Consider the following 51,361-nt stretch of genomic DNA (forward strand, 5'->3'; position numbering starts at 1 on the left):
TCCTTGAGCACTTCGATGGCGGTATTGCGCAGCATGGCGTTTTCCGAATACAGACAGTCAATCAGGCCGCGGATGGCTTCGTCGTTGGCCAGGCAGCCCAGGGCGGTGACGATCACCTGCAGCACGGTGGCGTCGGTCTCGCGCCGCAGTCGGCTCACCAAAGCGCCGGTCGCTGCCGGATGTTCCGCCAGGTCGCGGGCGGCCCAGCGGCGCTTTGACGGATCTTCGTCCAGCAGGGTTTGCAGCAGGGTTTCCAGATTTCTGGCGTCCTGGCGCTCGCCGGGGCTGTGACTTGGTGGTGTGGGCTGACCCTTTTTCAACGCCATGATGCAATCCTTGGATGCAGGCGGGATCAGCAGTTGCTGACCCATCTGATGATTTGTTGAGCAATTTTTTCCATCGGTAGCACCACGGTGGCGCCGCCGCGCTTGATGAGTTCTGCCGGCATGCCAAAGACCACTGCAGACTGTTCTGACTCGGCAATGGTGCGCCCGCCCCGCTGCTTGATTTCAGTGAAGCTTTCAGCGCCGTCATATCCCATGCCTGTGAGCATGACCCCAATTACCTGTCGGGGATCGCAATGTTGCAGCACCGAGCGCCCCATCAATTCCACTGAAGGATGCCAGAGCATTTCGGCAGATTCCGGGCGGGCCGTGACCATGAGCTTGCCGGCGCGGCGCATGACCACGATGTCGGCCCCCCCCCGTCCGATGTGAATCTGTCCGGGCCGCAGTTCCATTGGCCGTCGCAGTTCGCAGACCTCCAGGGCGCACAGGCTGTCCATGCGTTCGGCAAAGGGCCGGGTGAAACTGGGGGGCATGTGCTGGGCCACCAGCACCGGCCAGGGGAAATCCGCCGGTAGCAGGGGCAAAATATCTTCCAGGGTACGGGGGCCGCCGGTGGAGACACCGATGATCACCAGACCATCGCCGGTGGCGGCATCCTCCATGGGCAGGGGGGCCGGCTGGGGGGTCGGCCTGGCGGCCTGATTCACCGACAGGTTGCCCCGGATGCGGGCGGCCAGACCCCGGGATTTTTTAAGCCGTGCACCGGCGGCGGACCGCACCTTGGCGATGATCTCCGCCTCCACCTCGCTGATGGACAAGGAAATGGTGCCCCCTGGCTTGGGGATGTAGTCCACCGCCCCCAGGTTGAGGGCCTCCAGGGTGGCGATAGCCCCTTTATCTGTCAGGGACGAGACCATCACCACCGGCACCGGGCGTTCCGCCATCAGCAGGGACAGGGCGGTCAGGCCGTCCATCTGGGGCATGTTGATGTCCAGGGTGATGACATCCGGCGCGAAGGTGCGGTTAAGTGCCACCGCCTCTTCTCCATTGCGGGCCATTTCCACCTGGAAATCCCCTTCCGCCATAAAGATGGCCTTGAGCTGGCGGCGCATCAACGCGGAGTCATCAACAATCAGCAGTTTGATCACGGTCTGTCTCTGGGTCCTGGGTTATGGGGCATATCAATCATCACGATCTGCATCACTGCCTGGCCGCAGGCCGGTCTGGCGTTCCGTCAGACTGACCAGGGCTTCCCGCTGCTCACGGGCAATCAGGCGCGAGGGATCAATCAGCTGGATCAGACGCTTTTGCCGTTCCATATTGGCCACCCGGGCAATCAGGCGGGCCTGTTCCTCGGACAACTGTGGAGACGGCTCAATGGCCGAGCGGGGAATCTTGAGCACCTCGGCCACGGAATCCACGATGAATCCCGTGCGCATGCCATCCAGCAAAAAGACCATGATCCGTTGCCGGTCATTGCGCTCGGTGGCGGGCAGCCCCAGACGGCGGCGCTGGTCGATCACCGGCAGCACCGAGCCGCGCAGGTTGATCACCCCCTCGACGAAATCCGGGGCCTTGGGCACCCGGGTGAGTACATCGGGCACCCGCACGATCTCCTGGATGCTGTCGATGGGGACACCGAACTCCTCCCGATCCAGGCGGAACACCACCACCTGCTCCTCGTCGTCCTCCTGTTCCTCCAGCTGGCCGTCCAGGGCGGCGGGGTCGTCTTCCTGCATGTCTTTCACGGTACTGATGGCCTCCTGAATGGATGAATGCCGGAACAGATGCTCGATGGAAATGATGGATACTAATCGCCGACCATCTTGCCCCAGCCGGCAGATGCGGGAGATTTCTCCCAGGTTGCCGCTGGTGGAGAGCATGGCGGGCATGGCCTCCACCACCGTCAGGGGCACCCGAAGCACTTCGTTGACACTGTCCATGACCAGGCCCACGGTAATGGTGCCCAGCCGCACCACCACGATGCGGCTGTGTTCGTCGGGGGTCCGGTCGGGCAACTCGAACAGACAGCGCAGGGACACCAGGGGCAGCAGTCGGTTACGCAGGCTCATCACCCCCAGCACATGGACCTCGGCTCTGGGCACCTTGACGATCTGTTCGGGGAACTGGACGATCTCCTGGGTATGCTCGATGGGGATGGCGTATTCCTGCTCTGCCACCTCGAAGCTGACCAGTTGCAGCTCATCCTGCAAGGCTTCGCTGTCATCCTCGGCTTCGTCGCCATACTGTTCCTGGGCGAGGGCGCCGGCGCTGTGACCCCGGGCCATGCGGGCGATGTCGGCAAATTCCTGGCTGATCAGATGCTCAAAATCCATCACCATGACCATGGGAAAGCCCCCCACGTCCTTGAGCAGCCCCGAGAGCATCTCGGTGTTTACCGTGGTGCTCAGACCGGACACATCCTCGATCTTCTCCGGCTCCACCGCCACCACGCTGCAGACCCGGTCCACCACAAAGCCCAGGGGCTGGCCCAGGTCGATCACCAAGGCCCGGGAGGCATCATCGTTGTCCCGCGAGTCAAAATCAAACAGCCGTCGCAGACTGATGATGGGCAGCACCTTGCCCCGCAGGTTGGAGAGTCCTACCAGAGCCGGCGGCCCCATGGGGACCCGCACCACCTCGGGTACACGGATGATCTCCTGCACCGGGGCCATGTCCACCCCGAACACCTCGCTGCCGCAGATGAAGATCACAAATTGACGAACGTCGGCTTCCTGCTCCGGGTTCGCTGACTGGATGTCTCCCGCTTCCGGGGGAGACGATACGACCGTTTCTTGGGTCATGACGATCTCCGGCAATACGGTGGCTGGGGTCAGACGCTTTGCAGCTCATCGGCCAGGGAGGCAATTTCCTCGATGGCCGCAGCCAGTTCCTCGGCGCCCTGGGCCTGTTGGTGGGCTGCCGAAGCGGCTTCGGCGGAGGCTTTTTCTGCCTCCTCGGCAGCGGCAGCGATCTGCTCCACGCCGGTCTTCACCTGACCGATGGCGGTGGCGATCTCGGTGGCGGCGTTGAGGACTTCCTGGGCGCTCTTTTTCACCGTGGACACGTCGCTTTCCGCCGTCTGCAGACCCGCGGTGATGGCCCGGGCCTTTTGTGCCTCCGTATTGGCAGCATTGATATTTTCCTCCAGATCCCGCCAGACGGTGTCGATCTGGTCCTGCACCGCCTTCACCAGATCCTTGATCCGGTCGGCATTTTCCGCCGAGTCATGGGCCAGGTTGCGGATGTCCGTGGCCACCACCACGAAGCCCTTGCCGAACTCACCGGCCCGGGCCGCCTCGATGGAACCATTGACCGCCAGCATGTTGGTCTGGATGGAGACGGTGGTGATGGCATCGACGATCTTGTCGATGCGCCGGGACACCAGCTCCAGGTTCTTGATCTGGCGCAGGCTCTCGCGGGAGGCATCGGCGGATTCCGCCACCCCCTGGATCAACGACTCCAGATTCTTCTGGTTGCTCTTGAGCAGATCGGTGATGATGCGGATCTTCTCTTCCGTGGCCGTGGCCCGTTGCTGGGAGACTTCCACCCCCTTTTCGATCTGAGCCACGGCGGCGGCGGATTCCTCAGTGGCGGAGGACTGCAGTTGGGCGCTTTTGCGGATCTGTTCCAGGGCCGCCATGATCTGCGCCCCCGAACGGTTGATTTCCTGGACTGCCGAGGACAGTTCCTCGGCGGCGGAAGCCACTTCCTCGGCACTTTTGCTGATGTCGGTGGAGCTGCGTAATTCTTCCGCCAGTTCCGACAGGCTCTGGGCCGCCTGTTCACATTCTCCCAGGGCCTGGGTCTGCTCGGCTACGGTTTTGGCGGTTTCCTCGGCGGCGGCAGATTGCTCCTCGGCGGCGGCAGCGATTTCCTCGTTACCCTTGAGGGCCTGCTTGGCGGCAGTTTCCGACTGCTGGGCGCCGCTGGCAATTTCCTGGATGCCGTTGGTAATCACGGCGGTATCGTCACGGATCTGATCCAGTTGCTGGGTGATCTGCTTGCCGTTTTCCACCTCCTGCCGCACCTTCTCGGCGGAGGTGTTGATGCCTTCGGAGATCAATTTGACATCCTTTTGAATCTGGGCAACCAGATCCTGAATCTGCTTGGCGCTTTTTTCGGAGGTTTCCGCCAGGGTGCGGACCTCGTCGGCGACCACCGCAAAACCCTTGCCATGTTTGCCGGCCCGGGCGGCTTCGATGGCGGCATTGAGGGCCAGCAGATTGGTCTGGTCGGCGATGCGGGCCACGGCCTTGACGATGTCGCCGATATTGGCGGCCTGTTGCTCCAGTTCGCTCACCATCTTCACCGACTCGCCCTGGCGCTGGGCGCTGACGCCTACATTGGTGATAAAACCGTCGATTTCAGCGCCGACCCCTAAAATCAGCTCCTTGAGGGATTCCACCCGGGTCTGGGCGCTGGTGGCGTTTTCCAGCTGCCGCCCCAGGGCTGAAGAAACCTGCTTGAAGGCCGTGAGGGATTCCTGGGCGGCGCCGGAAGCCTCCTCGGCGCCGGAGGCAATTTGATCGGAGGATCGTTTAAGTTCCTCGGCGGCGGAGGCGGCCTCATTGATGCCGGAGGCCAGCTGGGCGGTGGCCGAGGCGATGCGTTCGGCGGCCTGCTGTTGCTTGGCCAGGGTACGGGCGCGTTTACGCTGGGCTTCGGCCTCGCGGGCCGCGGCGGCGTGAGCGCGGGAATCCTCACCACCGGTGGATGAGGGCGAAGTGCTGGGCGTTTTTTTTACGAGAGCCATGGCGCGTTCCTAAAATGGGTGACCAACCAAAAGGGAATGCTACTTTATCCGATTATATAGTCAGCTTGTCGGCTGACAGGATGGATTCTGAAGTAGGAAGCACTGTGCATTGTATGGGGAATGGCCTATGGTACTGCTTGGGTTCGTTGTGTCGGGATTGTCGGGGAGTCTTCTTGTATGCACTGGTTGAGAGTATCGCCGTTTTTGTTATTCGCCGGCCTTTCCGGCACCACCTGGGCTGCTCAGGTGGTGGAGGTGACCGTGTTTCCCAGTCAGGCTGGTGTGGTGATGACCCACAAGGCCACCCTGGATGCCGGGCAGGGCGTGATCACCGTGGGCCGGTTGCCCGCCGATCTGGATCAGGCCAGTTTACGGGTCAGCGCCCAGGGACCAGATGGCCTGATGCTGGGTACCCTGGAGACCCGTGTGGTCCATGGCCGTGACCTGGCCCACCCTGCCGAGCAGGCTCTGACGGAAAGGCTGCAGGCACTCAAGGACAGTCAGCGGCATATTGCCGATCAGGTTCGCGCCGGTGAGATCCAGTTGCGCCTGGTGGAGCGAATGGGACAGGGGGCTTCTGGTATGGAACCGGGCCTGAATCCGGACCAATGGCCCCGGGCCTGGCAGGTGGTGGGGGAGGGCGCTTTGGAGATTCTACGGACCATTCAGCACCACGAACAATCCCTGCGGGATGTGGAGGCAGACATCCAGCGTATCCGTGATGAACTGGAAACCCTGCAACGGGGTCGCCGGGATACTGTGGAGGCCCGGGTGCATTACCAAACCCCGGCGGCAGGGGATGCGGTCCTGACCCTGGAATACCGGGTGCGTCACGCCGGCTGGCGTCCTGTTTACGAGGCTCGTTTGCAGACGGCCACCGGTGAACTGCAGCTGGTGCAGCGGGCTGAGCTGCGTCAAAATACCGGCCAGGACTGGAATGACGTGATCCTGCGCCTGTCCACCGCCCGTCCCGAACTGGGTGGCCGATTGCCGGAACTGCAGCCCTGGTATGTGGATGTGGCCCGGCCCGCGCCAGAGTCCAGGGCAATGGGTTCCCGGGTGCAGGCGCTGACAGCCATGGCCCCGGAAATGGCAGCAGAGCAGATGGCTGATCTGGAGTCGGCCCGGTTCAGTGCCCTGTACCGGGTTCAGGGGCAGGTCACCATTCCCTCGGACAATCAGCCTCATCGTCATGCCCTGGCAGCCTATCGTCTGGAGGCCACCTTATCCGCCCGGGCCGTACCCCGGCGGGTGCCTCATGCCTACCTGTTTGCAGAAACCACCTTCGAGGGTGAGGCGCCGCTGCCTGCCGGGCCGGTGAACCTGTTCCAGGATGGCACTTTGGTGGGGCGTGTGCCGCTGGCGGCCCTGCAGCCCGGCAGTCCCTTGCGTTTGGCTTTTGGCGTGGATGAGCGCATTGGCATCCGCTATGAACTGGACCGGGACAGTCGTGGTCAGGAGGGATTGATCCGCCGTCAGCAGCGACTGGAGCGGGCCTACCTGATCTCGGTGCATAATGCCCACCCCCAGCCGGTGAACATCACCGTGCTCGATCAGCTTCCGGTGGCCCGGGACGAACGTATCAAGGTGGAACTGGGCAGTGGCGCCACTGCCCCCAGTGAGCGGGATGTGGATGGCACACGGGGGGTGCTGGCCTGGCATCAGTCTCTGGAACCGGATGCCCGGACCAGGATTCGCTTTGCCTATACCCTGACCTGGCCGGAAGACGTGGAGGACATCATTGGCTTGCATTGACTGCTGGCCCTTATCGTGGTTTAGAGATGGTAGTTCATGCGGTTAAGAACCCATTACGACAATCTGCAGGTGACCGAGAATGCAAGTCCCGAAGTGATTCGGGGGGCCTACAAGTTCCTGTCCCAGAAATGGCACCCGGACAAGAATCAGCATCAGCGGGAGAAGGCGGAACGGATCACCAAGATTCTCAATGACGCATATACCGTACTTTCCGACCCGGAGCGGCGTCGGGAGCATGATGTCTGGATTGCCAGTCAGCGCCACGGGCGCCAGTTTCAGTTACCTGAGCCGGTATCCTGTGTCATCCGGACCCATCAGTATGATTACCAATATGCCTACGCCCTTTCCCCGGTACTGACAGGCCGGGGAGAACGGTTCATCAACTTGGGGGATGGCACGGTGATGGATCTTAAAACGGGCCTGCAGTGGTTTATCTATTCGGTGGGTGAATGTTGGCGTGACGGGGAGGTTTCCGGCAGTCCCGGGATTTTTTCCGCTGCAGATGCCTTGCGGTGTCAAAGTACATTCAATGATCCCGGTCACGGAGGATTGCGGGACTGGCGAATGCCTACCCGCAAGGAACTTAAATCCATTCACGTTCGCAGTCTGATTTCCCTGCGTCGGGGGCTGGATGAATCTGTGTTCTCCCCGGACTACAAGGCACCGTACTGGACCCTCCATGACAATCCCTGGCTCTATGACAACCGTCCCGTGGCGGTATCCCTGACCACGGACAATCCGGGCGCTGCCGGCGATGACCCCAAAGGCCGTTTGCGCTGGGTGCGGGGACCGGACCTGGCCATGTTGATCGAACTGAACCATCAGATGGCCAAGGTATTCCTGCATCGGCGTGAATTTACCAGGGCCATGGAATCCTTGCGGTCAGCACTGCAACTGGCGGAGGTGCCGGGGCGGGTGGAACTGGAAAACCTGCTGGTGATCCGGCGTGATCTGGCGGTGGCCTGTTTTCAGTCCGGGGATTCCAGGGCGGCAGAGGAGGGGTTGCAGAGCATTCTGGCGGACAAACAGGCCCATTATGGCCGTGCCCATGTGGAGGTATTGGGTGCCCTGCTGGATCTGGCGGCCCTGCAAAAATCCACTCAGCGCTTGCTCCAGGCCAAGGATACCCTGCAGGAAGCCTACCACTTGCTGTCCGATGTGGAGGTGCAGGATCAGAGGGTTCGGCTGGGTATACTTTATGATGTGCTGGTGCTGTTGGTCTGGAGTCGGGACTTTGCCCGGGCCGAGGCCCTGTTGACCGAGTTTCTGGAGCCTCTGGGGGAAGATGAGTTCAATCTGTCCCCTGAGCGCACTACCCTCATGATGCTGGTGCTGGGTCTGTTGCGGGAGACCTTGGGCCAAGGGGAGCGAGGGGCTGGCTTGTATCGCCTGTTCCTGCGTCTGGCGCCGCCGCCCTTGGCATCAGCAGGGGACTTTGGGCGGATGGAGGATTAGATTGCCGGGCATTTAAGGCGCAGATGTTTCAAAAGCGCCAGGGCTGCGGGGTAGTTGAAATTCTCCACATGCTGCTGCAGCGTCTGGAATTCCGGCCCCAGGGTGGCCAGCAACCAGTCCTGGTGGGTCTGACAAAGATCGACAATATCGGTATCGTCGCTGTCAAGTAACCCGGCCATACGGTCAAGGAGTTGCTGTCCTTCCTCGGTGGCCAGGGCCGGCGCCGGGGGAGCCGGATTCTGAGCTGAACGGTCGTCTGTGTCCTGTGTGGCCGAAGCATCGGCCTGTAACTGGGCCAGCGCCTGGGCCAGTTGTGTACATAGCCCGGTCAACACGCCTCGATCCTGCTGGTGCTGGGCCAGGTGTTCCAATTGCTGGCCCAGCTGGGCCACAGCGTCGATCCCCAGATTGGCTGCCGCTCCCTTGAGGGCGTGGGCCTGCTGCTGCAGGGTGCGCCAGTCTTTCTGGTCGGCCAGAACCTGGAACCTGTCCGGGTCTGTACCGTGGTGGGCAAGAAAGCGGGGGATGAGCCGGTGATATTGGCCCTGATGGCCCGATTGGGGGGGTAGCCCCCGGATCAGCGCCGGAGTGGCGGGAGGCTGGGGGGGGGAGGCGGGTGAACTGGGTTTCGATGTGAGCCAGCGGTGAAGTACCCGATGGAGCAGTTCTGGTTCCACCGGCTTGGGAATAAAATCATTCATGCCGGCTTCCAGGGCCAGTTGCCGGTCTTCTTCGAACACGTTGGCAGTCATCGCCAGGATCGGGATATGTTCATAGCCGGGCAGGGCGCGCAGGTGCCGGGTGGCGGTGAGGCCATCCATGCCCGGCATGTGAACATCCATCAAGACCAGATCATAGGTCTGGGCGGCGGCTCGGCTCAGGGCTTCCTCCCCGTCTCCGGCGCCATCCACCAGCAACCCGATCTGGTCGAGCAGTTCCATGGCCACTTCCTGATTGATCGGGTTGTCTTCCACCAGCAATATCCGCTTGCCGGCCAACTGTTCCCTTGAGGGGCGGGTGGTATCGGCGGCGGTGGCCGATGTGTGGTCAACGGCGGGAGCTTGCCCCCGGTCGAGCCGGACATCGAACCAGAACAGGCTGCCTTGCCCCGGCTCACTGCGGGCGCCCGCGCCGCCCCCCATGAGTTCTGCCAGTCGTCGGGTGACCACCAGCCCCAGGCCGGTACCACCGTAGCGACGGGTGATGGAGCTGTCGGCCTGGGCAAAGGGTTGAAACAGCAGTTCCAGACGTCCTGCTTCGATGCCGATACCGGTATCTTCTACCTCAAACCGGACCCGTAGGGTGTTGCCCCGGCTGGACAACTGACGGACCCTCAGGGTAATGCTGCCCTGCTCGGTGAATTTCACTGCATTGCCCGCCAGATTGAGTAAAGCCTGACGCAGTCGGGCCGGATCACCCCGCAGCCAGCTGGGGACGGCATCGGTATCGGTGTTGAGGGTCAGGCCCTTGCTCCGTGCGGTTTCCGAGATCACCGACCGGACATGATCCACCACGGTGGATAGATGAAAATTCTGCTGATCCAGGATGAATTTACCGGCTTCAATTTTGGAAATGTCCAGAATATCGCTGATGATCGACAGCAGATGATGGGCTGCGTTGTCTACCTTGTTGAGCTTTTCCCGCTGCCGGGGTGTGGCATCCCCGTTACGTAGCAGATGCACCAGGCCGACGATGGCATTGAGGGGGGTGCGGATCTCGTGGGTCATGTTGGCGAGAAAGGCGCTTTTGGCCCGATTGGCCGCTTCTGCCCGTTGGCGGGCATCCTCAAGTTGGCTGGTGCGTTGGGCCACCAGGGTTTCCAGTTGGTGACGGTGGCGCTCCAGTTCCGTTGCGATGCGTTTTTTTTCGGTGATGTCCTCCTTGACAGCCACATAGTGGGTGATGGTGCCGTCCCGTTGCCGCAGGGGCGCCACATGGCCAAATTCCACATACTCGGTACCATCTTTGCGCCGGTTGTGAAATTCCCCTTTCCAGGGTTCCCCCTGGGTCAGGTGTTGCCACATGTCCGTGTACTGTTTTTCTGGTGTCATGCCCGACTGGAGCAGACGAGGATTTTTGCCCATGACCTCGCTGCGGGTATAGCCGGTGATGTTGAGAAAGGCTTCATTGACGTACAGGATGCGGGCTTGCAGGTCGGTGATGACGATGCTGTCGGGACTTTGTTCGATGGCCAGGGACAGCTGACGCAGATGATTTTCCGAGCGGCGGCGCTGGACTCGGTGCCAGACCTGATCGGCGAGCAGACGGAGGGTTTCCATGTCGGTATCGGTATAGGGGGTGCTCCGGTTCCCTACCCCGGCCACCATCACCACCCGGTCTTGTTCGATGACCGGCACCGACAGCATCCGGTGCAGGGGGCAATGACCGGGAGGTAGCCCTTTGGCGTGGGTGCAACGGGCGTAGTCATTGATGGTCACCGGTACTTTTTGGCGTATTGCATCGGCCCAGATCCCCGCCTGACTCAAAGGGTAGTGACCGGGATGATCCACATGGCAGGGGGTGGCCAGGGTCTGATCCGACCAGGCAATCATTTCAATCCGGTCATCGTCCTCATGGACGAAGTGGACGAAGCTGATCTGGCTGTTGGTCAGATCTTCGGCCATGGCCAGCGCCCGGCGCAGGAAGCTGTTTTCATCCAGGGTTTCGGCAGCTTTGGATAACTCCAGCATGGCCTCGGCCCGCCGTGCCAGCAGGCGTAGGGTTTCGGCCTGATGGTGGCGGTCGGTGATGTCCTCCGACAGGATCATGATGCCGCCAATACGGCCATCGCTGTGGTACCAGGGGCGCACCTCCCAGCGCAGCCATTGCACCCTGCCGTCGGCATGTTCGAAACGGTCTTCCTCGGCCCGGATCACTTCGCCGGCCAGGCCCCGTCGATGCACATCCCGCCAGGCCTGGGTGATTTCCGGGAAAACGTCGTAGTGACAGGCGCCAGGTATTTCCTGTTCACCCCGGCCATAGGTTTCCTGCCAGCGCCGGCTGGTGACCAGATAGCGCATGTTCTGGTCAAACATGGCCAGGGCTGCTGGAGCATGCTGGACAAACTGCTGCATCAGTTGTTCCCGCTCCTCCAGTTGTGCCTGGGAGGCGCTCAGAGCCTGTTGGTGCTGTGTTGTGGTTTTCATGAGCAAGGCCCCTCAGCTGGGGTCAAACGCTTTCTGCATCGGGATGGCGTTGGGCTATCTGGGTGAACTCATCGTAGACCGCCATGAAGGCATCGGTGACATCGGGATCGAAGTGTTGCCCACGGGCATCGCCGATGAACTCCCGCGCTTTGGACATGGGCAGGGCGGGTTTGTAGATGCGGGCAGAGGTCATGGCGTCAAAGACATCGGCTACCGTCATGATCCGTGCCGAGATGGGGATATCATCTCCCGCCAGGCCATCCGGGTAGCCACTGCCGTCCCATTTTTCGTGATGCCAGCGGGCGATTTCCTTGGCCAGGATGAGAAATGGGACGGGATGGTCTACATCGGCCTCGGCCCGCTCGATGGCATCAAAGCCTTGGCGGGCATGGGTTTTCATGATACGCCATTCATCATCGTTCAAAGGCCCTGGTTTGAGCAGGATGCTGTCGGGGATGCCTACCTTGCCGATATCGTGCAGTGGCGCCGATTTGGTCAGCAGATCAATGGTGGAGGGGATGAGCATGGCCTGGAAACGGGGATGAGCGGCGAGTTTTTCTGCCAGCAGGCGGACGTAGACCTGGGTGCGCAGGATGTGGTTTCCGGTTTCCGGGTCACGGGTTTCTGCCAGATGGGCCAGGGCGCGGATGCAGACCTGTTGGGTAATTTCGTTGTCTACCATGCGCCGGGCAATTTCGGCCTCAAGAATGGCGTTTTTGTTCTCAAGAAAATCCCGGGCCTGCTTGACCTCCAGTTGAGTGCGGACTCTGGCCCGCAGCACAGCAGGCTTGATGGGTTTGGTGATGTAATCGCGGGCACCATATTCCAGTCCCCGTTCCTCGTCCGTGGGATCATTGAGGGCAGTGAGGAAAATCACCGGAATATCCTGGGTTTCCGGCTGGCCACGCAGGGTGTCCAGCACGGCATAGCCGTCCAGTTCCGGCATCATGACATCCAGCAAGATAAGATCTGGCCGGGGGCAGGTGATGGCTGCCCTGAGTGCATGTTGCCCCGAGTTGGCGGCTCTGACCCGGTAATCGGAACGCAACAATTCTGTCAGCAGGGACAGATTGATGGGTTCGTCGTCCACGATCAGGATAGTGGGTTTGTCCATGCAACTGGCACCTAGGGGCGTGTTTTATCGAGTATATCCTTTCCCTTTGTCGAGTTGACCATTCTCAATGATCATTCCGGTCGCCACATGGGGTATGTGCCATTGGGTCAGGGGGTCTCTGCAAACAGGGGATCGACAGTGGATTTGAGCCAGGAAAATGAGCGGTTGCCGCCCCGACCCCGTACCCGACCCCCTATTCGGCGTCCCGCCTCGGTTAATTCCAGTTCACCCTTGTCATTGAGGCGCAGCATGCCCTTGGCGGTCATCGCTTCGAGAAACTCCGGGGTTTTGAGTTTCAGCCCAGCCGCAATGCGGGAGGAGGGTTGGCGGTCATTGTCCCCCTTGCCGGATGTTTTGGTGGTTTTGGCGGTTTTGGAAGGAGGAGACTGATGTTGCGGTGATTTGGGGGGGGTGGGTTCGGCCTTGTTGTCCCCTTCATCTGGCTGAGCATCCAGCTCGATGTGGTCTTCTTCCTCGATGCGGTTTTCTTCGTCTTCGTCTTCCACAGGGCAGACCGGTTCCAGTTGATCCAGACCCAGACGGTGATAATAGTCCAGGGGAGCGGGCTGGTGCTCATCCTGCAGGGCAAAGGCGATACGTTCCAGGGTATCCAGGTCTACCCGGTTGGTGAGCCGTTCCAGCAGGGCTTTTGGACTTTGCCTCAGCAGGGGAGTGCTCATGCGGTTCTTGCTGTACCAGGGCAGAAAATCTCCCAGTTTGATCACGCGGGATTCATAGGCCGCCGGATCATCCAGCACCACCCGGTCATGGTCATCCACCACCAGGCAGGTTTCAATGGGGCGGGCCAGCCGGATACCCAATCGTCGGGGCCACCAGCCTTCGCTCAGGATCAGATCCAGTTGCCGGGCCTTGTCTTCCAGCTCGGAAAAACCACGGCCCACCGCCACCCATTTGCCGCTGTCATTGGACCAGACGAAGCTCTCTCCGTCGGCATTGATGCGCAGGGATTCTGCACCGATGAAGGCCGAACTCACCAAAGTGAGCCGCAGGTTGCGATTGATCAGCAGGTGGTCGATCTCCAGGTATCCCGAGGGATGTTTGAGGCGCAGATCGTGGAGGATCACCACATGTTCATCCAGGGGGTCCATTTGCATTTCCAGCAGTTCGGCAAACATCTGGATGGATTCCCGCAGGTATAAACGCAGCAGTTCCCGGTCGATGGCGGCTGCCTGCTGGGGATAAGACGCCTTGAATTCATGGAGTTGTTCGGCATGGTGGGAACGATCATCGGGATGCTTGATGAGCATGTCAAAACGCCTTGGCCGCTGTGGATGAGTCCCGGCTGGACGGAGGGATCAACGGGGCGGTGATCCCAGGGGCAATGTGTTGCGCCCCAGGGGGTGATCATCCCTGTGTTCAGTCCGGGTTAATGAAGGACATTAAATTATTGTCCTGTCCGGATCAAATGACGCCTGTCAGGGCCGGTGTGGACTGGCCAGGTAAGCCTTTGACTGCATTTCCAGCAGACGACTGATGCAGCGCTGGTATTCAAACCGCAATTGCCGGCCCTGGTAGATCTGTTCTGGTCGAGCCTGGGCCGAGATGATCAGCTTGACCCTGCGGTCATAGAATTCATCCACCAGGGCCAGAAAACGTCGCGCTGCATTGTCCATGGTGCTGTCCATGACCGGCAGCCCGGAGATCAGTACGGTATGAAATTCCCTGGCGATGGCCACATAGTCCAGCGGGCTGCGGGGACTGTCGCAGATATCCTGAAAGTGGAACCAGACCACACCGTCGGCCAGCCGTTGTACTGGAATGGTGCGGTCTTCCACCGTCAGGGTGCCGTCCTGGATGCCAGGTTCTGGCGCCAGTGAGACAAAGGCGGCGTCGAGTTGGGTTTCAGCGGTGGTGTCCAGGGGGGCGTGGTAGATCTCTGCCTGTTCCAGTGCCCGCAGCCGGTAGTCTACGGCGCCGTCCAGGTGGACCACTTCCAGATGCTGTTGCAGGATATCAATGGCAGGCAGGAACAGTTCCCGTTGCAGGCCGTCCTGGTACAACGCCTGGGGTGGAATATTGGAGGTGGTCACCAGTGTGACGCCGTTTTCCATCAGTCCTGCCAGCAGACGATGTAACAGCATCGCGTCGGTGATATCAGAAACGAAGAATTCATCCAGGCACAGCACCCGTGCCGTGGCCAGTCGGCGGCTGACAATGCGCAGGGGGTCGGGTTGGTCCCGGAGGGTTTTGAGTTCGTCGTGGACCCGTTGCATAAAGCGATGAAAATGCAGCCGCAGCTTGTTTTCCAGGGGCAGTTGGGCAAAGAAACGATCCACCAGGAAGGTCTTGCCCCGGCCCACGTCGCCCCACAGGTAGAGGCCGGGCACCGGTTCGGGTGGGGTGGTTCGTCGTAGCCAGCGGGTGAGGGCATGGCCCCGCCGGGGAGGCGGCGCGGTGGTCAATGCATCCAGGATACGTTGTAAATGTTGCCAGACCTGTTCCTGGGCCGGGTCCAGGGTTTTGGCCTTGAAATCATCTTCGCACAGGGGGTGATGGTGTGGCATGGTGCAGGCTCTGCTATTGATGGGCGGTTAAGGGCTGCCGCTGTTGGCACTGTTCAGGCTGGTGCGAGGCGGTTAGCATTATGGCTTCGGCCTCATTCCACCGTCGATTGTGAACGTAGAGTAGCTATCCATGAACAAGACCCCGCCTGTTGATCTGCAAACCCTGCTCAAACAGCCCACCCCGGATGCCAACGGCTGTTTTGGCCCCTATGGCGGTCAGGCGGTGCCTCCCCATCTCAAGGCCATTATGGATGACATTGCCCAGGCTTATCTGGCCATCCGTCAGACCACCGCCTATCAGGATGAGCTGATGGCCCTGTACAGCCATTATGTCGGTCGCCCCAGCCCCATCTATCACGCTAAACGCCTGAGTGCCCATTGTGGGGGGCAGGCGGAGATTTATCTCAAGCGGGAAGATTTAAACCACACCGGCGCCCACAAGATCAACCATGCCCTGGGGGAAGCCCTGCTGGCCAAGCATATGGGCAAGACCAAGGTGATCGCCGAGACCGGTGCCGGACAGCATGGTGTGGCCATGGCCACCGCCTGCGCTTTAGTGGGTTTACCCTGCGAGATTCACATGGGGGCGGTGGATATCCAGAAGGAACACCCCAATGTGACCAAGATGAAAATCCTGGGGGCGACGCTGATCAGTGTGGAAACCGGTACCCGGACCCTCAAGGATGCGGTGGACAGTGCATTTGAAGAATACCTCAAGGATCCCCAGAACTTTTTTTATGCCATCGGTTCCGTGGTGGGGCCTCACCCCTTTCCGATGATGGTGCGGGATTTTCAATCCATCATTGGCCGGGAGGCCCGGGAGCAGTTCTTGGCCCTCAAGGGGGCATTGCCCGATTGTGTGGTGGCCTGTGTGGGGGGGGGATCCAATGCCATGGGCATGTTTTCCGGTTTTCTCACGGATCTGGCGGTGCGTCTGGTGGGGGTGGAGCCCAGTGGTCGCGGTCTGGGGCTGGGGGAACATGCAGCTACCCTGACCTATGGCAAGCCGGGCACCATGCACGGTTTTCATTCCTACATGCTCCAGGATGAGGCCGGCGAACCCCAGCCGGTGTACTCCATCGCCTCTGGCCTGGATTATCCTTCCGTTGGTCCCGAGCACAGTTATCTCAAGGACCTGGGCCGGGCCGAATACCATGCTCAGGATGATGCCGCCTGTCTGGACGCCTTTATGAGCCTGTCCCGTCTGGAGGGGATCATTCCCGCTCTGGAATCTGCCCATGCGATAGCCTGGGTGATGCAGGCCGCCAGAGATGCCACGCCGGGCACCCGTTTCCTTGTCAATCTGTCCGGTCGCGGCGACAAGGATGCCGATTTTGTGGCCGAGCGTCTGGGCCTTTAAAAGCCGGAGGTATTGATCCATGTCTCCCTCTCCCGGTGATCCGTCGCCGGCGATTTTGCCAGAATCCCTGGCAGGACGTGCCTATCGCCGCTGTTCTGAAGGTGACAGGCGCTGGTGCCTGTTGCGACGGCTGATCAATCTGCTGCATTTTTGGAAAATAGACTATTGTGCTGGCCGTCATTATCAGGACTTGCAGCATATGGCCATTGAAAAAACCCGTCGGAAAGATTGATCGTTTGCCCGTCGTATGTCGGTACCGGTTGTCGGTTTTGCGACAATCGGTACCCGGTTCTGTTGGGTAGCGTATTGTTTTCCCCCTTGATGTACCCTTTAAATAACCTTTAAATTTAAGGGGTTGCAGGCGCTTTGTGGTTTGGCACCAGATTTGCTTTTGAAGGTGGCAGGACTGTGCCGCGAGGGTGATCCACTGGAGGATGGTGGGTGGCTTCCGGGGCGGCCTTTTCTTCCATTTTTGTATCAAGAGGGCATTTCCATGGCGCGCATCGGACTTTTTTTCGGCACCACCACCGGCAATACCCGCAAGGTGGCCAAGATGATCAAGAAACGGTACGACGATGAGATCATGGCCAAGCCGCAGAATGTGAACAAGGTCAGCGCCGATGACATTGCCGGGTATGACTATCTGATTTTCGGCACCCCCACCATGGGTTCCGGCCAATTGCCCGGTCTGTCTGCCGATTGTGAAGAAGAAAGTTGGGAGGAGTTTTTGCCCAACCTGGAAGCGGTGGATTTTACCGGCAAGACCGTGGCCCTGTACGGGCTGGGAGATCAGGTGGGCTACCCCAATGAATTTGTCGATGCCATGATCGAACTCTACGACCTGGTCACCAGCCGGGGAGGCCAGGTGGTGGGGGCCTGGCCCACCGATGGCTATGAATTTGATGCTTCCCAGGCGGTGGTGGACGGCAAGTTTGTGGGGCTGGTGCTGGATCAGGATAACCAGAGCCAGCTCACCGAGGAGCGGCTCAATGCCTGGCTGGCCCAGATTGCTCCGGCGTTCGGGTTGCCTGCTTAACCGGCTTTTTTCTTTTTTTCCCCTTTTTGCGCCGGGCCTGTGCTTTGGCGCTTTTTTTGGTTAAGTATTGATAATGATTTGCAGTACCAATAACATGATCACTCATTGATTCCAATCGACACAAAGACATGCGTTCAAAGAGGCTGATTCATGCGTTCACCAGAGGCCACTGAAGCCGGCATTGCCGAATCCGGTTCCGCCGGGCAGGCGCCCGTGGAATCCGGTCTTATGGAGACCGGCCTGGGAGAAACGGGGGTGACCCAGGCCGATGTCGCGGACACGACGGGGATCGTGCATGCCCTGCAGGGCATGATTGATCTGGGGGGGCCGGTGGTGGCCATCCTGCTGGTCATGTCCGTGGTGGCCCTCACCATCATCCTGGTCAAGATCGGCCAGTTCCTGTGGTGGCGGCTGGGGGATGAGCGCAGTCTGAAGACGGCCCTGGAACACTGGCGTGACGGTCGGGTGGAGCCAGCCCTGGAAACCCTCTCCCGCAGCCGCAGCCCCGCTGCCCGGGTGATGGAGGTGGCGATCCAGGGGCGGCGTGACCCTGCCTGTTCCGAACCGCTGGTGCGGGAAGAGGCCACCCGGGTGGCGGTGAACTGGCTGGAGCGTTTGCGGGGGCAGTTCCGCATGCTGGAAGTGATCGGCACCCTGGCGCCGCTGTTGGGTCTGCTGGGTACGGTACTGGGCATGATCGCCGCCTTCCAGCAGCTGGAGGCGGCGGGCAACCGGGTGGACCCATCCATTCTGTCCGGTGGCATCTGGGTGGCGCTTTTGACCACGGCGGTGGGCCTGGCGGTGGCCATCCCGGTGGTGGCGGTGCTCAACGGCCTGGAGCGCTGGGTGGAGCGTTTTCGTCACCGGATGCAGGATGCCCTGACCCAGGTGTTTACCCTGCCGCCATCGCCAGCGGAGCAGCGGCAGGAACCCACCCCTATCCAGGCGGCACAGAAACCTCACATCAAGGTCTGGAAGGACCGGGCGGCGGGCGATGCACATTGAGGCACCGGCCCCCCGTCGACGGGCGCTCATCAGTCTCACCCCCCTAATCGACGTGGTGTTCATCCTGCTGATCTTTTTCATGCTGGCCAGCAGCTTTCTGGATTGGAGCGCGGTGACCCTGAGTACCCCTTCCTCCCAGTCCAGCGCCGCCGAGGACCAGCTGCCCCTGGCGGTGCGGATCCTTCCGGGGGGGGAGCTGCGGCTAGGGGGGGAACCGGTGTCGGCGGAGCGGCTGGTGATTGCCCTGCGTGAGCAACTGGCCGTGGAGCCTACCCGCACGGTGGTGGTCCAGCCGGCGGGGGAGGTTCCCCTGCAGACCGTGGTCAATGTCCTGGACCGGGTGCGGGAGGCGGAACCCGTGTCCCTGCGTCTGTCACGGGAGTAAAGCCCCATGCAGTTACCCGAGTATTCCGGCAAGCCCCCGGAAGAGAATCTGATCCCGCTGATCAACATCGTCTTTCTGCTGCTGATCTTTTTCATGGTGGCCGGTGCCCTGAGCGCCCAGCATGTGTTTGAAGTGGAAGCGCCTGATTCCCGCCACGAGGCCGGCGTCGATGATGAAGGCTGGCTGGTGCTGCTGGGCCGGGATGGGCGGCTGGCGCTGGATGATGAGGAGATGGATGCCGATACCCTGAAAGGACGCCTGCGGGCGCAGATGGAAGCGCGTCAAGAGGTGCTGGCAAAAGGGGAGCCGCTGGTGCGCATCAAGGCGGATCAGGCGGCCTCCACCGATGCACTCATGGACCTGATGGAACTGCTGCGCGCCGCGGGGGTGGAAGAGGTACGCCTGCTGACAGTCCTGGCGGGGGATCGCTGATGCCGCTGAGAAGCCTGAGCTGGGTGCTGGCCCTGACGCTGGCCGTGGGACTGCATCTATCGGTGTTCTGGTGGCTGGCCCGCGGCGACGACGTGGTCACGGAGGGGGCTCAGGCACCCGGAGAAGCCGGGGTAGTGATCGGTCTGGGGCCAGCCGGGCAGCCGGCGGGAGAGCCTGAACCGGTGGTAGAGCCGGTGTCGGAACCCGAGCCTGAACCTACCCCGCAGCCAGAACCTGAACCCAAGCCCGAGCCAAAGCCGGAACCCAAACCCGAGCCCAAACCCCGACCGCCCGAGCCCAGGCCCCAACCCAAACCGGAGCCGGTGGCCGACCCCACGCCCGTGGCCCAGCCTTCTGCTGAACCCCAGGGGCAGTCCAGGGAGGATGCCCCCGAGAGCACGTCCCACCCGCCCGGTCGGCAGGCGGATCAGGTTGCCGGCGCTGATCCGGCGGCAACCCAGGATTATCTGCAACTGGTCCGGGCCTGGCTGGAACGGCACAAGGAATATCCTCGTCAGGCGCAGCTGCGTCGTCAGGAGGGCGTGGTTTATGTGCGTTTTGTGATGAACCGAAATGGCGAAGTGCTGTCACACAGCATTGAACGCAGTTCAGGGCATGCGCTGCTGGATCGGGAAGTGACCAGTATGCTGCAGCGGGCACAGCCTTTGCCCGCCATGCCACCGGAACTGCCTCAGCACAGACTGGAAGTGGTCCTGCCGGTGGCCTTCCATCTGCGTTGAGTCTCCGTTCACACGCTCAGCATGGCCGTGATTGAGGGGGGATACCCCCCTCTGGTATCCTCTCCTCCCGTCCGGCGCCTTTGGCGCACTCATTCTCCAATCCCGACGACAATCTCATGACGCGATACGTGTTCATTACAGGGGGCGTGGTGTCTTCCCTGGGTAAAGGCATTGCTGCCGCTTCCCTGGGGACGATCCTTGAGGCCCGTGGTCTCAAGGTCACCATGCTCAAGCTGGACCCCTACATCAACGTGGACCCCGGCACCATGAGTCCGTTCCAGCACGGCGAGGTGTTCGTCACCGAGGACGGCGCGGAAACCGACCTGGACCTGGGCCACTATGAGCGGTTCGTGCGTATCAGGACCAGCCGGCGCAACAACTTCACCACCGGCCAGATCTACGAGAACGTCATCCGCAAGGAGCGTCGGGGTGACTACCTGGGCGGCACCGTGCAGGTCATTCCCCACATCACCGACGAGATCAAGCGCTCGGTGCGGGCCGGGGCCGAAGGGGCCGACATCGCCCTGGTGGAAATCGGCGGCACCGTGGGCGACATCGAATCCCTGCCGTTTCTGGAAGCCATCCGCCAGATGGGGGTGGAACTGGGCAGCGAGAATGTCCTGTACATCCACCTGACCCTGGTGCCCTACATCGCCGCCGCCGGCGAGATCAAGACCAAGCCGACCCAGCATTCGGTGAAGGAACTGCGTTCCATCGGCATCCAGCCCCATATCCTGCTGTGCCGTTCCACCCATCCGCTGCCGGAGGGGGAGCGTCGCAAGATCGCCCTGTTCACCAACGTGGAGGAAAAGGCGGTCATCTCCTCGGTGGACGTGGACAACATCTACAAGATTCCCCTGTGGCTGCATTCCCAGAAGCTGGACGAGATCGTCCTGCGCAAGCTGCACGTGGAGGCCCCGCCGGCGGATCTGTCCGACTGGAAGCACGTGGTCAACGCCATGGAGTTTCCCGAGGCCGAGGTCACCATCGGCATGGTGGGCAAGTATGTGGAACTCACCGAGTCCTACAAGTCCCTCAACGAGGCCCTGACCCACGCCGGCATCCACACCGCCACCAAGGTGAACATCCGCTATATCGACTCCGAACGCCTGGAGACCGCAGGCACCGACTGCCTGGCCGAGGTGGATGCCATCCTGGTGCCCGGCGGCTTCGGCGAGCGGGGTGTGGAGGGCAAGATCGCTGCGGTGCGCCATGCCCGCGAGCACAAGATGCCTTACCTGGGCATCTGCCTGGGGATGCAGGTGGCGGTGATCGAATATGCCCGCAACGTGGCCGGTCTGGAACAGGCCCACAGCACCGAATTCCGTCCCCAGACGCCCCATCCGGTGATCGCCCTGATCACCGAGTGGCAGGATCGGGAAGGCCGGGTGGAACAGCGCAGCGGCGATGACGACCTGGGGGGCACCATGCGCCTGGGCGGCCAGCAGGCCCGTCTGGCGCCGGATTCCCTGGCCCGGCGCGTTTATGGGGCCGAGGTGATCAGCGAACGCCATCGCCACCGTTATGAATTCAACAATCAATATCTGGACATCCTGCAGGATGCTGGACTGGTGATCTCCGGTAAATCCATGGACGGAGCGTTGGTGGAAATGGTGGAGCTGAGGGACCATCCCTGGTTCCTGGCCTGTCAGTTCCACCCGGAATTCACCTCCACCCCCCGGGATGGTCATGCGTTGTTTGCGGGTTTCGTCAAGGCGGCCCGGCTGCATCATGAAAAAGTTTTCAATCAGAGCAAAGCATCCCGATGAAACTCTGTCATTTTCAGGTGGGTCTGGACCAGCCGGTATTTTTGATCTCTGGCCCCTGTGTCATCGAAAGTGAGCAGCTGGCCCTGGACACGGCGGGTCTGCTCAAGGCAATGACCGATCGCCTGGGTATTCCCTTCATCTACAAGTCCTCTTTTGACAAGGCCAACCGGTCTTCTGGTGGCAGTTTTCGCGGCCCTGGCCTGGAAAAGGGGCTGCAGATCCTGGAGACGGTGAAGGCGCAGGTGGGTGTGCCGGTGTTGACCGACGTGCATGAAGACACCCCATTGGCGGAGGTGGCCGCCGTGGTGGACGTATTGCAGACCCCGGCCTTTCTCTGCCGCCAGACCAACTTTATTCGCAACGTGGCGGCCCAGGGGCTGCCGGTGAACCTCAAAAAGGGTCAGTTCCTGGCCCCCTGGGACATGAAACACGTGGTGGACAAGGCCCGCGAGACCGGCAATACCCAGATCATGGTCTGCGAACGGGGGGTGTCCTTTGGTTATAACACCTTAATTTCCGACATGCGTGGTCTGGCCGTGATGCGGGAGACCGGGTGTCCGGTGGTATTTGATGCCACCCATTCGGTGCAACAACCCGGTGGCCGGGGCGCCAGCTCCGGTGGCCAGCGGGAATTCGTGCCGGTCCTGGCACGGGCCGCCGTGGCCTCCGGGGTGGCGGGTCTTTTCATGGAAACCCACCCGGACCCGGACAAGGCCCTGTCCGACGGACCCAATGCCTGGCCCTTGCCCCATCTGGAGGCATTACTGACCACCCTCAAAACCCTTGACACTGTGGTCAAGGCCCAGGGGTTTATCGAACAACAGTGCTTGAATTGACCAACTAGGGGATCATGATCCATGAGTGAAATCGTTGATATTTTGGCCCGCGAGGTGGTGGACTCCCGTGGCAATCCCACCGTCGAAGCCGATGTGAAACTGGGCTCCGGCGCGGTGGGCCGTGCTGCGGTACCTTCCGGCGCCTCTACCGGCTCCCGGGAGGCTCTGGAATTGCGGGATGGTGACGCCCGCTATCTGGGTAAGGGGGTTCGCAAGGCGGTGGCCAATGTGAACAGCGAGATCCGCGAAGCCTTGCTGGGCCTCAAGGCCGCCGATCAGGAGGCCATCGACCGGCGCATGATCGAGCTGGATGGCACCCCTAACAAGGGTCGTCTGGGTGCCAACGCCCTGCTGGCGGTGTCCATGGCTTTGGCCCATGCCAATGCCCGGGACGCAGGACTGCCCCTGTATCGTCACCTGGGGGGTGAGCATGCCACCCTGCTGCCGGTGCCCATGATGAACATCATCAATGGCGGCGCCCATGCCGACAACAGCGTGGACATGCAGGAGTTCATGATTTTGCCCGTGGGGGCCGACAATGTGACCGATGCCATCCGCTATGGTGCTGAAGTCTTTCATGCGCTCAAGTCGGTGCTACATGGCCGGGGGCTGTCCACTGCCGTGGGTGACGAGGGTGGTTTTGCCCCGGATTTGCCCTCCAACGAGGCGGCCATCGAGGCCATTTTGGAGGCCATTGGTCAGGCCGGTTTCACCGCTGGCAAGGATATTTACCTGGGTCTGGATTGTGCCGCGTCCGAGTTCTACAAGGACGGCGCCTATGTGCTGGCCTCCGAAGGCAAGCGCCTGGATGCCGCCGGCATGGTGGAGTTTTTGGCCAACTGGGTGAACCAATACCCCATCATCACCATTGAGGACGGCATGGATGAGGGCGACTGGGACGGTTGGAAGCTGCTCACCCAACGCCTGGGTGACCAGGTGCAGCTGGTGGGGGATGACCTGTTCGTCACCAACACCGAGATCCTGGGCGAGGGCATCGACAAGGGGATCGGCAACTCCATCCTCATCAAGCTCAACCAGATCGGTACCCTCACCGAGACTCTGGAAGCCATCCGCATGGCCCACGATGCCGGCTATACCGCAGTGATTTCCCACCGCTCCGGCGAAACCGAGGATGTCACCATTGCCGATCTGGCTGTGGCCACGGGGGCCGGTCAGATCAAGACCGGCTCTTTGTCCCGTTCTGACCGGGTGGCAAAATACAATCAACTGATTCGTATCGAGGAAATGCTGGGAACCAGCGCCCGCTATGCTGGAAAGACTGCATTCCGGCGTTTAGGCTGATTTCTCCTGACCGCCACCTGGGTCTGCATGATGTCGCTCCGCTGGAGCGGCCCTGGGTGGCGGTTGTTTCCCCTGATGTCACCGGCTGGACTGCCCTGGATGAAATGGCTCATCACCCTGCTGCTGGTGCTCTTTGCGGGCCTCCAGTACAAATTGTGGTTTGGCGAAGGCAGCCTGGTGGAAGTCTGGCAACTGCGTCAGGAACTGGAGATACAGCGGGCGCAGAACGATGAACTGCGCACCCGTAACGAGTCGCTGGAAGCAGAGGTGATCGACCTCAAGACCGGTCTGGACGCCATTGAAGAGCGGGCCAGACGGGAACTGGGGATGATTGCCGAAGATGAGATCTTTTTCCAGGTGGTGGATCGTCACCGCCTTGGCGGACAACGATGACGAAGACGAAAACTCCCGGATTCTGGGCGGTGATTCCCGCCGCTGGTGTGGGTCGCCGCATGGGCGCTGACCGTCCCAAGCAGTACCTGCCCCTGGCCGGGCGCACGGTGCTGGAACATACCCTGGATATTTTTTTCCGGCACCCGCGCATCAGCGGCGTGGTGCTGGTGATCAGTGCCGATGATGGCTGGTTCAAGGATCTGGATATCAAGGCCAACAAGCCCCTGTGGGTGGTGGACGGTGGCACCGAGCGGTGTCATTCCGTGCTCAATGGTCTTGGGGTGCTCATGAACCATGTCGATTCCCAGGACTGGGTGCTGGTGCATGACGCAGCCCGGCCTTGTTTGAGTGATGAGGATCTGGACCACCTGCTCGATACCCTGCATAACGATCCGGTGGGCGGTATCCTGGCCACGCCGGTGCGGGATACCAAGAAGCGGGCCGGACCCGATGGCCGTATCGCCGCCACTGTAGACCGTGGAGCCATGTGGCGGGCCTTCACGCCGCAGATGTTTCGTCTGGGGGCCCTTGAACAGGCCCTGGCCCAGGCGCTGGCCGAGGATTTTTTGGTGACCGACGAGGCCTCGGCCATGGAGCATGCCGGCCAGGCGCCTTTGCTGGTGGAGGGCAGTGCCCGCAATATCAAGATCACCCAGCCGGAAGATCTATCTCTGGCGGCGTTCTATTTGTCCCGGCAGCAAACAACTGGCCATTGAGATTGGGGTTTTTCTTGCGGAGGTTTTATGAAGTTTCGTATCGGTCACGGGTATGACGTCCATGAGTTCATGGCGGGCGATCACCTTGTCATCGGCGGCGTTCAGGTGCCCCATCACAAGGCCTTCAAGGCCCATTCTGATGGGGATGTGCTGATGCACGCGGTGTCCGACGCCATTCTCGGTGCTGCGGCCCTGGGGGATATTGGCCGCCATTTTCCAGACACAGACCCGGCCTACAAGGGGGCCGATAGCCGGGTTTTGCTGCGGGAGGTGCTGGGCAAGATACAGGCCCAGGGCTGGAAGATCGGCAATCTGGATGCCACTTTGGTTGCTCAGGCTCCCAAGATGTCACCCCATGTGGAACAGATGCGGATCAATCTGGCGGCGGATTTGCAGATCGACCTTACCCAGGTGAACGTCAAGGCAACCACCACTGAGCGTCTGGGGTTTGTGGGACGGGAAGAAGGCATTGCAGCCCATGCGGTGGTGATGCTGGTGATGGCATGATCTGGCGGTGATTGCCGTTATTCCTGCAGTAGTGCTGCCAGTTCCTTGAGTCGATACAGGGCCACCAGGGCCTCCCTGGGGGTCATGCCATCCGGGTCCAGTTCATCCACTGCCGTGCGCAGGGCCAGGCTGACAGGGTCAGGGGTCTCCGGGTCTTCTTCATCGTCCATTCCATGATCCACCGGCGGACAGAACAGACTCATCTGCGGCCCTGCTGAACTGTTCAGGCTATGTTGCTCCAGGGCATTGAGGTGTTGACGTGCCCGCCGTATCACCCCTTTGGGGACACCCGCCAGAGCGGCCACATGCAGACCATAACTCTGGTTTGCCGGCCCTGCCTTGACCGCATGGAGAAAGACGATCCGGTCCCCATGTTCCATGGCGTCAATATGCACATTGGCGATGGTGGGATACTGCTCCGGCAGGGCAGTGAGTTCAAAATAGTGGGTGGCAAACAGGCAGAAGGCCCGGTTACGGGTGGCCAGATGTTCGGCGCAGGCCAGGGCCAGGGATAAGCCGTCAAAGGTGCTTGTCCCCCGGCCAATTTCGTCCATCAGCACCAGGCTGTGTTCAGTGGCATGGTTGAGGATGTTGGCCGCTTCGGTCATCTCTACCATGAATGTGGAGCGTCCCGAGGCCAGATCGTCGCTGGCGCCCACCCGGGTAAAAATCCGGTCCACCGGGCCGATGCGGGCCTGTTTTGCCGGAACAAAGCTCCCCACATGGGCCATCAGCACGATCAGGGCCGCCTGGCGCATGTAGGTGGATTTGCCCCCCATGTTGGGGCCAGTGACCACCAGCATACGACGCTTGGAGTCCAGGGTCAGATCGTTGGGTACAAAAGGCTCATCGAGTACCTGCTCCACCACCGGATGGCGTCCACCCTCAATATGCAGACCGGGTTGGTCGGTCAGCTCCGGCGCGGTGAAATCCAGATGATCCGCCCGTTCTGCCAGACTGGCCAGTACATCCAGTTCCGCCAGCGCCTCGGCGCTGCGTCGCAGGGCGGGCAGTGGGTCGTGCAATCGGGTCAGCAATGCTTCATAGAGTTGTTTTTCCCTGGCCAGGGCCCGCTCCCGGGCAGAGAGCACCTTGTCCTCGAACTGCTTGAGTTCCGGGGTAATGAAACGCTCGGCACCTTTTAGGGTCTGGCGTCGGGTATAGTCCTCCGGCGCCCGATCCGATTGTCCCCGACTGATTTCGATGTAGTAGCCATGGACCCGGTTATAAGCCACCTTGAGGTTGTGGATGCCGGTGCGTTTTCGTTCCCGTTGTTCCAGATCCAGCAGAAATTGGTCTGCGTTTTCCGACAGGGTACGCAATTCATCCAATTCGGCATCGTAGCCCTGGGCAATCACTCCGCCGTCCCGGATCAATACCGGGGGTTGATCAATCACCGCTTGCTGCAGCAGTGCCACCACCTGGGGATGGTCGTCAATGGCCTCGGCCAGTTCCCGCAGTCGCACTGCACGCAGGGGATGCAGGATGTCTTGCAGGGTGGGCAGTTCAGCCAGGGAATCCCGCAGGGTAGCCAGATCCCTGGGGCGGGCAGAACCCAGGGCAACCCGGGTCAGAATACGTTCCAGATCACCGATGCGGTGTAACTGGGGTTGTAATTGTTCAAAGGCGCGGGTGTCCACCAGCATCCGGATGGCACCATGTCGTCCTTTAAGGATTTGCCGGTCCCGCAGGGGCTGGTGCAGCCAGCGACATAGCAGCCGGCTGCCCATGGCCGTGACCGTCTGGTCCAGTACCTGAGCCAGGGTATGATCCCGTCCACCGGACAGGTTGGTGGTCAGTTCAAGATTGCGGCGGGTGGCCGCGTCCAGGATGATGCCTTCGTCCCGGCGCAGCACCCCGAGGCCATCAATGTGGGGGAGGGCGGTTTTCTGGGTTTGCTGGGCATAATGCAGCAACGCGCCGGCAGCACCGATGGCCAGGGGCATCTGGTCACAGCCAAAACCGGCCAGATCCCGCGTACCCAACTGACGGGTCAGCAAAGTGCGGGCGGTTTCGGTTTCAAAGTGCCAGGGGGCCAGGCGCCTGATACCGCTCCGTTCTGGTCCTGGCAGGCGCATATCTTCGGGAATCAGCAGTTCAGCCGGTTGTAGCCGTTCCAGTTCTCCCAGCAGAGGTTCTTCGCCTTTGAGTTCCTGGACCTGAAAACGACCGGAGGCCAGATCCAGAATGGCCAATCCGGTATGTTCACCGCGAACCTTGAGGCAAACCAGCAGGTTTTCCCGGCGTTCCTCCAGCAAAGCCTCATCGGTGACCGTGCCAGGGGTGACGATTCGCACCACTTTGCGGGCCACCGGGCCCTTGGTGGTGGCTGGATCTCCCACCTGTTCACACAGGGCGACCGATTCCCCTTGTCGCACCAGTCGTGCCAGGTAGGATTCCGCTGCATGTACCGGAACCCCCGCCATGGGAATCGGCTCACCTCCGGATTGGCCGCGTCGGGTGAGGGTGATATCCAGCAGCCCGGCGGCCCGGACCGCATCTTCAAAGAAGAGTTCGTAAAAGTCTCCCATGCGGTAAAACAGCAAGATATCCGGATGTTCAGCCTTGATTTTCAGGTACTGCTGCATCATCGGAGTATGGGAAGACAGGTCGCTGGTAGTCATCTCAGGTCTATGGCATCGGCGTGAGCGGCGAAGATTACCATGACCGGATCGGGGGAACCTCCTGCCCTGAAATCGTCTAAGCTCATTGAGTGTTAGCGCATTGTTCCTCCCGTGACGCCGGTCACGGGTTTTCTTGCGGAGGGTCTATGACAACATGGGTTATCGTTGCAGATGCGAGTCGGGCCAGGGTGTTCAGTGCCGAAAAGTCCTTCAGTCCCCTGGTGGAAGTGGAAGATCTGGTCCATCCCGAGGCCCGATTGCATGAGCAGGCGTTGCAGTCGGATCGCATGGGCCGGGTCTTTGACAGTGCCGGTGATGGTCGACATGCCATGGGGCGGGAAACGCCGCCTAAAAAGCATGAAGCCATACGTTTTGCCCGCACCCTGTGTGATCGTTTGAACAATGCCCGTGTGACCGGGCAGTTCAGCAAGCTCTACATCATTGCTGCGCCGGCCTTTTTGGGCGCATTGAGAAACTGTATGGATGCAGTGACCCAAAAGTCCGTGGTCGGTGAGATCGACAAGAATCTGACCACCCATGATCCGATGGATATTCGCCGGCAGTTGCCGCAGTTCCTGTGAATCGACTCCGGGGCGAGGCGGTGTAACGCCTCGCCTCCGGGCACATGATGGTCCCATCACTCACCAATCACCCCTCCGGTGCCCCCCTTGATCCAGGGAAATTGTACCGAAGGGGTGAGGCATTCTTGCCCGTCGGGTCAAGGACAGCGCACAATTCACGGGTGACTGAGCCACCGGGGGGGTTGAATGAATTTGAATTTTGACGAAAAGCGGGATTTTCAGCGGTTACAGCTGGATCATCCCATGAAAATCACCGTACTGGACACCGGTCAGACCCTGCAGGGATTGGGTCGGGATCTGAGTGCCACGGGGGTGTCGTTCCGTCTATCCGTGAGTGTGCCTGTAGGGACCACGGTCATGGTCACCATTGATGCCAGCCAACAGCCGGGCGTGTTACCGTTTCAGGTGCAGGCCGAAGTGATCCGGGTCACCCCGGAGGATCAGGGCTATCTGGTGGCGGCACAGATTTCGAGTATGGCCTGATGGTCCACGGTGCCCTGGAGGCGGATTTGGCACAGATGGCCCGCCGGTTGGGAGAACAGATGTGCCACCGGGGTGCGTCGCTGGTGCTGGCGGAGTCCTGCACAGGGGGCTGGATTGCCAAGATCATCACTGATGTGCCGGGATCATCGGCCTGGTTTGACCGAGGATTTGTCACCTACAGTAACCGGGCCAAGACCCAGCAACTGGATGTGCCGCCGACAGTGCTGGACACCTTCGGGGCCGTCAGTCGTGAAACCGTGACTGCCATGGCCACGGGCGCCCTGACCCACAGTGAGGCCCATCTGGCCATTGCCGTCAGTGGTATTGCCGGCCCCGGTGGTGGCACATTATCCCGGCCTGTAGGTACCGTCTGGTTTGCCTGGGCCTGGCGCGGGCAGGACAAAAAGCTTCAGGCCTGTCAGCATCTGCTGGCCGGTGATCGGGAAGCCATCCGCCGTCAGGCGGTGGCACTGGCGCTTCAGGGGGCGCTTGAGCCATGATGGCCGGCGGCATTGGGAATTGGCAATATGCCGGTCCTATGTGGGATAATCCCGCGCCTGTTATCGCGGGACGGAGTTCCCCGTGTGGTATTTACGGACGGTCAACTACCCCCGACTGAAGTCGGGGGCTTGTGAGAGCAAGCCGGGTTGACCAGCCTGAGCCCGCCTGAGCAGGACGCTCGAAAGGGGCTACGTTTTTCGGCGACTGCAGTCCCGCAGCCGCTGAAATCGCGGGTTTCCTTGCGAAGAGGTTATGAAAAGGGGTTTGACGATGGATGAAAATCGCAAGAAGGCGCTCTCTGCGGCACTGAGCCAGATCGAACGTCAGTTCGGTAAGGGCGCGGTCATGCGCATGGGGGATTCCACCGCCGTGCGGGATGTGGAAGTGATTTCCAGCGGCTCTTTGGCGCTGGATATTGCCCTGGGCATCGGTGGCCTGCCCAAGGGGCGGGTGGTGGAGGTTTTCGGCCCGGAGTCTTCAGGCAAGACAACCCTGACCCTGCAGGTGATCGCCGAATGTCAGAAGCTGGGAGGGACGGCGGCTTTTGTGGACGCTGAACATGCCTTGGACCCTTCTTATGCCGCCAAGTTGGGTGTGGATGTGGACAATTTGCTGGTGTCCCAGCCGGATACCGGTGAGCAGGCCCTGGAGATTGCCGACATGCTGGTGCGCTCCAGTGCCGTGGACGTGGTGGTGGTGGACTCTGTGGCTGCCCTGACCCCCAAGGCCGAAATTGAAGGGGAAATGGGGGATGCCCATGTGGGTTTGCAGGCCCGGCTGATGTCCCAGGCCCTGCGCAAACTCACCGCCAACATCAAGCGCTCCAACACGCTGGTGATTTTTATCAACCAGATCCGCATGAAGATCGGTGTCATGTTTGGCAACCCGGAAACCACCACCGGGGGCAATGCCCTGAAATTTTATTCCTCCGTGCGCCTGGAGATTCGCCGTACCGGTGCGATCAAGAAAGGTGACGAGATGGTGGGTAATGAAACCCGGGTCAAGGTGGTCAAGAACAAGATGGCCCCCCCATTTCGGGAGGCCCATTTCGAAATTCTTTATGGCGAAGGTATCTCCCGGCTCGGCGAGGTGATCGAGATGGGCGTCAAGGACGGCATCGTGGACAAGGCCGGTGCCTGGTACAGTTACAACGGTGAGCGCATTGGTCAGGGCAAGGATAACGCCCGTAATTTCCTCAAGGAGCGACCGGAAATCGCCACCGATATCGAGAACCAGATTCGGGAACGGCATCTGCCCAAGCGCGGGACACCAGAGCATGAGCCTGAAGTTCCGGCAGAAGAGTAAGGTTGCCGGGACGGCGGAGGAGGCCGCTGTCCGGCTCTTGTCCCGTCGGGAACATTCGCGCCAGGAACTACGAGCCAAGCTGACCGAAAGAGGGCTGGTTCCCCAGGCGGTGGATGACGCCCTGGAACGGCTGGCATCCCAGGGGTTGGTCAGCGATGAACGGTTCACGGAGGGCTTTATCAGGCACCGTATCGGGCAGGGTCATGGCCCGATACGCATTAGTGCAGATCTGCGGCAACGGGGTGTTGCCGAATCGCTGGTGCAGATTGCCCTGGAAGCCGCTGAAGCTGATTGGGAAGCCTTGGCCCATGACACCCGTGCACGCCGTTTTGGGCCAGAGTCTCCCGGAGATTACCGGGAACGCAGCAAGCAGATGCGTTTTTTGCAATATCGAGGATTCCCCACGGACATCATACGCCGTGTTGTCAACGACTCTGCCCTTGAAGGACGGGGTTTCTCGCGCGAAATGATGAGCGACGAAGACAAGACATGAAAAGCACTGACATACGAAGCAGTTTCCTCGAATATTTCCATTCCAAGGGACATGATGTTGTCTCTTCCAGTCCGCTGGTGCCGGGAAATGACCCCACCTTGTTGTTCACCAATGCGGGAATGGTGCAGTTCAAGGATGTCTTCCTGGGGCGCGAAAGTCGTCCCTATCGTCGCGCCACCACTTCCCAGCGTTGTGTGCGCGCTGGCGGCAAGCATAATGATCTGGAAAATGTCGGTTATACGGCCCGTCATCATACCTTCTTCGAGATGCTGGGTAATTTCAGCTTCGGCGATTACTTCAAACGTGACGCCATTCACTATGCCTGGGAATATCTTACCGTCATCTTAAAGATGCCCCCTGAACGTCTTTGGGTCACGGTGTACCAGACCGACGACGAGGCATACGATATCTGGACCCGTGAGGTGGGCATTCCTCTTCATCGTATCACCCGTATCGGCGACAAGCCCGGCGGTGGTTCCGACAATTTCTGGCAGATGGGGGATACCGGTCCCTGTGGTCCCTGTACCGAAATTTTCTACGATCACGGCCCCCAGGTCTGGGGTGGTCCACCGGGTTCTCCCGAGGAGGACGGTGACCGTTACATCGAGATCTGGAATCTGGTCTTCATGCAGTATGACCGGGATCAGGACGGTCGCCTCAATCCCCTGCCCAGGCCCTCGGTAGACACGGGCATGGGGCTGGAGCGTCTGGCGGCAGTGATGCAGGGGGTCCACTCCAACTATGATATTGACCTGTTCCAGCACCTGCTGGCTGCCGTTGGGCGGTTGGCGGGGACCACGGATACCCGGTCGCCTTCCTTCAGGGTGATCGCCGATCATATCCGGTCCTGCTGCTTCATGATTGCCGATGGTGTCATGCCTGCCAACGATGGCCGGGGTTATGTGTTACGTCGAATTATTCGTCGTGCTGCCCGGCATGGTCACAAACTGGGTTTGAGTGAACCTTTTTTCCATCGCCTGGTGACCCCTTTGGTGGAGGTGATGGGCGACGCCTACCCGGAATTGATCAAGACCCAAGACCAGGTGGCGCAGGTATTGTTGCTGGAGGAGCAGCGATTCCAGGAGACTTTGGAACATGGTCTCAAGCATCTGGAGGAAGGGCTTGGCCGGATTATCGACAAGACCATTCCCGGTGGTCTGGTGTTCAAGCTCTACGATACCTATGGATTCCCCGTGGACCTGACTGGCGATATTGCCCGGGAAAAGGGATTGGCACTGGACATGGCCGGTTTTGAACATGAAATGGAACGGCAGCGTGATCGCGCCCGGGCGGCCAGTACCTTTAAGGTGGCTGACGTGGGGGCCATGGCAGTTGGGGTGGCGGATTCGGAGTTTGTCGGTAACGAGGTGATGGCTGTGGATGCCCAGGTGGTGCGTCTGGCCGCCGGTCCCCAGCGTCAGATCTGTGAAGTGCTTGAAGAATCGGCAGAGGGCAGTGTGGTACTTGACACCACCCCGTTCTATGCCGAGTCCGGTGGTCAGGTGGGTGATACCGGGGTCATAGAAGGGCCTGAGGGTGAGTTTCAGGTCACCGATACCATCAAGCAGGGCGGTGTTTTTATTCACCACGGACGGATGCTGCGAGGACGACTGCGTAGCGGTGATGCAGTGTGTACCCGGATCAACGAGGATCGGCGTCAGGCGGTGGTGCTGAACCATTCAGCCACCCACCTGCTGCATGCCGCGCTACGTGAGGTGCTGGGAGACCATGTGCAGCAAAAGGGTTCCCTGGTGGCCCCGGACCGACTGCGATTTGACTTCTCCCATTTTGAGCCGCTGACCCAGGCCCAGATTGAGCAGCTGGAGGCTACAGTCAACCGGGCCATTCGTGCCAATGTGGCGGCAGAGGCCCGGGTCATGCCTATCAAGGAAGCCTTGGCTGCCGGTGCTGTGGCCCTGTTTGGCGAAAAATATGGCGATGAGGTGCGGGTACTGTCCCTGGGCGGATTTTCTACTGAACTGTGCGGCGGTATTCATGTCCGGCGTACCGGTGATATTGGTGTGTTCAAGATTCTCACCGAAGGTGGTGTCGCAGCAGGCATCCGTCGCATTGAGGCGGTCACCGGAGACAATGCCCTTCAGTACATCAAAGAAACGGAGCAGCACCTTGCCCAGGTGGCTGCCCTGTTGCGCGGTGGTCGAGGTGAACTGACGGACAAGCTCCAGCAGATGCTTGACCGGAACCGGTTACTGGAGAAAGAACTGGAAACCATCAAGGCCAAGATGGCCTCCCAGGCTGGTTCCAGCCTGTCGGATCAGGCTGTTGAGATCAATGGCGTCAAGGTGCTGGCCGCCTGCCTGGAGGGGGCTGACCCCAAATCCTTGCGGGATACAGTGGACCAGCTCAAGCATAAGCTGGGTGAGGCAGTGATTGTGTTGGCCACGGTTCAGGATGGCAAGGTCAGTCTGGTGGCCGGCGTCACCAAAGGGCAGATCAAACGGATCAAGGCCGGAGAACTGGTCAATCAGGTTGCCCAGCAGATTGGTGGTCGTGGTGGTGGCCGGCCAGACATGGCAATGGCAGGAGGTACTCGGCCTGAGGAATTGGATCAGGCGCTTGCCTCCGTTACAGCCTGGGTTCAGGCCCGTTTTTGACGCCGATCGATTGTTGGCCCACACTGTTTGACAGTGGCACCGTCACCGCCGCCTGCTGCAACCATCAGCCAGCTGCGGTGATCCCTTTTAAACCCGATGGATACAGGAGGACGTGAGCAGGGCCGCGTGATCGTGCTATATACGATACACTCTCCCTCCCTGTCCTTGAAGGATGGGGTTTCTCGCGGAAAATGATGACAGGCCTCTATCAAAGTAAAAAACTATGTCCTTGATCGTCCAAAAATACGGTGGTACTTCGGTCGGTAGCGTGGAGCGCATCCAGAATGTGGCCGATAGAGTCATAGCTGCCCGTCGTCAGGGGCATGAACTGGTGGTGGTGGTTTCTGCCATGAGTGGCGAGACTGACCGACTGCTGGGGCTGGCCAGGGGTATTCGTGCCAACATTGATGGCCGTGAACTGGATGTACTGCTGTCCACGGGAGAGCAGGTCACCATCGCCCTGCTGGCCATGGCTCTGGAGGCCAAGGGCTGTCCAGCCCGTTCCTACACGGGTGCCCAGGTCCAGATTCTTACCGACAGCGCCCATAACAAGGCCCGTATTCGGGACATTGATGGCGCCAGGGTGCGGCGGGATCTGGCCGATGGCAAGGTGGTGGTGGTGGCTGGATTTCAGGGGGTGGACGAGATGGGTAATATCACCACCTTGGGTCGTGGCGGCTCCGACACCACCGCCGTTGCCCTGGCCACCGCCCTTAAAGCCGATGAATGCCAGATCTTCACCGACGTGGACGGGGTGTACACCACAGACCCCCGCGTTGTACCTAAGGCCCGCCGACTGGACCGCATCACCTTTGAGGAGATGCTGGAAATGGCCAGTCTGGGGTCCAAGGTTTTGCAGATACGTGCCGTCGAGTTTGCCGGCAAATACAATGTACCGCTGCGTGTTTTATCTTCATTTCAGGAAGGAGAGGGCACGCTCATCACTTTTGAGGAAGAGAGCATGGAGCAGGCGCTCATTTCCGGGATCGCCTTCAATCAAAATGAAGCCCAGCTCACTGTGGCTGGAGTTCCCGACCAGCCTGGTGTGGCTTACCGGCTGCTTGGTGCCGTGGCCGATGCCAACATTGAGGTGGACATGATTGTCCAGAATGTGGGGGCTGACGGTACCACAGACTTCACTTTCACTGTCCATCGGAATGATTTTGAAAAAGCGCTGGGTATCGTTCATTCCCGGGCCGAGGCACTCGGTGCCCGTCAGGTGACTGGCGACGACAAGATCGTCAAGATCTCCATTGTCGGGGTGGGTATGCGGTCCCATGCCGGTATCGCCAGCAAGATGTTCGAGGCCTTGGCGGCTGAGGGCATCAATATTCGCATGATTTCCACTTCCGAAATCAAGATCTCCGTGGTAGTGGATGAAAAGTATCTGGAACTTGGGGTGCGTGCCCTGCACGATGCCTTTGAGCTGGAACAGCCCCGTTCCGGTCAGTAATCAGACGCTGGTAAACGAATTGCTGGCGAATGATGGGCGCATCTGGATGGATGCGTTTCCTGGAAGTAAAGCACCGGACTTGAGCCGGCGCCCACCAGACCGCAGAGTCTGGATCAAAAAACACACACGGTGATTGAATCAGTTTGGAGAAAGGAAAATGCTTATCTTAACTCGCAGGGTTGGTGAAACCCTCATGATCGGAGACGAGGTGACTGTAACGGTCCTTGGTGTCAAGGGTAATCAGGTGCGTGTCGGCATCAATGCCCCCAAGGATGTTGCTGTTCATCGTGAGGAAATCTACGAGCGCATCCAGCGCGAACAGGAAGCGGAAGGCAGTTCCTGATTTTTTGTGTTTTGGGACTTTACGAAAAGTCATCTTTGAAGTAGTATAGTGGCTTGCCGTCGATATCAGGGAAGTAAAGGCGGCAAGCAATAAGAGACAGTACACGGAGAGATGGCCGAGTGGTCGAAGGCGCTCCCCTGCTAAGGGAGTATGGGTCAAAAGCCCATCGAGGGTTCGAATCCCTCTCTCTCCGCCAATTTTTCAAAAAACCCCCTGATTCAAGGGGGTTTTTGCGTTTATCTATTCGGTAAAAATCTCCGACCGCAGAACATCTCAACCATGGCTTGTCTGTACCGAATCAGGCTGCCTTTGGGTTGAAGACCTTTCTGGCAATGGCTATGCCCCGTATCCTCTGCTTTCTTTTTCTAGCCGCCAGTTCGCACAGCGATTCCACCGTACCGATAACATGGCCGAAAGATTTGAGCATTTTGGCTGATTCAGTGACAAAGGTTTCAGTATTCATCCCCATCTGCAACAGGAGGCGAGGCGTTTTCTCCGGGATATGGCCTGGTTTCATGGGATGGATGCAACGCCCCAAGGTATCAACCAACTCCAAATAATCCTCAAAGCCAAAAGGAATGGCGACTTCGAACTGTGCGGTGGGATCAAAGGGCATGAGTGGGGCGGGTTGTAACGATTTGAGGTATTTTTCTGAGCGAAGTTTTCCGGTTTCGGCTGCGTGATCCTCGCTGGTACCAGTAGTCAAGGGCGCGGGGGAAACGATTTCATCCAGGTTTTCGGTGGTTTGAGAGGTATTGGACGTTGTTTTTACGGGCAGTGCTGGTGTTTTGGTGACGTTACGAATGCGGCGGGCTATACCCGTAAATTCACAACTCTTTAGATCCGCTGCGATTCCGGCACGCACAGGATTTAGATCCACGTAGGCCATGGCGGCCAGCAGGGCTTTTTCATCCAGCAGGGCCTGACTTTTGAAGCGTCCTTCCCAGAAACGCCCCTTGACACCATCTTCCTGGTTAGCTTGGCGGGCAATGGACTCGTTGAGCACGCGCATGAACCAGGACAGATCGTGTAATCGTGCCCGATACAATGTCGCATATTCCTCCACCTGGGCAAGTTCTGCCGCAGAGAGAGATTCTGGACCTTTTTCAAGGTAGTTCTGGACGCATGAAGGCCCGTTAAAGAGCTGTGTCCAACGCGTTAAAACCTCATTCGTGCCCCATTGCATGCCTCGACTGGCATCAATGCGCAACACGATGTGGTAGTGATTGGACATGACTGCATAGGCGGCAATATCGACGGCAAAGATACCCGACAAAGCCAGCATGCGTTCCTCGATCCACCCTCGACGGTGCCCATAATCCATGCCGGTCAGCTGGTCTCGACCACACAGAAAAGCTCGCCTTACACACCGGCTGACTACGTGGTACCAGGGGGTGTCGGAAAGGCAGACTTGTTGGTGACGAGGTTGAGCCATACCTGCATCCTAGCACCCATCGCCGAGATTTTCAATAAAGTGGGTGTCCAATTAAAAAATCACCGACTCAAACGAAAAAGATGACGCTGATAACTCAACATCACTAAAAAATGAGCGAAAGCCTGAGTAAAAAGGTAGAGATACCAAGGCAAAGAAGGGGCAAAGTCATGAATGGCGGCCATGGTGTAACGACCGCCCAAAACACTTTGAAATTCAAATCTACCATGATTTTCGTGTTTTTTAGCCAATAAACCACCGATAATTCGGTAAATTTGTCGATCTGAAGTCCCCTTGAGGACATCCCGTTCCAATTCAAGCAACAGTAACCTACCTGGACGCAAATAGATCTGATAACCAATATCTTCACCAGTTTGCGAATCAATGCGAATGACTGTCTCTACAAAAGGACGGCAGCAACTGCCCAGCCAACGAAAATAATTACCAGCCACCCAAGCTGCATCTTGTCCAGGAGGCTGAATAATGCGCTGAATGGAACGTACTCGACTGGCCTTTCTGATTTCTCTCTGGGCCATCTTGATCATTGGATCTCTAGGGCTGGGAAGTAATTTCTTACGAGAGTGATCGAGCGACTCATCAAGTGCTTGCTCAAAAGAAATTGCTTCCTGATCAACAAAGCGTTGCAAAGCACTGTCCTTGAATTGAACCTCCAAAGGCAAACTTTCCATTACAGGGGCCACCAAAGCCTTGGGTGTCCTCGTAATCCACCGTACAGCCCAGGTTGCCAAGGTATTGGGCATCCAGGGCAAGGTTAAAAATCGTCTCCGCAGCCCCAGTAACCGCGCCGTGATACGCAGCATTTCCTCGTAGCTGAGACAATCAGGGCCCCCTAAATCAAAATGCCCCTGATACTGTTCAGGCTTCCCCAATGTATGCCGAATGGCCCGAATCAGATCCACAAGTGCAATGGGACGGGTTCGACGAGAAGTACCAGGCGGCAGAGTGATGATTCCAATACGTCGTACCAACTCCACCATAAGTCGACAAGCAGAACCGCCCGGCCCTACCACTAATCCAGCCCGCAAGATAGTTACAGGTATACCATGGCCTGTCAGGGCCATTTCCACCTCTCGGCGACTCCACAGCAATGTGGAAATACGAAAGGTATCGGGCATCAGGCCACTCACGAAGATAATGTGTTTAACATTATTGGCTGCAGCAGCACGAGCAAAATTATCGCCCAGTATCAAATCCATATCCCTTGGTGCAGCTTGGGTCAGTCTTGATGAAGGCGCCAGGGAATGAACAAGATAAATAGCATAATCACAACCCTTGAGAGCATCAGTGAGTTCTGGCAGGTGATAAAGATCGCAATGCCGCCAGGTCACACCAGAAACCTCAGGCTGGCTCTGAGCATGGACTTGAGAACGAGTCAAGGCTGTGACCGCATAATCTTGAGCCAGTTCACGGCACAAGGCTGCACCAATAAAACCACTGGCACCAGCAATCATGACACGTGGCGAGCGTACAGAGGTATCGATTGAAGACATCGGACAAGCCTACTATATTTTTGAAACTTGGTCTGCAGCCTGGCAAATGACCTCTACACCAGCCCCAGGACGGTGAGCATGTTCACTCAAATATCGCCGCCAGGCCCGGGCACCCGGACGACCTTGAAATAGACCCAGAATATGCCGGGTCATGGCCTGCAGGGGTGTTCCTGCGGACAGATTGGCTTCTACATAAGGTAAAAATTGTGCAATGACTTCATGGGGTGATTGTACTGCAGGCCGCTTGCCATACAGGATTGGATCCACTTCGGACAACAACCAGGGATGGTAATAGGCTTCCCGTCCCACCATGACGCCATCCACTTGGGTGAATTGCTCACGACAAGCGTCCAGGGAAGTGAGGCCACCATTAAGGATGATCTCCAAATGAGGAAAGGCCTGCTTGAGACGATAAACCCGCTCATAACATAAGGGCGGAATTTCTCGATTTTCCTTGGGACTAAGGCCCTGCAACCAAGCCTTGCGAGCGTGAACAATGAATCGGGTACAGCCAGCACCAGCCACAGTAGCTACAAATTGATGTAAGTACGCCTCACTGTCCAGATCATCAATACCAATGCGATGTTTCACAGTGACCGGAATATCCACTGCCGCCTGCATGGTGGCTACACACTCGGCCACCAGTTGAGGCTCTGCCATGAGGCAAGCCCCAAAGCGACCGGCACTTACCCGGCCCGAAGGGCATCCAACATTAAGATTAATTTCATCATAACCCGCTTCAGATCCGAAACGGGCACATTGGGCCAGTGCCTGGGGGTCAGAGCCCCCCAATTGCAAAGCAATCGGGTGTTCCGCTGGGTCAAAATTCAGCAAATAATCACGATCTCCGTGAAGCAGCGCTGCTGTAGTTACCATCTCTGTGTAGAGAAAGGCATGGCGTGAAATCAGACGCAGAAAATACCGACAATGCCGGTCAGTCCAGTCCATCATCGGTGCCACACAGAAGCGATGGTGCCCGCTTTTCTTTATTTTATCTGCAGTTGCAGGTGATTGTGTGCTGGTTTCAGCGGCCCATTTCTGCTGCATTTTATCCATTCAAGATGCTAAGAAAATCCCCGGCCTTAAGGCCGGGGAGGTTACAAATGGAACGACGATGAAAAAAAGGACTAGGCAGGAACCAACGGAATTACTTTCCGCGCCGCTTCCTCATACTCAGGCAACTGATCGAAGTTGAGATAACGATAGATCTCTGCAGCCATGGTATTCAGACCAGCAGCCTGTTCCATGTACTCCTCTACGGTAGGCAGGCGGCCCAGAACAGCAGCTACCGCTGCCAGTTCTGCAGAGGCCAGGAAAACATCGGCCCCATCCCCTAGACGGTTGGGGAAGTTACGGGTGGAGGTGGATACCACCTTGGCACCAGGTGCTACCCGGGCCTGATTGCCCATGCACAGGGAGCAACCCGGCATCTCGGTGCGAGCACCAGCACGACCATAAATGCCATAATAGCCTTCTTCCGTCAGTTGGCGCTGATCCATGCGGGTGGGCGGAGACAGCCACAGACGAGTAGGCATCTGGCCCTGGAATTTCTCCAACAGCTTACCGGCGGCGCGGAAGTGACCAATGTTGGTCATGCAGGAACCGATGAACACTTCGTCGATCTTGCCGCCAGCCACTTCCGACAGCAAACGGGCATCATCAGGATCATTCGGGGCACAGAGGATCGGCTCCTTGATCTGGTTCAGATCGATCTCGATCACCGCCGCATACTCGGCATCCGCGTCAGCCCGCATCAGGCTGGGGTTAGCCAGCCACTCTTCCATGGCCTTGGCGCGACGCTCCAGGGTCCGGGGATCACCATAGCCGTTGGCGATCATCCAGCGCAGCATGGTGACGTTGGAGCGCAGGTATTCAGCCACCCGAGCTTCGGACAGGGCGATGGTACAGCCACCGGCGGAACGCTCGGCAGAGGCATCGGACAGTTCGAATGCCTGCTCCACCGTCAGATCGTCTAGTCCCTCAATTTCCAGAATGCGACCAGAGAAGATGTTTTTCTTGCCCTTCTTCTCTACTGTCAATAGCCCCTGCTGGATGGCCGCATGGGGAATGGCGTGGACCAGATCCCGCAGGGTGATGCCGGGCTGACGCTCACCCTTGAACCGCACCAACACTGATTCAGGCATATCCAGAGGCATCACGCCGGTAGCTGCGGCAAAGGCCACAAGACCAGAGCCTGCCGGAAAGGAGATGCCAATGGGGAAACGAGTATGGGAGTCACCGCCGGTACCCACAGTATCGGGCAGCAGCATGCGGTTCAGCCAGGAGTGGATAATGCCGTCCCCCGGACGCAGGGAGACACCGCCCCGGTTCATGATGAAGTCCGGCAGGGTGTGATGGGTCTGCACGTCCACCGGCTTGGGATAAGCGGCAGTGTGGCAGAAGGACTGCATCACCAGATCGGCCTGGAAGCCCAGGCAGGCCAGGTCCTTGAGCTCATCCCGGGTCATGGGGCCGGTGGTATCCTGGGAACCCACGGTGGTCATCCGTGGCTCACAGTAGGTGCCGGGGCGAATGCCGGCTACACCGCAGGCCTTGCCCACCATCTTCTGGGCCAGGGTGAACCCCTTGCCGCTGTCCACCGGGGCCTGGGGCCGCTGGAACACATCGGAGGCCGGCAGGTTCAAGGCTTCACGGGCACGGTCGGTCAGGCCACGACCGATAATCAGAGGAATCCGGCCACCGGCGCGGACCTCGTCCAGCATCACCGGAGAGCGCAGTTCAAAAGTGGTGATCACCTCGTCGCTGCCGTGACGGCAAACCTTGCCATCATGGGGATAGATGTCTACCACATCGCCCATGTTCAGCTCATTGACGTCCAGTTCGATAGGCAGGGCACCAGCATCTTCCATGGTATTAAAGAAGATAGGGGCAATCTTGCCCCCCAGGCAAACGCCACCAAAGCGTTTGTTGGGTACATAGGGGATATCATCGCCGATGTACCAGAGCACCGAGTTGGTGGCGGACTTTCGGGAGGAGCCGGTACCCATCACGTCACCCACCAGGGCCACGGGATGCCCTTTCTGCTTGAGTGCCTCGATCTGTTCCTGGGCATTGGTGATGCCTTCACGGGGCATCTTGTACATGGCCTTGGCGTGAAGCGGAATATCCGGGCGGCTCCAGGCATCGGGGGCCGGGGACAGATCATCGGTGTTGGTCTCACCGGGAACCTTGAAGAGGGTCACGGTCATTTTCTGGGGTACGGCAGGGCGGCTCAGGAACCATTCAGCATCGGCCCAGGACTGCATCACGCTCTGGGCATGGCTGTTTCCGGCTTTGGCCCGTTCTTCCACATCGTGGAAGGCATCAAACATGAGCAGGGTGTGCTTGAGTTCCTTGGCAGCAGCCGGGGCCAGCGTGGCATCGTCCAGCAGTTCCACAAGGGTGGAGATATTGTAGCCGCCCTGCATGGTACCCAGCAGTTCCACAGCGCGGGTACGGTCGATCAAGGGAGAACTGGCTTCTCCCTTGGCCACAGCAGACAGGAAACCGGCCTTGACATAGGCGGCTTCGTCCACACCGGGGGGAACGCGATGGGTAATGAGATCCAGGAGAACATCTTCCTCGCCAGCAGGCGGGTTTTTGAGCAGTTCCACCAGTTGGGCGGTCATCTCCGCATCCAGGGGTTTGGGTACCACCCCCTCAGCAGCACGTTCCTGGACATGTTGACGATAAGCTTCAAGCACGTGTGTGATCCTCTATAGTGCCCCGGCTATGCGGGGAGGGACAAAATATCCCCTTATGATCAATCTGTTATTTTGACAGGTTGAATGATTGCGCGGCAGCATTCTAAACCACCTGACGGGTAACAGACCAGAAATGCCTGATGCAGCGAGGGTATGCCATACTCACCGGCAGAATTGACGTTTCATTCCCGTGCAGGTGGGAATCCACGTTTCCCCGGTGCCGAATCCGGGATCTCTTGCGGAGGAACTGATGAGCAACAGCTTCAACACTGAAGACATCCTGGAGGTTCAGGGCCGGACCTACCACATTCACAGTCTCGTCCCGCTCCGAAAAAACCATGACCTGGACCGCCTGCCCTTTTCCTTGAAAATTTTGCTGGAAAATCTGCTGCGCTGTGAGGATGGGCGCAATATCACCCAGGCGCAGATTCAGGCCATCCTGGACTGGAATCCCAAGGCTGAACCCAGGGTGGAAATCGGCTTTACCCCGGCGCGAGTGGTGTTGCAGGATTTCACTGGGGTTCCTGCGGTGGTGGATCTGGCGGCCATGCGTGATGCCATGGTGGCCTTGGGGCAGGATCCAGGGCGCATCAACCCTCTGACGCCTGTGGATCTGGTGGTGGACCATTCTGTGATGGTGGACCACTTCGGCCAGAACAACGCTCTGGATCTGAACATCAAGCTGGAATACCAGCGCAACAAGGAACGATACCAGTTCCTGCGTTGGGGACAGCAGGCTTTTGAAAACTTCCGGGTGGTGCCGCCGGGAACCGGCATTGTGCATCAGGTGAATCTGGAATATTTGGCCCACACCGTGTTTGTACGACATGACGGTGATACCCGTTATGCGTATCCCGATACTCTGGTGGGTACCGATTCCCACACTACCATGATCAATGGTTTGGGGGTGCTGGGCTGGGGCGTGGGGGGTATTGAAGCGGAGGCGGCCATGTTGGGTCAGCCCATTTCCATGCTGATTCCCCAAGTGGTGGGATTTCACCTCAAGGGGCAATTGCCAGAAGGTGCTACGGCCACGGATCTGGTGTTGACTGTGACCCAGAAGCTCCGCAGTCACGGTGTGGTGGGTAAGTTCGTGGAGTTCTTCGGAGATGGGCTGAATCATTTGCCCCTGGCGGATCGGGCCACCATCGCCAACATGGCCCCGGAATACGGTGCCACCTGCGGCATTTTCCCCATCGATCAAGACACCTTGGCCTATCTGCGTTTATCCGGTCGGGCAGAGACACAAGTGGCCCTGGTGGAGGCCTACGCCCGGCATCAGGGGTTGTGGCGGGACGGTCACACGCCCCAGGCAGAGTATTCCGACATTCTGGAGCTGGATCTATCGACAGTGGTACCTAGCCTGGCCGGCCCCCGTCGCCCCCAGGACCGGATTCCTCTGAATCAGGCCCGCCGCAGCTTTGACGAGACTCTGAGCCAGTTTCTCAAGGAACAACAGGCCAAAGGGACAGCAGGCACCAGCACAACGGACCAGGAAAAGGCCATTGAGTATGAGATGGATGGTTTGCGGCATCAACTCCAACAGGGGGCTGTGGTCATCGCTGCCATTACCTCCTGTACCCATACATCCAATCCAGCAGTGCTGTTGGCTGCTGGCCTGTTGGCAAAAAAAGCCAGGGATCGGGGTCTTAAACCCAAGCCCTGGGTCAAAACCTCCCTGGCACCGGGTTCCCAGGTGGTACCAGCCTATCTGCAACGAGCTGGATTACTGGAACCTTTGGAAGCCCTGGGTTTTAATGTGGTAGGTTTTGGCTGTACCACCTGCATCGGCAATGCCGGCCCCCTGCCGGAACCCATTGGGCAAGCCATCAGCAAAGGAAATTTGATGGTTGCGGCAGTGTTGTCCGGCAACCGTAATTTTGAAGGCCGCATTCACGGACAGGTCCGCGCCAATTATCTGGCTTCACCACCCTTGGTGGTCGCCTATGCGCTGGCAGGCACCATGGCTGTAGATCTGTATCATGATCCGCTAGGCACTGATGCCCAGGGGCAACCGGTATTTCTCAAGGACATCTGGCCCAGCCAAGAGGAAATCAACCGGCAGATGGCCACCTGTATCGACTCGGCCATGTTCCAGGAGAAATATGCCGATGTATTCAAGGGGGACGCCCATTGGCAACGGATTGAGGTCACCGGCTCGCAACGATACGATTGGGTGGATTCCACCTATGTAAAAAATCCGCCTTATTTTAAGGGGATGACGCTGGAACCCAAGCCCCTGCCCCCCATTGATCAGGCGCGCTGTCTGGTGATGGTGGGAGATTCCATTACCACTGACCATATTTCCCCCGCAGGCAACATTCCGGCTGACAGCCCGGCAGGGCAATATTTACAGGCTCATGGCATTGAACCCCAGGCGTTTAATTCCTACGGTTCCCGACGGGGTAACCACGAAGTGATGATGCGAGGCACCTTTGCCAATGTGCGATTGCGTAACCTGTTGGCCCCAGGGACCGAAGGGGGTTGGACCCTGTATTGGCCTGATGGTGAGATGATGAGTATTTATGATGCGGCCATGCGCTATCAGGAAACTGATACCCCCCTGCTGGTGCTGGCAGGCCAGGAGTACGGTACCGGTTCATCCCGGGACTGGGCGGCCAAAGGTACCCGGTTACTGGGGGTTCGGACGGTGATTGCCGAGAGCTTCGAGCGCATTCATCGTTCCAACCTGGTGGGTTTTGGGGTACTACCCTTGCAGTTTATGCCAGGAGAGAATGCAGGTACCCTGGGATTATCCGGCCGTGAGCGTTATTGCATCGGATCACTAGACGGTGATCCTGATGAGGTGACAGTCACCGTCATTGCCGATGAAGGTACCCACCGGACATTCCAGGCCAAGGTTCGTATTGATACGCCCAATGAGTGGGCCTATTACCGGCATGGAGGTATTTTGCATTATATGATCCGGCAGTTGGCCATCTAAATGGATGGCAAAATCAATATCCCGGCGGGGCAAGCCGCGCCGGGAATGGTGCTGGCAGAAGATGTCCGCGACCGCAGTGGCCGTCTGCTGCTATCTGCCGGGTTACCGCTGCGGGAAAAACATATCCGTGTGCTCAAGACCTGGGGCGTGTTTCAGGTTGCCGTATGGACCGATAGCCAGCCTGATGCCGATGCGGAAGCAATCAACCCGGATCAGAGGGAGAGGGGGACAGTTTTGGATGAAATGGCACTGAAACGGGCCGAAGCCATTATGGTACCGGCATTTGCACATGCCAATCTTGAACACCCGATCATGCAACGCCTGTTTCAGATAGCTGTGGAGCGGGTTGCCAGACAGGTTCACCTCAAGGACCGCCCGTGAATGCATCTGCTGTCGACACCATACTGGGCCTGAACCCGGAACTGGGTACCTTACCCAGCGTTTTTCACCGGGTAGAGTCAGCTGTCAATGATCCCAGCAGCTCCTTTGATGCCATCAGCAGGGCCATTGAAAGTGATACCACCCTGACGGCCAAATTGCTGCGTATCGCCAACAGCAGCCTCTACAATTTTCCTACCCGAATCACCAGTATCGATCGGGCCATCAGTGTCATCGGCACCCAGCAGTTACGGGATCAGGTGCTGGCAGCGACGGTCATTCGGCATTTTTCCCATCTACCGGTGGCCGGGGTGGATATGGAAAGTTTCTGGCGGCACAGTATTGCCACTGCCCTGCTGTCTCGCAGCCTTGCAGGGATGCGCCGGGAGAGCAATGTAGAACGATTCTATGTTGCTGGTCTGCTCCATGACATTGGTCGACTGCTGATGTTCATGCATTTACCCCAAAAATCCACTCAAATACTGGCATCAAGAGATCAGGCCCAATGCCTGCTACATCAGGCAGAACAGGATATTCTGGGTACAAATCATGCCCAGGTGGGAGGGGATTTGCTGCGGGCCTGGTGCCTGCCCCCGGTATTTGAGTCAGCGGTGCGTTATCATCATCAACCAGCCCAAGCCATCGAGTATCCCATGGAAACCGCCGTCGTCCATGTGGCTGACTGCATTGCCAATGCCCTGCGTCTGGGGAGCAGCGGTGAGCGTTTTGTGCCTCCCCTGGATGACGGCGCCTGGCAACGGTTGGCCCTATCAGAAAATATGCTGGAACGGGTGATTCACTATACAGATACCCATTATCAGCAGGTGGTGGATGCCTTCATGGAGGGCGCATGATGACACGGAATAAATCAACTCGCCCGACGGATATCGATTACCTGCAGCAGCGAGTGACTTATCTTGAAGCTGAACACCAGCGTTATCATCATGCCATGGATGTACTGGCCTCGATGGCTTCTATTTTCGGTGATCACCACCATCATCGGGACATGTCAGCCATTCTCAGGTCAACCCATGACTGTATTCACCGTATTCTTCCACTCGATGATGCCGGTTATTACCTGGTGGACGATGAATCCAGCTTCAACCTGGCTTACCGGCAGCCAGGGTGTGGAAATCCGGATCTGGAAATGGCTGTGGAGCGGTTGATTGAGGAGGGCACTTTTGCCTGGGCCATTAATCAAAATCATCCGGTTTGCGTCAATGCGGGTCCCGATTATCCTGCCGGCGCCCATCTGGTGCTGCATGTCATTTCCACCCGAACCCGGATCCGGGGTATGTTCGTAGGGTGTATGTTTGGTAATCCTCAACTTGCTGACCGCACCGGGCTTAAAGTGCTATCCATCATCTTGTTTAATAGCGCCTATGCCCTGGAAAGCGCTGCGCTCTATACCCTCAGGGAGCATCAGCATAATACCCTGCGCAAGATTACCCAGCGTCAGTCCAGAGAATTGCTGCACCAACACAGTCACGATACTCTCACAGGCCTGCCCAACCGGGTCTTGTTCAATGATCGCCTGAATCAATTACTGCAGCGGCGGACTGCGCCTAATATCCACTTGGCAGTCATTTTGATGGACCTGGACCATTTCAAGCGGGTCAATGATTCTCTTGGACATCGCGCTGGCGATTTGCTGATCCGCCGTCTGGCCACGGACATGCGCAATACCTTTTTATGTGCAGAAGAGGTTAAGCGTTATCACCTGGATGCAGCCAACATTACCATTTCCCGTCTGGGTGGGGATGAATTTGGTATTTTACTTGAGCATGTGGATTCACTGGATCTGGTGGCGCGTTTTGTCCAGCAGTTGATCGAGAGCGTCAGTCGGGAACATGAGGTGATGGATCATCAAGTCTTTGTCACCTGTAGTGCGGGAATCAGTATTCATCCCTTCGACGGGGATGACGCAGATACCTTGATCAAAAATGCAGACGCGGCCATGTACGAAGCCAAGCAACGGGGCCGCAATCTTTATCAGTTCTATACCCAGGATCTCAATTCCCGCACCTATCGCCATCTGGTGATGGAAAACCAATTGGTCAAAGCGCTGGCCAAGGATGAGTTCGATCTTCATTACCAACCCCAGATCTCTCTTAGAAACGGGCAGGTAGAAGCCCTGGAGGCGCTGGTGCGCTGGCATCATCCGGAAAAAGGCCTTCAAAATCCGGCCCATTTCATTCCGCTGGCAGAAGATACCGGCATTATCGAGGGATTAGGCCAATGGGTACTCAGGCGAGTGTGTCAAGACATACTGCGATTGCGGCAAGCTGGTATTGAACTCCCACGCATGGCCATCAATTTGTCTGCACGCCAGTTCCGACAAGTGGATCTGGTGGAAAGATATACCCATATTCTCTCAGAATATGGTATTTCCCCCAGTCACATCGAATTGGAACTGACAGAAAGTACCATCATGCAGGATATCAAGGTGGCGGTGGACATATTCGAGCAACTACATCAGCTGGGATTCAGGCTGGCAGTAGATGACTTCGGCACCGGGTATTCTTCTCTCAATAACCTCAAGCATTTCCCTATTCATTCCCTTAAAATCGACCGCTCCTTCGTCAGTGATACACCCCATGACCGGGATGACACCGCCATCGTGACTGCCATCGTTGCCATGGCCAAGAGCCTGGGGCTGGAGGTGGTGGCCGAAGGGGTTGAAAACGAAGACCAGCTGAATTTTCTTAAAAAGCTAGATTGCGAGCTGATCCAAGGGTACTACTACAGCAAACCACTGCCATTTGATGAAGTGTGTCAATATCTTATGGCGCCGGATCGCTAAAGATCCATTTATCCTTCCCTGTAGTATAATCCTCTGTTTTTTTCAGTCATCCTGGAGACCCCCATGGAGCTATCCTCTCTTACCGCCATTTCCCCTGTGGATGGCCGCTACGGTGGCAAAACCGAAATGTTGCGCCCCATTTTCAGCGAATTTGGCCTGATTCGTCACCGGGTCCAGGTAGAAGTGGAGTGGCTCAAGGCGCTGGCGGCCCATCCCGGCATTCCGGAAGTCCCCCCCTTGGGAGAGCATGCCCGGCATATTCTCGATGGCCTGGTGGAAAATTTTTCCGAGGATGATGCCCGCCGGGTCAAGAATATCGAGCGCACCACCAATCATGATGTCAAGGCGGTGGAGTATTTCCTCAAAGAAAAGGTCACCGGTAATCAGGAACTGGCCAGTATCAGCGAATTTTTCCATTTTGCCTGTACTTCCGAGGACATCAATAATCTGGCCTATGCCCTGATGCTCAAAGAGGCCAGAGGGCAAGCAATTTTACCGCTGATGGATGAAGTGATCCAAGCCATCCGGGGTATGGCCCATCAATATGCCGATCAGCCTATGCTCTCTCGCACCCATGGTCAGCCTGCCTCGCCCACCACCTTGGGCAAAGAAATGGCCAACGTGGTCCATCGCCTCAAGATCACCCGTAATCAAGTGGCTGGGGTCGTAATTCAGGGAAAAATCAATGGTGCTGTAGGTAATTACAACGCTCATTTCAGTGCCTATCCTGAAGTCGACTGGGAAACCTTGGCCAGGGATTTTATTGACGGTCTGGGGCTGGAGATGAATCCCTATACCATCCAGATCGAACCCCATGATTACATGGCGGAATTGTTCCATGGTCTATGCCGCTTCAATACCATCCTCACTGATTTCTCTCGTGACATCTGGGGTTATATTTCTTTGGGTTACTTCCGACAGAGGGTCATTGCCGGAGAGGTGGGTTCTTCCACCATGCCCCACAAGGTCAATCCCATTGATTTTGAAAATGCCGAAGGAAATCTTGGTTTGGCCAATGCGGTGTTTGAGCATCTGGCAGCAAAGCTGCCCATTTCCCGTTGGCAGCGAGATCTGACTGACTCAACAGTGCTACGCAACATCGGAATGGGTTTTGCCTGGTCAGTGATTGCCTATCAAGCTATGAGCAAGGGTATCGACAAGCTGGAAGTGGATGCTAACCGGCTTAATGCCGACCTGGAAACGAATTGGGAAGTATTGGCTGAGCCTATTCAGACTGTTATGCGCCGCTATGGAGTGGAAAAACCTTACGAAAAGCTCAAGGCACTGACTCGAGGGCAGCGGGTGGACGGTCCCCGTTTATGCGAGTTTATTGATACATTGGAGATCCCACAGATGGCCAAAGATCAACTTAAAGCCCTGACTCCAGGCCGCTACACCGGCAATGCAGCAGAGCAGGCCCGGAGGATTTAGGGAAACGCTGAAATCGAACCGTACTATCCCAAGTCCGGCAAAGGCCAAAGGCCCTATCCACATACACCCTTATATCTAGCTGGCCGCATATCAAAACTCGAAAACTTTAGTTCCCCATATCCCCAACCCTTCTCCCTCAAGGGGAGAAGGGAGCCACATACTTCCACCCGTGGAGACCCTTCAGGGCGAGGTGAAACGACTGGCGGCCCACATCCGGGTCCATCCGAAGGCGTGACTGGGTGAGAGGCGGCTCAGCCTCGGCTTCATGATATTCTGCCCTGACTGTGAACCTACAGGCGCCGAGTTCCTTCCATGGCTACCCAGCTCAATCTCCCCATCGGAGTGCAATCCCTCGCCGAGATCATCAACGAGGGTTACTACTACGTGGACAAGACCCCCTGGCTGCATCGGCTGATCAAGGAGGGGAAATACTACTTCCTCTCCCGTCCCCGCCGCTTCGGCAAGAGCCTGCTGCTGGACACCCTCAAGGAACTGTTCGAGGCCAACGAGCCTTTGTTCCGGGGCCTGTACATCCACGACCGCTGGGACTGGAAAACCCGTCATCCCGTCATCCGGATCAGTTTTGCCGATGGGGTCATGAGCAGTCGTCGGGCGCTGGATCAGCACATTGAAGAGCTGTTGCGTGAACACTCTCAAAGGCTGGGGATTACCCTGAGCAATGAAAGTATTCAGGGGCGGTTCCGGGAATTAATTACTGGGACCCACCAGCAGCACGGCCAGCGGGTGGTGGTCCTGATCGACGAATACGACAAACCTATCCTGGACAACATCACCGATGCCGACGTGGCCCGCGAACTGCGGGAAGGGCTGAAAAACCTCTATTCCGTCCTCAAGGATGCCGATCCCCATCTGAAATTCTGCCTGCTCACCGGGGTGTCCAAGTTCAGCAAGGTCAGTCTGTTCTCGGGGCTGAACAATCTTAACGACATCACCCTGGACAAGCCCTTCGCCCCCATCTGCGGCTACACCGATGAGGACATCGATACCGTCTTTGCGCCGGAACTACCGGGCCTGGATCGGGAACAGATCCGGCAGTGGTACAACGGTTATCGCTGGGGGGATGAGACAACGCCAGCGGTCTACAACCCGTTTGACGTACTGCTGCTGTTCCAGAAACGGGAGTTTCGGCCCTACTGGTTTGAGAGTGCCACGCCCACATTCCTGGTGAAGCTGCTCGCCGAACGGGGTCTTTACACCCCGCGGCTGGATACCCTGGAAAC

42 protein-coding genes and 1 tRNA gene (1 of these 43 running past the window's edge) are annotated in these 51,361 nt (G+C 58.6%); 30 read left to right on the top strand and 13 right to left on the bottom strand.

The features are described from left to right. The 4 genes in view from BMX62_RS03715 to BMX62_RS03730 are tightly spaced (at most 33 nt apart) and all read right to left on the bottom strand, a layout consistent with a single transcriptional unit that may run on beyond the window. On the bottom strand, positions 1-326 hold the 5' portion of the coding sequence (locus tag BMX62_RS03715) for a HEAT repeat domain-containing protein (protein WP_090204562.1). It extends 301 nt beyond the left edge of the window; the window shows 326 of its 627 coding nt (coding positions 1-326); its start codon is at positions 324-326; the stop codon falls past the left edge of the window. A gap of 26 nt (positions 327-352) precedes the next feature. Then, positions 353-1,435, bottom strand: coding sequence for a protein-glutamate methylesterase/protein-glutamine glutaminase (locus BMX62_RS03720; protein WP_090204418.1), 1,083 nt, complete (start codon positions 1,433-1,435; stop codon positions 353-355). A 33-nt stretch (positions 1,436-1,468) separates the two neighbouring features. Beyond that, positions 1,469-3,091, bottom strand: coding sequence for a chemotaxis protein CheW (locus BMX62_RS03725; RefSeq protein ID WP_090204422.1), 1,623 nt, complete (start codon positions 3,089-3,091; stop codon positions 1,469-1,471). Positions 3,092-3,120: 29 nt separating this feature from the next. Continuing rightward, positions 3,121-5,043 (bottom strand): methyl-accepting chemotaxis protein, encoded by a 1,923-nt coding sequence (locus tag BMX62_RS03730; protein ID WP_090204425.1) that lies wholly within the window; start codon positions 5,041-5,043, stop codon positions 3,121-3,123. Between the two features lie 177 nt (positions 5,044-5,220). Here BMX62_RS03730 and BMX62_RS03735 point away from each other — a divergent pair, with 177 nt between their 5' ends. Further along, positions 5,221-6,798 (top strand): mucoidy inhibitor MuiA family protein, encoded by a 1,578-nt coding sequence (locus BMX62_RS03735; protein WP_090204428.1) that lies wholly within the window; start codon positions 5,221-5,223, stop codon positions 6,796-6,798. A 36-nt stretch (positions 6,799-6,834) separates the two neighbouring features. Beyond that, a complete protein-coding gene (locus BMX62_RS03740) occupies positions 6,835-8,253 on the top strand; it encodes a DnaJ domain-containing protein (RefSeq protein ID WP_090204431.1) in 1,419 nt (472 codons plus the stop codon). Here the strand turns inward: BMX62_RS03740 and BMX62_RS03745 are convergent. The 4 genes from BMX62_RS03745 to zapE all read right to left on the bottom strand — a co-directional run bounded on the left by BMX62_RS03745 (position 8,250) and on the right by zapE (position 15,038). Continuing rightward, entirely contained in the window at positions 8,250-11,399 is a 3,150-nt protein-coding gene (locus BMX62_RS03745; protein WP_090204435.1) for a PAS domain S-box protein, read from the bottom strand. The genes BMX62_RS03740 and BMX62_RS03745 overlap by 4 nt on opposite strands. Positions 11,400-11,421: 22 nt before the next feature. After that, a complete protein-coding gene (locus BMX62_RS03750; RefSeq protein ID WP_090204438.1) occupies positions 11,422-12,513 on the bottom strand; it encodes a response regulator in 1,092 nt (363 codons plus the stop codon). Positions 12,514-12,620: 107 nt separating this feature from the next. Further along, positions 12,621-13,781, bottom strand: coding sequence for a nuclease-related domain-containing protein (locus BMX62_RS03755; protein ID WP_090204441.1), 1,161 nt, complete (start codon positions 13,779-13,781; stop codon positions 12,621-12,623). A gap of 168 nt (positions 13,782-13,949) precedes the next feature. Next, positions 13,950-15,038: a cell division protein ZapE gene (zapE, locus tag BMX62_RS03760; RefSeq protein WP_090204444.1), complete on the bottom strand. Its 1,089-nt coding sequence runs from the start codon at positions 15,036-15,038 to the stop codon at positions 13,950-13,952. Positions 15,039-15,168: 130 nt separating this feature from the next. Between zapE and trpB the strand changes: the two genes are divergently transcribed. The 13 genes from trpB (at position 15,169) to ispF (ending at position 25,519) form a co-directional block, all read left to right on the top strand. Further along, positions 15,169-16,398, top strand: a complete 1,230-nt coding sequence (gene trpB / locus BMX62_RS03765; RefSeq protein WP_090204447.1) for a tryptophan synthase subunit beta — start codon at positions 15,169-15,171, stop codon at positions 16,396-16,398. 19 nt (positions 16,399-16,417) lie between these two features. Next, positions 16,418-16,630 (top strand): hypothetical protein, encoded by a 213-nt coding sequence (locus tag BMX62_RS03770; RefSeq protein WP_090204450.1) that lies wholly within the window; start codon positions 16,418-16,420, stop codon positions 16,628-16,630. A 261-nt stretch (positions 16,631-16,891) separates the two neighbouring features. Then, positions 16,892-17,434, top strand: coding sequence for a flavodoxin (locus tag BMX62_RS03775; protein WP_090204566.1), 543 nt, complete (start codon positions 16,892-16,894; stop codon positions 17,432-17,434). A 309-nt stretch (positions 17,435-17,743) separates the two neighbouring features. Then, the gene (locus BMX62_RS03780) at positions 17,744-18,439 is read left to right on the top strand and encodes a MotA/TolQ/ExbB proton channel family protein (RefSeq protein WP_420795803.1); all 696 of its coding nucleotides are present in this window, start codon (positions 17,744-17,746) and stop codon (positions 18,437-18,439) included. Next, positions 18,429-18,824 carry an ExbD/TolR family protein gene (locus BMX62_RS03785; RefSeq protein WP_090204454.1) on the top strand — a complete coding sequence of 132 codons (396 nt, stop codon included), beginning with the start codon at positions 18,429-18,431 and terminating at the stop codon, positions 18,822-18,824. The genes BMX62_RS03780 and BMX62_RS03785 overlap by 11 nt, the downstream gene beginning before the upstream one ends. A gap of 6 nt (positions 18,825-18,830) precedes the next feature. Then, positions 18,831-19,256: an ExbD/TolR family protein gene (locus tag BMX62_RS03790; protein WP_090204457.1), complete on the top strand. Its 426-nt coding sequence runs from the start codon at positions 18,831-18,833 to the stop codon at positions 19,254-19,256. Next, on the top strand, positions 19,256-19,996 hold the full coding sequence (locus BMX62_RS12805) for an energy transducer TonB (RefSeq protein ID WP_156055368.1): 741 nt from the start codon (positions 19,256-19,258) through the stop codon (positions 19,994-19,996). The genes BMX62_RS03790 and BMX62_RS12805 overlap by 1 nt, the downstream gene beginning before the upstream one ends. Before the next feature lie 116 nt (positions 19,997-20,112). Further along, positions 20,113-21,765: a CTP synthase gene (locus BMX62_RS03805; RefSeq protein WP_090204572.1), complete on the top strand. Its 1,653-nt coding sequence runs from the start codon at positions 20,113-20,115 to the stop codon at positions 21,763-21,765. After that, complete coding sequence (gene kdsA / locus BMX62_RS03810) at positions 21,762-22,601, top strand: 3-deoxy-8-phosphooctulonate synthase (protein ID WP_090204466.1); 840 nt, start codon at positions 21,762-21,764, stop codon at positions 22,599-22,601. The genes BMX62_RS03805 and kdsA overlap by 4 nt, the downstream gene beginning before the upstream one ends. 21 nt (positions 22,602-22,622) lie before the next feature. Continuing rightward, positions 22,623-23,903: a phosphopyruvate hydratase gene (gene eno, locus BMX62_RS03815; RefSeq protein WP_090204470.1), complete on the top strand. Its 1,281-nt coding sequence runs from the start codon at positions 22,623-22,625 to the stop codon at positions 23,901-23,903. Between the two features lie 99 nt (positions 23,904-24,002). Next, a complete protein-coding gene (ftsB, locus tag BMX62_RS03820) occupies positions 24,003-24,296 on the top strand; it encodes a cell division protein FtsB (RefSeq protein ID WP_090204576.1) in 294 nt (97 codons plus the stop codon). After that, on the top strand, positions 24,293-25,012 hold the full coding sequence (gene ispD / locus BMX62_RS03825) for a 2-C-methyl-D-erythritol 4-phosphate cytidylyltransferase (RefSeq protein ID WP_090204472.1): 720 nt from the start codon (positions 24,293-24,295) through the stop codon (positions 25,010-25,012). The genes ftsB and ispD overlap by 4 nt, the downstream gene beginning before the upstream one ends. A gap of 27 nt (positions 25,013-25,039) precedes the next feature. Continuing rightward, positions 25,040-25,519, top strand: a complete 480-nt coding sequence (ispF, locus tag BMX62_RS03830; RefSeq protein WP_090204475.1) for a 2-C-methyl-D-erythritol 2,4-cyclodiphosphate synthase — start codon at positions 25,040-25,042, stop codon at positions 25,517-25,519. Between the two features lie 17 nt (positions 25,520-25,536). Here ispF and mutS read toward each other — a convergent pair whose 3' ends face one another. Beyond that, the gene (gene mutS, locus BMX62_RS03835; RefSeq protein ID WP_090204480.1) at positions 25,537-28,143 is read right to left on the bottom strand and encodes a DNA mismatch repair protein MutS; all 2,607 of its coding nucleotides are present in this window, start codon (positions 28,141-28,143) and stop codon (positions 25,537-25,539) included. A gap of 146 nt (positions 28,144-28,289) precedes the next feature. On the opposite strand from mutS, the gene BMX62_RS03840 reads away from it, so the two are divergent. The 9 genes from BMX62_RS03840 (at position 28,290) to BMX62_RS03880 (ending at position 36,113) form a co-directional block, all read left to right on the top strand. Further along, complete coding sequence (locus tag BMX62_RS03840) at positions 28,290-28,724, top strand: host attachment protein (RefSeq protein WP_090204483.1); 435 nt, start codon at positions 28,290-28,292, stop codon at positions 28,722-28,724. Between the two features lie 186 nt (positions 28,725-28,910). Continuing rightward, positions 28,911-29,207, top strand: a complete 297-nt coding sequence (locus tag BMX62_RS03845) for a PilZ domain-containing protein (protein WP_090204486.1) — start codon at positions 28,911-28,913, stop codon at positions 29,205-29,207. Further along, complete coding sequence (locus BMX62_RS03850; RefSeq protein WP_090204489.1) at positions 29,207-29,707, top strand: CinA family protein; 501 nt, start codon at positions 29,207-29,209, stop codon at positions 29,705-29,707. The genes BMX62_RS03845 and BMX62_RS03850 overlap by 1 nt, the downstream gene beginning before the upstream one ends. 271 nt (positions 29,708-29,978) lie before the next feature. After that, on the top strand, positions 29,979-31,013 hold the full coding sequence (gene recA, locus BMX62_RS03855; RefSeq protein ID WP_090204493.1) for a recombinase RecA: 1,035 nt from the start codon (positions 29,979-29,981) through the stop codon (positions 31,011-31,013). Next, positions 30,985-31,506: a regulatory protein RecX gene (locus BMX62_RS03860; protein ID WP_090204497.1), complete on the top strand. Its 522-nt coding sequence runs from the start codon at positions 30,985-30,987 to the stop codon at positions 31,504-31,506. The genes recA and BMX62_RS03860 overlap by 29 nt, the downstream gene beginning before the upstream one ends. Further along, a complete protein-coding gene (gene alaS, locus BMX62_RS03865) occupies positions 31,503-34,121 on the top strand; it encodes an alanine--tRNA ligase (protein ID WP_090204501.1) in 2,619 nt (872 codons plus the stop codon). Before BMX62_RS03860 ends, alaS begins: the two co-directional genes overlap by 4 nt. A gap of 223 nt (positions 34,122-34,344) precedes the next feature. After that, on the top strand, positions 34,345-35,574 hold the full coding sequence (locus BMX62_RS03870) for an aspartate kinase (RefSeq protein ID WP_090204506.1): 1,230 nt from the start codon (positions 34,345-34,347) through the stop codon (positions 35,572-35,574). Between the two features lie 157 nt (positions 35,575-35,731). Then, positions 35,732-35,917, top strand: coding sequence for a carbon storage regulator CsrA (gene csrA, locus BMX62_RS03875; RefSeq protein WP_090204510.1), 186 nt, complete (start codon positions 35,732-35,734; stop codon positions 35,915-35,917). A 105-nt stretch (positions 35,918-36,022) separates the two neighbouring features. Next, positions 36,023-36,113: transfer RNA gene (locus BMX62_RS03880), tRNA-Ser, on the top strand. Positions 36,114-36,215: 102 nt separating this feature from the next. Here BMX62_RS03880 and BMX62_RS03885 read toward each other — a convergent pair. The 4 genes from BMX62_RS03885 to acnB all read right to left on the bottom strand — a co-directional run bounded on the left by BMX62_RS03885 (position 36,216) and on the right by acnB (position 42,564). After that, the gene (locus BMX62_RS03885) at positions 36,216-37,352 is read right to left on the bottom strand and encodes a transposase (protein ID WP_090204516.1); all 1,137 of its coding nucleotides are present in this window, start codon (positions 37,350-37,352) and stop codon (positions 36,216-36,218) included. 59 nt (positions 37,353-37,411) lie between these two features. Next, on the bottom strand, positions 37,412-38,821 hold the full coding sequence (locus BMX62_RS03890) for an NAD(P)H-binding protein (protein ID WP_238375844.1): 1,410 nt from the start codon (positions 38,819-38,821) through the stop codon (positions 37,412-37,414). 51 nt (positions 38,822-38,872) lie between these two features. Then, a complete protein-coding gene (gene dusA, locus BMX62_RS03895; protein ID WP_274377152.1) occupies positions 38,873-39,916 on the bottom strand; it encodes a tRNA dihydrouridine(20/20a) synthase DusA in 1,044 nt (347 codons plus the stop codon). Positions 39,917-39,987: 71 nt separating this feature from the next. Next, positions 39,988-42,564 (bottom strand): bifunctional aconitate hydratase 2/2-methylisocitrate dehydratase, encoded by a 2,577-nt coding sequence (gene acnB, locus BMX62_RS03900; protein ID WP_090204528.1) that lies wholly within the window; start codon positions 42,562-42,564, stop codon positions 39,988-39,990. 250 nt (positions 42,565-42,814) lie between these two features. On the opposite strand from acnB, the gene acnA reads away from it, so the two are divergent. The 6 genes from acnA to BMX62_RS03930 all read left to right on the top strand — a co-directional run. Continuing rightward, positions 42,815-45,508 carry an aconitate hydratase AcnA gene (gene acnA / locus BMX62_RS03905; protein ID WP_090204532.1) on the top strand — a complete coding sequence of 898 codons (2,694 nt, stop codon included), beginning with the start codon at positions 42,815-42,817 and terminating at the stop codon, positions 45,506-45,508. After that, entirely contained in the window at positions 45,509-45,889 is a 381-nt protein-coding gene (locus BMX62_RS03910) for a hypothetical protein (protein WP_090204535.1), read from the top strand. Further along, entirely contained in the window at positions 45,886-46,740 is an 855-nt protein-coding gene (locus tag BMX62_RS03915) for an HDOD domain-containing protein (RefSeq protein WP_090204539.1), read from the top strand. Before BMX62_RS03910 ends, BMX62_RS03915 begins: the two co-directional genes overlap by 4 nt. Beyond that, the gene (locus tag BMX62_RS03920; protein ID WP_420795802.1) at positions 46,737-48,689 is read left to right on the top strand and encodes a putative bifunctional diguanylate cyclase/phosphodiesterase; all 1,953 of its coding nucleotides are present in this window, start codon (positions 46,737-46,739) and stop codon (positions 48,687-48,689) included. The genes BMX62_RS03915 and BMX62_RS03920 overlap by 4 nt, the downstream gene beginning before the upstream one ends. 63 nt (positions 48,690-48,752) lie before the next feature. Then, entirely contained in the window at positions 48,753-50,120 is a 1,368-nt protein-coding gene (purB, locus tag BMX62_RS03925) for an adenylosuccinate lyase (RefSeq protein ID WP_090204543.1), read from the top strand. Positions 50,121-50,432: 312 nt separating this feature from the next. Next, positions 50,433-51,361: ATP-binding protein (locus BMX62_RS03930; RefSeq protein WP_156055370.1), on the top strand; the 929-nt coding region annotated here is incomplete at its 3' end.

This window comes from Ectothiorhodospira magna (assembly GCF_900110965.1).
GTDB classification, from domain to species: Bacteria; Pseudomonadota; Gammaproteobacteria; order Ectothiorhodospirales; family Ectothiorhodospiraceae; genus Ectothiorhodospira; species Ectothiorhodospira magna.

Excerpts from the sequence above, each read along its gene's own strand:
- BMX62_RS03805 (WP_090204572.1), top strand. The coding sequence starts at position 20,113 with ATGACGCGATACGTGTTCATTACAGGGGGCGTGGTGTCTTCCCTGGGT.
- BMX62_RS03750 (WP_090204438.1), bottom strand. The coding sequence starts at position 12,513 with ATGGACAAACCCACTATCCTGATCGTGGACGACGAACCCATCAATCTG.
- BMX62_RS03890 (WP_238375844.1), bottom strand. The coding sequence starts at position 38,821 with ATGATTGCTGGTGCCAGTGGTTTTATTGGTGCAGCCTTGTGCCGTGAA.
- BMX62_RS03910 (WP_090204535.1), top strand. The coding sequence starts at position 45,509 with ATGGATGGCAAAATCAATATCCCGGCGGGGCAAGCCGCGCCGGGAATG.
- BMX62_RS03775 (WP_090204566.1), top strand. The coding sequence starts at position 16,892 with ATGGCGCGCATCGGACTTTTTTTCGGCACCACCACCGGCAATACCCGC.
- dusA (WP_274377152.1), bottom strand. The coding sequence starts at position 39,916 with ATGGATAAAATGCAGCAGAAATGGGCCGCTGAAACCAGCACACAATCA.
- recA (WP_090204493.1), top strand. The coding sequence starts at position 29,979 with ATGGATGAAAATCGCAAGAAGGCGCTCTCTGCGGCACTGAGCCAGATC.
- BMX62_RS03920 (WP_420795802.1), top strand. The coding sequence starts at position 46,737 with ATGATGACACGGAATAAATCAACTCGCCCGACGGATATCGATTACCTG.
- ftsB (WP_090204576.1), top strand. The coding sequence starts at position 24,003 with ATGAAATGGCTCATCACCCTGCTGCTGGTGCTCTTTGCGGGCCTCCAG.
- kdsA (WP_090204466.1), top strand. The coding sequence starts at position 21,762 with ATGAAACTCTGTCATTTTCAGGTGGGTCTGGACCAGCCGGTATTTTTG.
- BMX62_RS03840 (WP_090204483.1), top strand. The coding sequence starts at position 28,290 with ATGACAACATGGGTTATCGTTGCAGATGCGAGTCGGGCCAGGGTGTTC.
- BMX62_RS03740 (WP_090204431.1), top strand. The coding sequence starts at position 6,835 with ATGCGGTTAAGAACCCATTACGACAATCTGCAGGTGACCGAGAATGCA.
- ispF (WP_090204475.1), top strand. The coding sequence starts at position 25,040 with ATGAAGTTTCGTATCGGTCACGGGTATGACGTCCATGAGTTCATGGCG.
- BMX62_RS03735 (WP_090204428.1), top strand. The coding sequence starts at position 5,221 with ATGCACTGGTTGAGAGTATCGCCGTTTTTGTTATTCGCCGGCCTTTCC.
- BMX62_RS03885 (WP_090204516.1), bottom strand. The coding sequence starts at position 37,352 with ATGGCTCAACCTCGTCACCAACAAGTCTGCCTTTCCGACACCCCCTGG.
- BMX62_RS03845 (WP_090204486.1), top strand. The coding sequence starts at position 28,911 with ATGAATTTGAATTTTGACGAAAAGCGGGATTTTCAGCGGTTACAGCTG.
- mutS (WP_090204480.1), bottom strand. The coding sequence starts at position 28,143 with ATGACTACCAGCGACCTGTCTTCCCATACTCCGATGATGCAGCAGTAC.
- eno (WP_090204470.1), top strand. The coding sequence starts at position 22,623 with ATGAGTGAAATCGTTGATATTTTGGCCCGCGAGGTGGTGGACTCCCGT.
- BMX62_RS03850 (WP_090204489.1), top strand. The coding sequence starts at position 29,207 with ATGGTCCACGGTGCCCTGGAGGCGGATTTGGCACAGATGGCCCGCCGG.
- zapE (WP_090204444.1), bottom strand. The coding sequence starts at position 15,038 with ATGCCACACCATCACCCCCTGTGCGAAGATGATTTCAAGGCCAAAACC.
- csrA (WP_090204510.1), top strand. The coding sequence starts at position 35,732 with ATGCTTATCTTAACTCGCAGGGTTGGTGAAACCCTCATGATCGGAGAC.
- acnA (WP_090204532.1), top strand. The coding sequence starts at position 42,815 with ATGAGCAACAGCTTCAACACTGAAGACATCCTGGAGGTTCAGGGCCGG.
- BMX62_RS03860 (WP_090204497.1), top strand. The coding sequence starts at position 30,985 with ATGAGCCTGAAGTTCCGGCAGAAGAGTAAGGTTGCCGGGACGGCGGAG.
- purB (WP_090204543.1), top strand. The coding sequence starts at position 48,753 with ATGGAGCTATCCTCTCTTACCGCCATTTCCCCTGTGGATGGCCGCTAC.
- BMX62_RS03770 (WP_090204450.1), top strand. The coding sequence starts at position 16,418 with ATGTCTCCCTCTCCCGGTGATCCGTCGCCGGCGATTTTGCCAGAATCC.
- BMX62_RS03745 (WP_090204435.1), bottom strand. The coding sequence starts at position 11,399 with ATGAAAACCACAACACAGCACCAACAGGCTCTGAGCGCCTCCCAGGCA.
- BMX62_RS03755 (WP_090204441.1), bottom strand. The coding sequence starts at position 13,781 with ATGCTCATCAAGCATCCCGATGATCGTTCCCACCATGCCGAACAACTC.
- ispD (WP_090204472.1), top strand. The coding sequence starts at position 24,293 with ATGACGAAGACGAAAACTCCCGGATTCTGGGCGGTGATTCCCGCCGCT.
- BMX62_RS03730 (WP_090204425.1), bottom strand. The coding sequence starts at position 5,043 with ATGGCTCTCGTAAAAAAAACGCCCAGCACTTCGCCCTCATCCACCGGT.
- BMX62_RS03785 (WP_090204454.1), top strand. The coding sequence starts at position 18,429 with ATGCACATTGAGGCACCGGCCCCCCGTCGACGGGCGCTCATCAGTCTC.
- trpB (WP_090204447.1), top strand. The coding sequence starts at position 15,169 with ATGAACAAGACCCCGCCTGTTGATCTGCAAACCCTGCTCAAACAGCCC.
- BMX62_RS03725 (WP_090204422.1), bottom strand. The coding sequence starts at position 3,091 with ATGACCCAAGAAACGGTCGTATCGTCTCCCCCGGAAGCGGGAGACATC.
- BMX62_RS03870 (WP_090204506.1), top strand. The coding sequence starts at position 34,345 with ATGTCCTTGATCGTCCAAAAATACGGTGGTACTTCGGTCGGTAGCGTG.
- alaS (WP_090204501.1), top strand. The coding sequence starts at position 31,503 with ATGAAAAGCACTGACATACGAAGCAGTTTCCTCGAATATTTCCATTCC.
- BMX62_RS03780 (WP_420795803.1), top strand. The coding sequence starts at position 17,744 with ATGATTGATCTGGGGGGGCCGGTGGTGGCCATCCTGCTGGTCATGTCC.
- BMX62_RS03790 (WP_090204457.1), top strand. The coding sequence starts at position 18,831 with ATGCAGTTACCCGAGTATTCCGGCAAGCCCCCGGAAGAGAATCTGATC.
- BMX62_RS12805 (WP_156055368.1), top strand. The coding sequence starts at position 19,256 with ATGCCGCTGAGAAGCCTGAGCTGGGTGCTGGCCCTGACGCTGGCCGTG.